Raw genomic sequence first — 57,671 nt, forward strand, 5'->3', positions numbered from 1 at the left:
GTCGCCATGCCGTCGGTGACCTTGGCGTTCTCCGTGTTTTGCGAAATCGACGCCGTCATCTGTTCGATCGAGGCGCTGGTTTCTTCCACCCCGGCAGCCTGTTCGCTCGACGCCTGCGACAGCGATTGCGCCGTCGCGCTGACTTCTTCCGAGGCTCCGGCCAGCGCCTGCGCGCCGCCGTTCACTTCGCCCACCACCTGGGTCAGGGTGGCGATCATATTGCGCATCGCCTGCAGCAACTGGCCGGTCTCGTCCCTGGCGCTGGAGTCGATCTTGACCGTCAGGTCGCCGGCCTCGAGCCGGTTCGCCACCGCCACCGCCTGCTTCAAGGGACGCGTGATGCTCAGTGTGATCCAGGCGCCGATGGCCAGCGCCAGCGCCACCGCGATGGCCGACAGGGTGATGATCAGGGAACGCGTGCTGTCATAGGTGTCGTAGGCGTGCTGGGCCGAGTCGGCCATCAGCCCGCCCTGGAATTTTTCGAGCTCTTCCAGTGCTTTCCAAAACGCCGTGTTGGTCGGCGCCAGTTCGGTTTTCAGGTACTCGAGCGCAGCCTTCTTGTCGTCGCGCGCGAGCGCGAACAATTTGTCATAGCGGGTGTCCAGCGCATCGCGCTTGTCGGCCGCCTCTTTCCACAATTGCCCTCCTTTTTCGGAGTTGAGCAGCTTGCGCAGCTTGGCCATGCCCTCCACGATTTCAGCGCGGTTGACGTTGAGCGCCTTGCGCGAGTTATCGGCCTCGTCTTCCGACACCGCCAACAGCACATTGCGCGCCTCGCGGCCATTGTCGAGCGTGTTCTTGATGATCTCGTTGGCCAGCACGATCTTCGGATAGCGGTCTTCGTAAATCATGCGGGTGCCGTCGTTGACCGAAGCGAGTCGTTGCACGCTGGTCACCGACATGAACAGCAGCAGCAAGACGACGACGCCGAACCCGATGGCCAGGCGGGTGGCGATGTTGAGATGTTTAAACACGATGTAATTCCCTGGTTGATTTACTTTATTTAAAAACCGCTTACGCAGCCAACTGCAATACGCCATCGTCTTCGATGCCATTGAACAAGGCGGCGATGTCAAGAATCAGCGCCACTTCCCCGCTGCCGAGGATGCTGGAACCGCTGATGCACTTGACGCCATTAAAAATTTTGCCCAAGGGCTTGATTACGGTCTGGAATTCGCCCAGCAAGTGATCAACCACCAGTCCCGCCTTCTTGCCCGCGTAACGCACCACCACGATGCTCTGCCGGCGCGCCGCCGCGCCCTCGATGGCGAACAAATCGCGCAGGCGGACAAACGGCAAGACCTGGCCGCGCAAGTCGATATAGTCGCGGCCGGCTTCGGCATTGAATTCGACGCACTCTTCCACCATGTCCATCGGGATCACGAACACCGACTTGCCCAGGCCGACCTGGAAACCATTGATGATCGCCAGCGTCAGCGGCAGGCGCACGCTGACGGTGGTGCCGACGCCCTCTTCGCTGTTGATGTCTACGCTGCCGCGCAAGGCCAGGATGTTGCGTTTGACCACGTCCATCCCAACCCCGCGGCCGGACAGATTGGTCACTTGCTCGGCGGTGGAAAAGCCCGGCTCGAAGATCAAGCCATAAATTTCCTTGTCGGACAGCACGCGGCCCGGTTCGACCAGGCCGCGCTCGAGCGCCTTGGCCAGGATGCGTTCGCGTTTCAGCCCGCCGCCGTCGTCGCTGACTTCGATCACGATGGAGCCCGAGTCGTGGAAGGCGTTCAGGGTGACGCAGCCCTGGGCCGGCTTGCCGCGCGCGGCGCGCAACTCGGCCGCTTCGATGCCGTGGTCGATGGCGTTGCGCACCAGGTGGGTGAGCGGATCGGCGATTTTCTCGACCACGGTTTTATCGAGCTCCGTGTCTTCGCCGCTCACGGCCAGCCGGATATCCTTGCCGATTTCACGCGAGACATCGTGCACCACGCGCTGGAAGCGGTTGAAGGTCGCGCCGATTTTTACCATGCGCAATTGCAAGGCGCTGTCGCGCACTTCCTCGACCAGACCGGACAAGGTCGAGGTGCATTCGAGCAATTCGACGATCTGGGTGCGCCGCGCGATCAGGTTGGCGCTGGCGCCGGCGATGATCAATTCGCCGACCAGGTTGATTAAATGGTCGAGCTTGTCGGCATCGACGCGGATCGAACGGTTTTCCTGGCTCTTCGATTCGCTGACCTGCTTCTGTTTCGCCAGCGCGGCCTCGACCACCACCGGCTGCACCGTGCGCTGGTCGACCAGGATATCGCCGATCAAGCCGCCATCCGGATGGCAGCGCTCTTGCACGTCCAGCGCCGCGGCCAGTTCCTGCGCCGTGATGCTGCCGCAGCGCACCAGCATCTCGCCCAGCCGGCTGCTCTCTTCAGGCAATTCCTCGATCAGGCTCAGGTATTCGGAAATGCGGCTGTCCGGCGCCAGGATGCGGATCCGGCAATCATCGCGCACGAACTCGAACACATTGTCGATGGTGGCCTTGTCGGCGTCGCTCTTGAACGCGATCTCGAAGCCGAGATAGCAGTTTTCCGGGTCCATGGACTCGAGCGCCGGCATGGCGTCCGGCAAGGTGACGATGCCGGTGATCGTGCCGAGCTGGCCCAGGTAACGGATGAACGAAAGCGGGTCCATGCCATTTTTCATGACGTCGGGGCCGAAACGAAGGGAAATATGCCAGTGGTCGTGGTCGCCGGGACCGCCATCGATGCGGTGCACCGGTTCGTCGCGCTCGGGCGCCACGGCCAGCGCCTGCGCGTGCCGGCCGGCGGGCTGATCCAGGCGGGCGTGCAATTGCGCGCTCAGCGGCAAGCCAGCGGCCAGCAATTCCTGGCCCGGTTCGGTGTGCCCGGCTTCGACCGTGTCGACCAGGGCGCCGAGATGGTCACAGCACGACAACAACAGCACGGTCAGCGTTTCATCGAGTTCGAGATGGCCGTCGCGCACCTGGTCGAGCACGCTTTCAGCGACGTGGGTGAAGTCGACGATGGGTTCCAGGCCAAACATGCCGGCCGAGCCCTTGATGGTGTGGGCGGCACGGAAAATTGCATTCACCAGCTCGCTCTTGTCATCGGCCTGGGCCACCGCCAGCAAGGCGTTTTCCATCTCTTCGAGCAGTTCGCGGCTCTCGACTATGAAAACCTGCAGTATTTCGTCAAGATTCATGGCGTTCTCTTATCATCGGTCAGGTCGGAGGAGATCAGGCGCGGCCGGTGGCGGCGCCAGCGCCGAACACCAGCGGATCACCGAAATAGGCGCCCAGGTTGAACAGTTCAAAGACCTCGAGCACGGCCGGGCTGTGGCCAAGCAGCATCAGGCCTTGCTGGCTCTGCTGGGCATGGCGTTTGGCCAGCATCAGCAATTGCACGCCCGATGTGTCGAGTTCGCTCACTGCAGACAAATCGAGCACCAGCGGCAAACCGCCATCGAGGGCGGCCAGCAGGGCCTGCTTGAGTTCGGCGGCACGGTAAATCGTCATGTCGCCCTCGATACGCAGCACGGACGTGTCCGGCGGACTTGTTTGTGCGGTGCTCATCTGGATCTCCATGGTCGCATCGAAGCGACCGATCTGTTACGGGGGGGGAAGTATGAGGATGAGGCGGGATTGCCGCACGCATGAGGCTTGCGGAAAGAAAACGGCCAATATCAGGGCAACACCAGCTTTTGTACCGCGCCAAGCAAGACCTCGGGCCTGAACGGTTTGACCACCCAGGCCTTGGCACCGGCCGCCTGGCCCTCGCGTTTTTTCTCTTCCTGCGATTCGGTGGTCAACATGATGACCGGCGTGAACTTATAGTTTGGCAATTGTTTCAATGCCTTGACGAAGCTGATGCCATCCATATTCGGCATATTGACGTCGCTGATCACCAGATGGATTTTTTGACCCTTCAGCTTGGACAGGGCATCCTGGCCATCGCGCCCCTCGATGACGTCGTAGCCGGCGCCCTTCAGTGCGATACCGACTACTTGACGGATAGAAATTGAATCATCAACAATCATAATTGTTTTGGCCATGCTGACTCCTTAGAAAAACGTGATTTCATCTTCTTGCCTGGGCGCGGCCCTGGCGCCGCTGTGCACGGCGCGCTCTTCCGCCATGGCATAAGTACTTTCGAGTTCGGCCAGCAAGGGCGCGGCATCAAGTACCGGCAAGTTATCGTCGCGCGCGCAGTCTTCCACGTGTTGCTGCAGGAAGTCGGGCAAGCGTTTGATGTTTTGCAGGACGTGGGTCATGATCTGACTGACCCGGTCCTGAAATTGCAGTTGTACCAAGGCTTCGGAGACTTCCGACTTGATACCCATACTTTCATCCTTGAGCAAGTTCGAGGAGTGCACCAAGGCATCGGTGACGCTGCGGAAATCGGCCAGCACGGTGTGGATCACCGCCTCCGACGTTTCCATCGACCGCGCTTCCTCGCGCATCGACGTTTTGGACGCCAGGCTGGTGGCGCTGATGGCGTCGTTGATCAGGCTCACTTGCTGGGCAATGTGCCGACCGGCTTCGGCCGAGCGGTTCGACAACATGCGGACCTCGCCCGCCACCACGGCGAAACCACGTCCGGCCTCGCCTGCCCGGGCCGCTTCGATGGCGGCGTTCAGGGCCAGCAAATTGGTTTGCGCCGCAATGCTGCCGACATCAGCCGTCATGCCATGCAGTTTTTGAATGTATTGCTCCAGACCCTGGATTTTTTCGAGCATCATGGCATTGCTCGAGGCTGTCGATTCCAGCAAAGCCAGTACGGAAGCGAGTTTTTTCTCGCTCCTGGCAAATACCGCGACCAGGCCGGTATCGCCATGGTCGACCGACGCAGTAGCATGGGTGGAAGCGCCGACGGCCTGGTCGAGTTTGTCGACGATGCCCGAAAAGCGTTCCGCCAGCGAGCACACCGCCGTTTCCATTTGGTCGCGCGAGGCTTCGATATGGCTGCCCCATACGGCGACGATCTTTTCCCCGAACTCCTGGCGGCTCGATAGATAAGAAGAGATTGCCTCCTGGGTGCGCGGCTGGCGGGCGATCGCATGCCAACTGGCCAGCAAACCGCAGCAAGCCAAGACGGCAGCGGCCAGCAGGGCAAGCCAATCCCTACTCGACAACGCCAGAAAAACCGCCCCGGCGAGACCGAGCGCGGCGGGATAATACAATTGCATGGAGCGCTGATCAAACTTCACCGATAGACCTCCAGAGTACGACGACATTCACGGGATACTATCCGGCCCCATGATGGAAGCAGCCAGGCCTTTTCATCAAAAAAGGGGCCGTCCATACTGTAATTCATATTTTCCGTATCACTAGCCAGAGTGCGACTTGCTGTACACATTGACAAATAATGCTACTTACATTGCTTAAACGCAATACGTTTAAGCAGAAAAAATACAAATTGGATACATTATATTTTTAATGTATAAATTTTGCCAATAAAACTTTCCAAAATACAACTATTTCCCGAACCAATAGCGCACAGCGCTGGCGCGATACGATCTGACCTGCAGTTGCGCACCCAATTCCATCACCACAGCCCCCTCCACATCCGTGCGCAAGCGTGTAATTCCCATGTCCCCATAGCGCTGATACACCTGCGCCTTCGGATGCCGGTAGCGGTTCCGATAGCCCACCTGGAAAATCGCCAGCGAGGGATGGACGGCGTTCAGAAACGCCTGTGTCGACGAGGTGCCGCTGCCATGGTGCGGCGCCAGCAGCACATCGGCGGCCAAGGACTCGCGCGCGCGCATGAATAGCTGCCCTTCCTGCGCCGCTTCGATATCGCCGGCCAGCAATATCGCATGCTTGCCAGCGGTGATTTTCACGGTGCAGCTGCGGGCATTGGGTTTCAATGCAATATCGTGGTGGGCGTGGGCCAGCGGATGCAGCATGTCAAAATGCACGCCGTCCCAGGTCCAGCTTTGTCCCGCCACGCAGCGCATATAAGGCCGGGACAATTGGCGCTGGAAGTCGACCGCCGGGTGCCCAACAGGCAAGGACGACGAGAGCCAGCCGACCGGCACGTTTTCCAGCAAGGACACGGCGCCGCCCGCGTGGTCAATGTCGCTGTGCGAGATGATCAGGCCATCGAGCTTGCCGATGCCCCTCGCGCGCAAATAGGGGACGATCACCCTGCTGGCGCCATCGGAATCGAGGCCGTAGGCCGGGCCGGTGTCATACAGCAGGCGGTGCCGGTGCGTTTCCACCAGCAGCGCCATGCCCTGCCCCACGTCAAACGCCGTGACCCAGAGCTGGCCCGGCGGCGGGCTCGATGGCAAGGCCGTCAAGAGCGGTATCGAACCCAGCATGCCGGCCCAGCGCTGCGGCCATCCCCGTGGCGCCAGCAGCCAAAGGGTGCCGAACAGGGCCCAGCAAAAGCTCCAGGCCGGCGGTACGGGCGCGGTCCAGACGGCGAAGCGGCGCGCACCGAGCCAGTCGAGCACTTGCGCCAGCAGCTGCACCAGAAAATGCGCCAGCAGCAACACCCATTCGGACAAAGGCGCGGGCAGCACGCTGCCCAGCAGGGACAAGGGCGTGACCAGCAGGCTGATAATCGGGATCGCCAGCGCATTGGCCACCGGCGACACCAGCGACACCTGGGCGAACAGCAGCATGGTCAACGGCACCAGCCCCACCGTCACCACATATTGCGTATGCGCGCCCAGCGCCATGGCCGCCCTGGCTTTCTGCCAGCGGCTGGCGTCAAACTCCGCATGGCTGGCCATGCGGCCGACGGTGGCGTACAGAATCGTGGCGACGGCGCCGAACGACAGCCAGAAGCCTGGCCACAGCACGGCCCACGGGTCGATCAGCACCACCACGCCCAGCGCCAGGCACAGCACGCAGGTAATGCTGGTAATGCGGCCCAGCCACAGTGCCAGCGCCACCACGACCAGCATATACAGGGTGCGCTGGGCCGGCACGCCGAAGCCGGCCAGGAGCACATACAGCAAGGCGGCCACGGCGCCGGCCAGCGCCGCCACTTTTTGCGCGGGCAGCAGCAAGGGCAGTTGCCGGTCGGTAAAAAAGGAGCGCCGCCACAAGGCGCCGGCTGCCAGCGCGAACATGCCTGCGATCATCGTGATATGCAGCCCCGATATCGAAATCAGGTGGCTCACTCCGGTGCGGTTGAACACCTGCCAGTCCGACTGGGGTATCGCGCGCTGGTCGCCCACCACCAGCGCGACGATCACGCCCGCATACTTTTTCCCCTGCAGGCTGCGCACAATGCGCGCGCGCAGCGCCGCGCGGCTGGCCTGCACCAGATTGGAAAAACCCGGCACAAAGCTGTCCAGGCGCACGTTCGGCGTAGCGGGGCGCGGCGCCGGCCGTACATAGCCGGTGGCACGCACGCCCTGCTCCAGCAGCCACACTTCGTAGTCAAAACCATGCGGGTTCGCGTTGCCGTGCGGGCGCTGCAGGCGCACCGTCAGCTGCCAGCGCTCGCCCGGCTGCACGTCGCCCACTGCATAGCTGATTTCATCGCGAAAACCGGCGTACCAGGTCAGCGCGATCAGCGGCGGCACCACGGCGCCGGCAGCGCTTTCCACGGCAAAATTGAAACGCACGCCCTGCTGGAACTGATACGGCAGGCTGGCGACGGTGCCCACCACGGTGATGTCGCGGCCCTCGTCGTCCGGCGCCAACTGCGGCGCCAGGGCCAGTTGCGCCAGCCAGGCGGCCCAGTAAAAGCCCAGCGCCATGCCGCATGCCATCGCAGCGCATGCCTTCAGCACCTGATGACGTTGCCGCAGCAACAACAGCGCAAGCACGCAGGCGGCCGCCAGCAATGCCAGCACCAGTCCTGGCCTGTGCGGCAGGCTCGCCTGCCTCTGCAGCCATGCGGCACCAAAGGCAAAGGCAAGGAGGACGAGGCGCATCATCGGTTTGCGGCAGCTGGATGGCAAGTCGCTTACTGTAGCCCCGCCAGCCGGACGCCGGTTTGCGCCAAATCAGCCCCATCCGGCACGGTATAATCCGTGCAGCATCCCCAACACCCAGGCCTTCCATGACTTCCTCCGTACCACCGCTCAGCACACCGACCGACCTCGCCGAGGACAATCACGACGCCACCCTGGTGGCCGAACTGGGCGAACTGGCGCAGCACGTGCGGCTGGTGAAGATGGAAGGCCGCGTGTTCCTGCGCTTTTCGGGCGAGGTGCGGGCCGGCGGCTTGCGCGTGCCGTATGCACTGGTGCCCGCGCAAGGCGTGCTGGCGCGGCCGGCCAAGTGGCGCAAGCTGGAGCGCGAGGCCAAACTGGCGCTGGTGCGCGAACGGGCGAGCTCAGCCGCGTTTGACGAACTGCGCCAGCATGTGAGCGATTTCGTCGCCGATATCGCCGGCCAGAGCGAGGACGTCGACGCCGATCCGATGCTGTTCCTGCATACCTTGGCCGACATGCAGACGTCGGAGCCGGCCGGCATGGTGTTCGACCGCATCCGCCAGCGCTTCAACCATGCGATCGAACGCCAGCAGGAAGAGCAGCATGCGGCGCGCACCCGCCAGAGCATCAACCTGGCCGAGTATCCGGCCTCGTTCGAGATGGCGCGCCGGCTGCCGCGCCGCTTTGTCGCGCTGCTCGGCCCCACCAATTCGGGCAAGACCCACCGCGCGATGGAAGCGCTGGTCAAAGCCAAAAGCGGCATTTATCTGGCGCCCCTGCGCCTGCTGGCGCTGGAAAATTACGAGCGCCTGCAGGAAGCGCGCCCGCACGGCAAACCCCTGGCCGTCAACCTGATCACGGGCGAAGAGCGGCGCACGGTCGCTGACGCCACGCATGTGGCCAGCACGGTGGAGATGCTGGACACGAAAACCGTGGTGGAAGTGGCCGTAATCGACGAGATCCAGATGCTGGCCGACCCGGACCGGGGCGCGGCCTGGACGGCGGCCGTGTGCGGCGCGCCGGCCCATACCGTGTATCTGGTGGGCGCGCCGGAAGCGCGGCGCGCCATCGAGGCGCTGGCCGACCGGCTCGAATGCCCGTTGGAAGTGCATGTATTGAAGCGCATGGCGCCGCTGTCGATGGAGCCGACCGCCGTGCGCAAGGTGCGCAACCTGCGCCGTGGCGACGCGGTAATCGCGTTTTCGCGCCGCGAAGTGCTGATGTGGCGCGACATGATCACCGAAACGGGGCTGTCGGTGGCCACCGTCTACGGCAACCTGTCGCCCGAAGTGCGGCGCGCGCAGGCCCAGCGTTTTCGCGATGGCACGGCCGATGTGGTGGTCGGCACCGATGCGCTGGCGATGGGCCTGAACATGCCGATCGCGCGCATCGTCATGACCACCAGCGTGAAATACAACGGCCGCGAAGAGGAAGAAATTTCAGCGGCGCTGGCGCGCCAGATCGCCGGGCGCGCCGGCCGCTACGGCGTGCATGAAGAGGGCCTGGTGGCCGGCTACGACAATGAAACGCATGAGGTGATGCGCGCCCTGCTCAAGGAAAAACTGCACCCTTTGAACACCAGCGGTTTTGCCGTCGCGCCGTCGCTCGAGCATTTGCACCGCATTGCCTCGGTGACGGGCGAACAGTCGCTGTCAAAACTGCTGCGCCGCTTCATTCATAATATCGACGTGCCGGACGGTTTTTTCTTCCCGCGTATTACCGAAGACCAGAAAGAGCGCGCGCTGTGGCTCGACACCCTGCCCTTGTCGGTCGCCGACAAGTTCACCCTCTCGCTGGTGCCGATTTCGAGCAAGGTGCCGTCACTGCAGACGGCGTGGGAGCACTGGGCGAAAAATCTGTCGCAGGGCAAGGTGTCGACCTTGCGCCAGCACGCCTATGGCGGCGGCACGCAGAATTTGCAGCAGGTGGAAGACACCTGCCGCTACTACTCGGCCTACGCATGGCTCAGCTACCGGCTGCCGGAATTGTTTCCCGATATCGAAGTGGCGCAGAACTTGTCGCGCGATGCGTCGGAGCGGGTCGATTCCATCCTGCGTGTGCACAATGCGGCCTCGCGCGGCCGGACCAAGAAATTCCGTAACTAACGCAGTTCCCAGAACCAGACTTCATCGCAGGTCCAGTAGCATTCCGAGCCGCACACCTTGACGCCGTTTGACGGCAGCAGGATGTCGATATGGCCGCCGGCCCCGCCCAGGTAGCCGGGAATGCGAAAAAAGGCCACGATGCCCTTGCGGTTGCCGATGCCGGCGATCGCCGCTTCCCGGCCGAATTTTTCGGGCCCGCCCAGCATCGACGGACTGGCCAGCATATGCGCGAGCTTGACCTGGCCGGGCTCAATCAGGGCGCCCTTGAACGGGCCCTTGTTGATCGCCATGCGGCCCTTGAGCTTGACGCCGCATTTGATCAGGGCCAGGCTGACGCGGATGGCGCAGGTGTTGATGAAGCTGTCCTTGCCGATCAGGTCTTCCCAGCCGATTTCGCCGAATAGCGTTGCCTGGTCGACAGCGGCCACGCTGTAGTAGTTTTCACGCAGCTTGATGAATGCAGGTTTCATCTCAACCTCCCGCTTGTGGTGGATGGGTACAGGGAAAACGACGGGCCAGGATGGCCACGGCCAGGTGCGCCGCGTCGCCCTGGCGTTCTTTTTCAGCCAGTGCTTTCAATCCGGCGATCACGAGGCCATCGAGCTCCACAGACTTGACACGGCCCGTGTCGCACCACAGCCGGCCTTGCGCAGCATCGGCCACGCCGGCCAGGTAGCCCTTGGCGTAGCGCGGGTCCTGCTCGGACCGGGCCAGCAGTTGCGCACCGGTGAGGCGCGGCGCCGTGGGCCAGGCGTGCGCACCCGATAGACAGAAGGCGGCAAGGAGGAAAAGTGAGCGCATGGCAGGCCTGGCAAAGGGACATCCGGACATTGTAGGGGGCGCTTATACCCCTGTACTGAGCGAGGTCAAGCATGGACGGCATCGACTTTGAGCCTGTAGAATCAGGGCCGCAGCAAAACACAAGGGGGTTTTCACGCGCCCCTGGGTCAGCCAACGTTACAAAGCCAGCCTGCAAGCGACATTCGAGTTTTGTGAACGCCAACTACCATGGCGACCCGCGCAATATGGTGCTGACACTGCGGGGCACGCTGTAAAGCTTGTCATCGTGTTAAAAAAATCGTGCTCTGCAATGAACCTTGATGCACTCAGCCAGTCTATCAGCGACCCGCCACCGATTTGCTTGCGTGCGCGGGCAAGCACAAGCCTGTCACCACGACAGGCTCGTCGTCAACTGATGCAAGGCTTACAGGGAGAGTTGCATGTGCACGCCATTCAACGCAGAAGAATTCACGTTTGTCCAGCCGGACGGCAGCAACCTGACGGTCCGCGGCTGGGGTAACCAGTACCACGCCACGTTCGAGGCGCTCAACGGCTATACGGTGGTGGAAAATCCCGCCACCGGCTTTTACATGTACGCGAAGTTGAGCGACGATGGCGAGCAGTTGCTGTCAAGTGGCGCGCGGCCGCGCGAGGTAGCAGTCGAGTCGCTGAAGCTGGAGCGCGGCCTGCGCATGGCGTCGCATGCGGCCCGCGCCCAAGTGCGCGAGGGCACTGCGCTGAAGCCTGGCACCTCGCGCTGGGAACAGCGCCGCAAGCAGTACAAGAACGATCTGCGCGCCCATCTGCAGGCACCCGAACTCACGCCGGCGCCACCCAAACGAGAAACCGTGGGCGACTTTGTCGGACTGTGCCTGCTGATCGATTTCCCCGACGTGCGGGGCACGATTTCCAAGGAAGAGGTAGAGAAATTCTGCAACCAGCCCGGCTATGAAGGGTTTGGCAATCACGGTTCGGTGCACGATTACTTTCTCGACGTTTCGGGCGGGCGCATGCGCTACACCAACCTCGTCACGCCCTGGTACACGGCGCGCCAGCCGCGCAGCTATTACACCAATGAGCGCGTAGCGCAGCCAATCCGGGCGCGCGAACTGATCAAGGAAGCGCTCGACCACTTCAAGCGCAACGGCTTTGATTTTTCCAGCCTGACGACGGACGACCAGGAATATGTTTACGCAAGCAATGTGTTCTATGCGGGCAAACGCGTCAACAACTGGGCCAAGGGCCTGTGGCCGCATGCGTATCACCTGCTGACGCCGTACAAGCTGGCTGACGGCATGCACAGCTTTGACTACCAGATCACCGACATGGACCGCGAACTGGCGCTGGGCACCTTCTGCCATGAAAATGGCCACATGATATGCGACTTTCCCGACCTGTACGACTACGGCGCCGAATCGTCCGGCATCGGCGACTTCTGCCTGATGTGCTCGGGCTCGAATGTCGACAAGAAAAACCCCACGCAGGTCAACGCCTACCTGAAATACCGCGCCGGCTGGGCAAGCTCCACCGCCAGCATCCGGCCCGGCAATGCGACGGCCGAGGCCAATGCCAACCAGTTCTACATCCACCGCAACAGCGCCAACAAGGCGGAATACTTCATCATCGAAAACCGCCAGGCCAGCAGCCGTGACCATGCACTGCCCTCGCAGGGGCTGGCGATCTGGCATATCGATGAAAAGGGCGACAACCGGTTCGAGCAAATGTCGGCGCAGCAGCACTATGAGTGCTCGCTGATGCAGGCCGACGGCAAGTGTGACCTGGAACGCGACTCGTCGAACCGCGGCGATATGGGCGACCTGTTTCCCGGTGAAGGCAACACGCGCTTCGGCCCCGGTACGGCGCCTGCCAGCCGCTGGTGGGACGGCTCGCCGTCCGGGCTCGATCTGGATCAGATCAGCGCGGCCGGTGCGTCCATATCGTTCAGCGCACGGTAGGCGCTATTTTGCGGCGGGCGCGTCGTAATGGAGCTTGAGCACCAGCCCATTGTGGTCGTCGGCCAGGTAGATATCGCCGTCCTGGCCCTGTTTCACATCGACCGGCGCCCCCCTGCCCTGCTTGCCCTTGCGTTCCCAGTTGCCGATCAATTCGACCGATTTGCCCAGCGGCGCGCCAGCCGCATCAGGCAGCAAGGCCACCAGCCGGTGGCCGTGGGAACGGTAGCCATGGTAGCCGATGATCAGGCTGTTTTTATAGGTGGCCGGAAAACGGCTGGCCGTATAAAAGGTCATGCCCAGCGGTGCGGCGTGGCCGGGCAGCAGGCGCTGTGGGGCGGTGTATTTTGCGGCGCAATCGGTCTTCGGATACTCGGGGCTGGCCACGTTGTTGTCGTAACAGTAGGGCCAGCCGTAGTGCTGGCCGGCCTTGATCAGGTTCAGTTCCTCGTGCGGCAGGTCCTCGTCGCTTTTCAGTTGCGGCATGGCGGCCTGGATCGCGTCGCGCGCGTTTTCCGCCTGCCACAAGGCGCCGCTGGCGGGATGAAAAGCCAGCGCCATCGAGTTGCGCAAGCCGTGCACATGGGTGCTCCAGCCGGTCACCGTGCCGGCCGGCCAGGCCATCTTGTATTCACGGATGGCGCCCAGCGCTTCCTTGCCTTCGCTTGACGCACACGGTTTGGACGCGTCCGGCGCCTTGCCATCCTTGTCTTCGCAGTGGTCGGTGCTGGACCCCACGTTGACATACAGGTCGCCGGCGGGACTGAAGCGCATGGTGGTCAACAGATGCAGGCCCAGGCCCGGCAGGCGCGGCGTTTTGGACGTGCCGCCGATCACGTCGGTGATGGCGGCCGGGTCGCGCAGGTCGAAGCGGAAGATGCGCCCCACCACGCCCACATACACCATGCCATCCGGGCCTTGCACGATGCCGTTCGGGCGATCGAGTTTGTCTTGCAGCAGCGTGCGTTCAAAGGTGCCGCCGGCCTGGCGCTTGAGCAGCCACAATTTTCCCTGGTTCGCCGTCCAGCCGGCCATGTCGGTGACCAGCACGTCGCCATTGGTCAGCGGCAGCACGCCGCGCGGGAATTTCAGGCCGTCGGCCAGCATGCCGACGCAAAAGCCGGCCGGCGTGGTGACGTTCAGGCGCGGCAAGCCATCGCACAGGTCGGCCGCCATCGCGGGTGCGGCAAGAAAGGTGGCCAGCGCGGCGGCGAGGAGCTTTTTATTCATCCTGGTTTTCCATCAAAGGTAGGCGCGGCATTACCGCGCGGGCGTTGGCGCTGGTCTGCGCCGCCACTTCAGCAAGTGCGACGCCGCGCAGCTCGGCCAGCACGGCACCGATGCGCGGCAGTTGTTCCGGGCTGTTGCGCCCGGGGTGTATCCAGCTCGGCGAAATATCGGGGGCATCGGTTTCCAGCACGATGGCGGCCAGCGGCAAGTCGGTGGCCATGCGGCGTATCTGCAAGGCGCGGGTAAAGGTCATGGCGCCGCCGAAACCGAGCTTGAAACCGAGGTCGATATAGCCTTGCGCCTGTTGAAAGCTGCCGTTGAACGCATGGGCGATGCCGCCGTTCGGGCGGATCTGGCGCGCATGTTTCAACACGATATCCTGCGAGCGGCGCACATGGGCCAGCACCGGCAAATCAAAATCGCGGGCGATTTTCAGCTGCTCGCGCAGGAAATGCTCCTGCTTGCTACGCATGGCAGGTTCGCTCAGCATCGGAATAAAGAAGTCCAGGCCGATCTCGCCGATGGCGACAAAACGCGGGTCCTTCATCGCCGCCGCCACGGCCTCGCGCAGCGCCAGCAGATCATCGTCGGTGGCGCGCGGTACGTAGATCGGGTGGATGCCCAGCCCATAGCAGCCGTTGGGGGCGGCGTGGGCCAGCTCGCGCACGATGGCAAAGTTCGCCCGTTCGACGGCGGGAATGACGATCATGCCCACGCCCTGGTCGCTGGCGCGCTGCGCCACCGGCAGCGCTTCAGCACCGAATTGGTGGGCGTCCAGGTGGCAATGCGTATCGATCCACAGCATGTCGAGACCTCCGTATTGCTCAGTATTGCTCAGTATTGGTAAGGCTGCAGCCCTTCGTCGGTCAGGCGCAGCACGCGGTCGCAGCGCCTGGCCAGTTCGATATCGTGGGTGACGATAACAAACGCCGTGCCCAGGGTGCGCGACAGTTCCAGCATCAGGTCGAAAATCTGTTCGGCCGTCGCGTGATCGAGGTTGCCGGTCGGTTCGTCCGCCAGCACGCAGGCCGGCTGCGTGACGAGGGCGCGCGCCAGGGCCACGCGCTGGCGTTCGCCCCCCGACAATTCGCCCGGCGTGTGGGTGACGCGCTTGGCCAGGTTGACGCGCGCGAGGATCTGCTGCGCCAGGCCGGTGGCCGCCGCGCGCTTCATGCGCCGTATCATCAGGGGCATGGCGACGTTGTCGAGCGCGGAAAATTCCGGCAGCAGGTGGTGGAACTGGTAGACAAAGCCGAGCGAGGCGTTGCGCAAGTCGCCGCGCGCCTTTTCGCTGAGCGTCGCGAAGTCCTTGCCCAGCAGGGTGACCTTGCCGCTGGTGGGGGTATCGAGGCCGCCCAGCAGATGCAGCAGGGTCGATTTGCCGGAACCGGAAGCGCCGACGATGGCCACGCGCTCGCCGCGATGGATGTCGATATCGATGCCGGCCAGTACCTGCACCTTGTAGCTGCCCTGGGTGAAAGTCTTGCCCAGACCGCGGCAGGAAAGAACGGCTGGCGCGGTGGCGGGGGCGCTGGCAGCGAATGGAACGGCGTTTTTATTCAGATCGGTCATGGTCATGGTCTTGGAATTATTCGTAGCGCAGGGCTTCGGCCGGCTTGACGCGGGCGGCCCACCAGCTTGGGTACAGGGTCGCCAGGAAGGCGAGGATCACGGCCAGCACGCCGATCCTGGTAACGTCGGGCCAGCGCAGGTCGGACGGCACGGTGCTGATGAAATAGATGTCCTTGGACAGGAACTGCACGCCCAGCAGGTGTTCGATGAAGGGAACGATGACATCGATATTCATCGCCACCAGCACCCCGCCGCCTATGCCCAGGATGGTACCCAAAATACCTACCAGCGCGCCCTGGATCATGAAGATCTTCATGATCGAAGCTGGCGAGGCGCCCAGGGTGCGCAAAATCGCAATATCGGCCTGCTTGTCGGTCACCGTCATCACCAGGGTGGAAACGAGATTGAAGGCGGCCACCGCGATGATCAGGGTCAGGATAATGAACATCATGCGCTTTTCGGTCTGCACGGCGGCAAACCAGTTGGCGTTGAGCTTGGACCAGTCGCGCAGGGTCAGGTCACCCGGCATGCTTTTCTTCAGTTCTTGCGCCACTTGCGGCGCGCGGTTCATGTCGACCAGGCGCAGGCGCAGGCCGGACGGGCCTGCGAGGCGCAGCAGGCGCTGGGCGTCCTCGATATTGATAAAGGCCAGGCCCGCATCGAATTCATTATGGCCTGCCTGGAAGATGCCGCTGACGGTAAAGCTGCGCATGCGCGGCAGCACGCCGGCCGGCGTGACCTGGCCCTGGGCCAGCATCAGCGTGACTTTTTCGCCGAGGTTCACGCGCAGCGCGCGCGCCAGTTCGATGCCCAGCACGATATTGTAGGTGCCCGGCTGCAGCGCCTTGAAGCTGCCCATGCGCGTCTGGCCGGCCACGTCGGACACATTCGGCTCCTCTTCAGGCAGCACGCCGCGCACGATGGCCGGGCGCAGCGCATCGTCGCGCAGCAGCATGCCCTGGGTTTCAACAAAAGGAGCGGCGCCCCTGACGGCCGGGTTCTTGAAGGCCTCGGCCTTTTCGGCGCGCCAGTCAAGCATGCTGCCGCTGTTGTCGAACACCTCGACGTGGGCCAGCACCGACAGCATGCGGTCGGTGACTTCTTTCTGGAAGCCGTTCATTACGGACAGCACGATAATCAGCGCCGCCACGCCGAGGCCAATGCCGGCCATGGAAATGAGCGAAATAAACGAGATAAAACTGTTGCGGCCACTGCGCTTGCCGGCCCGCGTGTAGCGCAGGCCGACCAGCCATTCGAAGGGCAGATTCTTTAACATACTTGTGATTCCAGCAGATTTGATCGGTACTTGCTTTTTACTCGTAGCGCAGGGCCTCGGCCGGTTTCACGCGCGCCGCGCGCCAGCTCGGGTAAATGGTCGCCACCAGCGCCAGGCCAAAGGCGATCAGGCCGATCTGCGCCACGTCCAGCCAGTGCAGGTCGGACGGCACGGCGCTGATCTGGTAGATCTCTTTTGAAATGAAGTGCAAACCAAAAATGCCTTCGATAAACGGCACGATCACGCCCACATTCAGCGCCAGCAGCACGCCGCCGGCCACGCCCAGGGCACTGCCCAGCAGGCCCACCAGCGCGCCCTGGATCATGAAGATCTTCATGATGGAAAACGGCGAGGCGCCCAGGGTGCGCAAAATGGCGATGTCGGCCTGCTTGTCGGTGACCGACATCACCAGGGTCGACACCAGGTTGAAGGCGGCCACCGCGATGATCATGCTGAGGATAATGAACATCATGTTCTTCTGGCTTTGCACCAGCGCATACCAGCTGGCGCTGGCGCGCGACCAGTCGCGCATCCACAGTTCGCCCGGCATTGAGGCCTTGAGCTCGCGCGCCACCTGCGGCGCCTGGTTCATGTCGTGCAGGCGCAAACGCAGGCCCGAGGGACCATCGAGCATCAGCAGTTGTTCGGCGTCCTGCATGTTGACAAACGCCAGGCTGGCGTCGAGCTCATTGTGGCCGGCCTCAAAGATGCCGGAGACCTTCAGCGCGCGCATGCGCGGCATCACCATGGTGTTCATGGCGTCGCCGGCGCGCGGTTCGCGTTCCAGCATCAGCGTCACGTTCTGGCCCACCGTCACGCCCAGCGCCTTGGCCAGATCAATGCCCAGCACGATATTGTAGGAGTCGGGCGTGAGGGACGCGAACTGGCCCTGTTTCATCTGGCCCGCCACGCTGGACACTTGCGCTTCCTGCTGCGGCAGCACACCGCGCACCACCGACGGGCGCATGGTGTCGTCGTTGAGCAGCATGCCCTGGGTTTCGACAAAGGGCGCCACGGCCTTGACCTGTGGATTGGCGTAGGCGGCTTTTTCCTGCTCGCGCCAGTTCGGCATGGAACCACGCGTATCGAACACCTCGACATGGGCCAGCACCGACATCAGGCGGTCGGTGACTTCCTTCTGGAAGCCGTTCATGACGGACAGCACGACGATCAGCGCCGCCACGCCCAGCGCGATGCCGGCCACGGAAATCATGGAAATAAAGGAAATAAAACTGTTACGACCGCTGCGTTTGCCGGCGCGCGTATAGCGCACGCCGACCTGCCACTCGTAAGGAAATTGTTTGATGATGCTCATTTGATACTTATGCGCTCCCGCGACAACGATGATAGGCGAGCGCGCAGTGTGCCACATAATCATCATTTCATGCGTGAAACACGCCACCGCAGCATCATATAGATGCAGGCAAACAGCGGAAAACGGCCGTGCGCTTCTCGCGCCAGGCCACAATGGCCTACAATCTCGGCATGAATCAACTTACCCTCGCTCTTCCCTTTGCCCTGCCGCATGCCGCGCTGGCCGGCGACCTGATCAAGGCGCTGCAAACCCCGGCCCTGGCGGCCCTGCTATCGCGCACCTCAAGCTCCAGCCTGCACGAGTTTGACGGCACCACCCGCCTGCTGCCGCACGAAGCCTGGCTGGCGCACGCACTCGCTCTGGCGCCAGCGGCCGGCAGCGACGACGCCGCAGCGCCCTTCGCGGCGGCGTCCATGCGCGGTTTCGGCCTGGTGCCGGAGCCTGGCGCACGCTACTTCCTGATCCACCCCGTGCATATTGAAATCACGCGCAAGCATCTGGCGATGGACGACATGCGCCAGCTGCAACTGAGCGAGGCCGACAGCCGCACCCTGTTCGAGCTGGTCCGTCCGTATTTCGATGGCCTGGGTCAGCCGCTGTATTTCGGCGACGCCCATACCTGGTTCATGCGCGCCGATGAATGGAGCGACCTGCGCTGCGCTTCGCCGGACGCGGCCGCCAGCCAGAACCTGGCCGACTGGATGCCCGACGGCGAGCACGCGCGCGCCTCGCGCCGGCTGCAAAACGAAGTGCAGATGCTGTGGCACGAACACCCTGTCAACCAGGCGCGCGAGGCGCGTGGGCTGAAAACCGTCAACGGCTACTGGCTGTGGGGTGCGGCCAAACACCAGCTTGCCACCTGCGCCCACGCCCTGCATGTGAGCGCAGCTCCCGGCTGGCTGTCGGCGCTGGCCGAACCATCGCGGCGCGATGCCGACCCGGCCGCGATCATCGCCGGGCAGGCCGATGCGCTGGTGGTGCATGCCGGCCTGCTCGAATCGGCCATGGCGCAGGACTGGGGCAACTGGCTGGCGCAGATGCAGGCGCTGGAACAGCACTGGTTTGCGCCGCTGCTGTCGGCGTTGAAAGACGGCCGGCTGGACCGGCTGCGCCTGGTGCTCAGTCACCGCGACGGCTGGCTGGACTGCAGCACCAGCCGCAATGCGCAGCGCAAATTCTGGCGCGCCCACACCTTGAACACCTTGAGCTCATCATGACCCGCACCCGCATCGCCACCCGCCCCTGTCCCTACCGCGAATCCGAACTGCTGCGCCAGGGCGGCATCCACCCCGTGCTGGCCCGGCTGTATGCGTCACGCGGCCTGTCGGACGCAAAACAACTGTCGATCGAAGCGAAAGACCTGATACCGCCTGCCGGCCTGCTGCATGTCGATGCCGCCGGCGTGTTCCTGGCCGATGCGATTGCCGCCCACAAACGCCTGGTGATCGTGGCCGACTACGATTGCGACGGCGCCACCGCCTGCGCCGTGGCCCTGCGCGGCCTGCGCGCGATGGGCGCCCAGGTCGACTTTATCGTGCCGAACCGTTTTGAATACGGCTATGGGCTGACACCCGAGATCGTGGCGCTGACGGCGCGTGAAAAGGCACCGGACATCATCATCACGGTCGACAACGGCATTGCCAGCATCGACGGCGTGGCCGAAGCGAACCGGCGCGGCATCGAGGTGGTCGTCACCGACCATCACCTGCCGGCCGACACCCTGCCCGACGCGGCCATCATCGTCAACCCGAACCAGCCCGCCTGCGGCTTTCCCTCGAAACACCTGGCGGGGGTGGGCGTGATGTTCTACGTGCTGCTGGCCCTGCGCGCGGAACTGCGCCGGCGCGGCGTGTTTGACGCGCAAACCCAGCCGAAACTGGACAACCTGCTCGACCTGGTGGCGCTGGGCACGGTGGCCGACGTGGTGCGGCTCGATACCAACAACCGCATCCTGGTGGCACAGGGCTTGAAACGCATGCGCAAAGGCAATATGCACGCGGGCGTCGCCGCCCTGTTCCGCGTGGCCGGCCGCGAAGCGCGCAGCGCCACGCCGTTCGACCTGGGCTTTGCGCTGGGTCCGCGCCTGAACGCGGCCGGGCGCCTGCAGGACATGTCGCTCGGCATCGAGTGCCTGATCACCGACGACGAAGGGCGCGCCTGGGCGCTGGCCCAGCAACTGAACGACATCAACCTGAAACGCCGCGAAATCGAAGCGGACATGCAGGACACGGCCCTGCTGCACCTGGACGACTTCGAACCGGCCAACAGCAGCACCATCAGCGTCTTCGACGAGTCGTGGCACCAGGGCGTGATCGGCATCGTCGCCTCGCGCCTGAAAGAAAAATTCTACCGCCCGACGATCACCTTTGCGCCGGGCGCCGACGGCTGGATCAAGGGCTCGGGCCGCTCGATTCCCGGCTTTCACCTGCGCGACGCGCTCGACCTGGTCTCGAAACGCGCGCCCAGCCTGATCGACAAGTTCGGCGGCCACGCGATGGCGGCGGGCCTGACCATCCGCGCCGACGCCTTTGACGCGTTCTCGACAGCCTTCGAGGCCGTCGGCCAGGCCTGGCTCAGCGAGCAGCAGCTGGAACGGGTGGTGGAAACGGACGGCCCGCTGGAAGACGCCTATTACACCACCGCCTTTATCGAGTTGATGGACGGCCAGGTCTGGGGCCAGGGCTTCGCGCCACCCGTGTTCTGCGATGAGTTTCGCGTCGTCAGCCAGCGCATCCTCAAGGAACGCCACCTGAAACTGCTGCTGGAAAAGAACGGCGTGCGCTTCGACGCCATCTGGTTCGGACATACCGATGCGCTGGGCGAGCGCACGCGGGTGGCGTTCCGGCTCGACGCAAATGAATATAACGGCACGACCAAGGTGCAACTGATGGTGGAGCATGCGGAACCGGCCTGATGGCACCATCGGTCTTTTGCTGCATCTCAATCTTGAGCCGGATAGCCAACATTTCCCTTAAGTAAAAGTGTATCAAGTGAGTCTGGCAGCCACCGGTTGTCGCTTGCTGGGCAATCGTATGCAATACGGGGGCTTCTGGCGCCGCGTGGGCGCCTTTTTGACCGATCAATTGATTCTGTCGCTGTGGATGCTCGTCCCGGTATTACTCGCAATGCCGCGCACGCTAGTGCTGCGCAGGACATTCTTCCAGAAATGGAGTAATATTAATCCATAAAAGGAGTCATCATGAATCTAGCCTATGCCTATCCCAAGAGCCGCTTCGAGCCGGCGGTGCTGGTCGACCTGAACGCCAAAGCCGAGCGCGAGCGCTTGTCGCAGGCGGCGCTGAAAGGATTTTTCAAGCTGGCGGCGGCCTGGAAGTTGCGCGACGACGACGCGCGCGAGCTGCTGGGCGGCTTGTCGAGCAGCGCGTATTACGAGTGGAAAAAGAACCCGGACCGGGTGCTGGAAGTGGACCGCATCACGCGCATTTCCTATCTGCTCGGCATTTACAAGGCGTTGCACATTTTGTACGGCGACCAGCTGGCCGACGCATGGGTCAGCCTGCCGAACAAGAACGCCGTCTTTGGCGGGCGCACGCCGTTATCGCAGATGCTGGCCGGCGGCTTGCTGGCCATGCAGACGGTCAGGAAGCTGCTGGACGCGCGGCGCGGCGGGCTGTAACAGTGGCGCCAGTCTATGCACAATAAGATGCCCGATGGCCTGCCGCCACTGTCGGCGCTGCGGCAGATCGATACCTGCCGCCTGATTCCGTCACGCTTTGCCGACATGGAAGACTCGGTGCTGGCGCCGCTGGCCGAAGACAACGATCACCTGGCCGAACTGTTCGAACTGGACAACGCCACCAATGCGCGCCTGATCGCCGAGTACGGCGGCACGCCAGGAATTGGCGTGGACGAGCTGGTTTTTGGCGTGCCCCACTTTCGCATCATCAATGCCGCCTACACCTACGCGCGCCCGGAAGGGGCGCGTTTCAACGATGGCGAGCGGGGCGCGTGGTATTGCGCCTTCGATATGGACACGGCGCTGGCCGAGATCATTTTCCACAAGACCGTGGAATACCAGGAGATCGATTATTTCACCGACAGCGTCAGCTACCAGGCGCTGCTGGCCGATTTTTCCGCCACCTTCCACGACCTGCGCGGCCAGCCCCGTTTCCAGGCATGCCTGGATCCGGCCAGCTATATCGCCTCGCAGGAACTGGCCGCCATCCTGCTCGAGGCAGGATCGATGGGCGTGATCTTTCCCAGCACGCGGCGCGCAGCAGGCACCAACCTGGCCTGTTTTCGCCCTGCCCTGGTCGGCAATGTGCGCAAAGGCGCGGCCTATCGCCTGACGTGGCAGGGCACGTCTGTGCCGCAGATCGAAACGCTGTAGCGGGCGGCGGTGGCCAGGCAATGTTCATAACGGCCATAACAAATGTAATTAATTCCATCAAATTTATTCGATAATTTTGCTGAAATTGCATTATTTACGGTTGTTTTGCGATTTTTTCAAAATAATTCGACTACAAATGCCAAATTCATTATAATTGACTACGGATCATGAGCGCATCGCGCTCTGCGCCAATTCATAAATGAGGGCAAACCCGTTCGAAAGGCGGGGACGCAAAGCCACCGGCCTACAGCGCACTGCGCCAGGGTAGCGGGGCTGCCCATGCCAGCGACAGCTCCGCCAGCGGAAGCTGCCACTACCAGCATGGTCAAGCCGTGGCCCTCGCCTAACCGGAGAGTATCGCCATGAAGATATCCCTTTACTGCTGCCGCACTGGCACGCGCACGCTGCTGGGCGCCAGCCTGATTGCCGCGCTTGCCGCCTGCGGTCCCGGCCAGGAGGCCGGCGCGCCGCCGGCTGCCATCGCCACCGCCGCCACCAGTTTCCAGCTCGAGGTGCCGCTCCTGCCGCCGGAGGTTGGCGCGATGCTGGCGCAGCCCCTGTTTCATGCCGCCCCTACGCTGCTCGACGTTCCCGATGACCGCGACAGCAGCTTGAACGCGGCGTCCGCTCATTGGCGCCCCCACCAGCAGCGGGTGGCAGGCACCATGACGGCCCTGTCGACGCGGCGCCTGACGGCGCAGAAGATCGCCGCCGCCGAACACGACGCCGCCAGCATAGGCGCGTCGGTGTCTGGCGGCAACGCCGACACGGCCACGCCGATGGCCGGCACCAGCGTGGTGGCCACCTACTCGCCGGCGCAGATCCGCGCCGCCTATGACCTGCCGGCGCTGCCGGCGGCAGGCACGGCGCTCACGCCTGCCCAGGCGGCCCAAATGGGCGCGGGACAGACCATCTATATCGTCGACGCCATGCACGACCCGAACGTGGTGGCCGAACTGGCCGCCTTCAACCAGAAGTTCGGCCTGCCGGCCTGCGTCACCAAAACGATCGCCAGCACCGCCAGCCTGCCGCTGCCGCTGCCTGCGAATGCCTGCGAGTTTTCCGTGGTCTACAGCACTGCCGCCAACGGCATGACCACCACGCCGCCCGCCTACAACTCGGGCTGGGCCACCGAAATCACGCTGGACGTGCAATGGGCGCACGCCACCGCGCCGCTGGCGCGCATCGTGCTGATCGAGGCGCCTGACGCCTCGCTCAACAGCCTGCTGGCTGCCGTCCAGCTTGCCAACCGCATGGGGCCTGGCATCGTGTCGATGAGCTTTGGCGCCGTCGAAGGCAACTGGACGGCATCGGTCGACAGCGCTTTTGCGGGCAAGAACATGAGCTACCTGGCCGCCACCGGCGACTCGGGCAGCAGCGTATCGTGGCCGTCCGTGTCGCCCAATGTGCTGGCCGTCGGCGGCACCACCCTCACCTACTCGGGTTCCGGCGCGCGCACCGAAGTGGCGTGGTCCGGCACGGGCGGCGGCATCAGTGCCTATACCGCGCTGCCAGCCTACCAGACAGGCACAGTGCCGGGCATGACCGGCCTGCTGCGCCGCAATGTAGCCGACGTCGCCTTCAACGCCGACCCGGCCTCGGGGCAGTACGTGGCGGTGATGGCGCCTGGCGCCAGCACTGCCAGCTGGCTTAGCGTGGGCGGCACCAGCCTGTCCACGCCACAATGGGCGGGATTGATCGCGATCGCCAACGCCAGCCGCGCGCTGCAGGCAAAAGCGGCACTGGGCTTGCCGCATACTACGCTGTACGGTCAGATCGCCAGCGTGCCCGGCACCTATGCCAGCAGCTTTACCGACATCACGCGCGGCAGCAACGGCGTATGCAGCAGCTGCACCGCCAGACTGGGCTACGACCCGCTGGCGGGACTGGGCACGCCGAACGCCAGGAGCCTGCTCGCCAACCTGACCGGCGTGCCGCTGGCGCCAGTGGCGCCGGTGGTGACCAGCGCCAGCATCAACGGCGTGGTCGGCACGCCGCTGTCGTTCACGGTGGCGGCCAGCTCGGACCACCCTCTGACCTTCTCCATGCTGGGCGCACCGGCCGGCATGAGCATTGCGAGCACCGGCATCGTCACCTGGGCCGCGCCGCTGGCCGGCACCTATTCGGTGACGATGGTAGCGAAGGACAGCGTGACCGCCCTGAGCGGCCAGGCCGTGATGAGCATTGTCATCGCACCGCCGCCACCGCCGGTCGTGGCCGGCGGCGCCATCACCGGCAAGGTTGGCACGGCGCTGTCATTTACGGTCGGCGTCACCGCCCCGAACCCGGTCAGCTATGCGCTGACGGGAGCGCCGGCTGGCATGGCCATCAGCAGCACCGGCGTGGTCAGCTGGGCTAAGCCGGTGGCGGGCACCTATGCCGTCACGGTCACGGCCAAGGACAGCAAGACGGCTCTGAGCGGCAAGGGCGTCTATAACGTGGCGATCTCTGCACCGTTGCCGCCGGTGGTGACCGTGGCGGCCATCAGCGGCAAGCCCGGCGTGGCCCTGTCGTTCACGACCACGGTGGTGGCGCCCAATCCCGTCAGCTACAGCCTGTCGGGCGCGCCAGCCGGCATGACCATCAGTGCCGCCGGCGTGGTCAGCTGGGCCAGCCCCGTGCTGGGCAACTACAACGTGACCATTATCGCCAGGGACAGCAAGACAGGCCTGTCTGGCCAGGCGGTAGCCAGCGTGAAGATCGCTGCGGCCGGCCCTGCCATCACCGCCAGCGCCATGACGGGGGTGGCGGGCAAGGCCATGAGCGGCAGCATCGTGTTCACGGCGCCGGGCGCGACCTCGCTGGGCATTTCGATCAGCGGCGCTCCACTGGGCATGCAGTTTTCAATGAGCGGGCTGACCATTACCGCTGCCTGGCCGCTGCCCGTGGCCGGCACCTACGCCCTGAAGATCGCGGCGCAGGATAACAACGGCCTGACGGCGCAACTGAGCATCCCCGTCACGGTGAGCGCCCGCTAATCGGCGCCCGCCAAGGCCCCGGCCGCAGGCGCGACGCATGACTGCGTCGCGCCTGTTTCAATCAACGCCGCCTGTACCTGTGCGCGGCGTATCGGTTAACATGGCGGGGCAAACCCGTGCCGTGCATCAAAAACGCTCTGGCGGGCCAGCATCTTTCCTGTCAACGAGATATACGCATGCAAACCAACCCTGAAAAAGACACCGACCTGCGCCTGAAAGTGAACAGCGAAACAGCCCGCCTGCCCTGGCGCGAGCTGGAAAAGCATTTTGCGCAAGGCAATGTGGTGTGGATCGCCAACGAACTCGACCTGGTCGAAGTGGCGGTGCGCATCTCGCACGACGACAAGATCACCATTACCCAGTGGATGGCCGACGGCCAGCTGGCCAAGGTGTCGGACCAGCAGGCGCTGGACTGGCAGGCGGCAGATGCGTCGCTGTGGGCCGTGGTCGTCAGCCCGTTTATTCTGGTGCAGCAGGACAAACCCACCAGGCACTGATACAGACGTTGCGCAATCTCGCGCTAAAAACGTCCACTGTCCAGGCTCCCGCGCCGGGTCAACCCGGCGCAAACCGGCCGAGACACCCGCTCTCGGCGAATCAAGCCAGCCAATTGCTCGATTTGCTCAGGCCCGAAGCGCACCCATCCATTATTGACCAGATTGTTTGTCCGCACCCATAGCGTGTTGTTTCGCAGACGCCATGACAGCGAATGTCGAGGCTGCTTCACGACCGCTTCACTGGTCCAGCCCACCGCCAGAGTCGGACTCTTCCCAAGCCACCAATCATGTTGAGTTTTGCCATGCAGAATCACCACTTCGGGCTTGAATTTATCCACCATCTCAACAAGCCGGTCACTCATTTCGGACCGCACCGCGCGTCGGTAAGCAAGATTGTTCTTAAACAAATCGTGATACAGCTTGGGCCAGCTCTCAAGCTGCGGCTTCGGCAAGGGCAGAATTTCACTCAGCAATAAGTCGCTTACATCAATATCCAGCCTGCCAAGCAAGGTATTGCAGCCATACACCGCCTGATATATTTTGTGGGCGTTGGTCCAAACAGGCACTTCCTGCATGGCCGGCAGCTTGTCAAGCAAATCGATATGAAAATCTTCCAGGTCTATAAAGCATTTTGGATGCGCCACGCGCCAAGCGATACGCTTTTCGAGATCGGCAAGCGTACAATGCTCTTCAAGCCCAACCACCCAACATCGTGCTGCCGGATGGCCGTAGCCGAACATTTTCTTCATCGCAGCGAGACGATCAGCCATCAATGCCCGCCGCCCAGGTAGGCCGCAATCACCTTCGGATCGGTTTTGAGGCTCTCGGCCGGCCCGTGCACCGAAATGCTGCCGTTTTCCAGCACATAGCCATAATCGGCCACGTTCAGGGCGGCGGCGGCGAATTGCTCCACCAGCAGCATGGTCACGCCCTCGCCTTTCAGGCGCGTGATGATGCGGAACACTTCCTCGACCAGGATAGGCGCCAGGCCCATCGACGGCTCGTCCAGCAGGATCACTTCCGGGTTCAGCATCACGGCGCGCGCCATGGCCAGCATCTGCTGTTCGCCGCCGGACAAGGTGCCGGCCAGCTGGTGCTGGCGCTCTTTCAGGCGCGGAAACAGCTCCAGCGCCTTTTCCAGGTCGCGCTTGATGTCCCCCTTGGGCCGTGCCCGCGTAAAACGGGGAAACGCGCCCAGCAGCAGGTTGTCGGTGACCGACATCGAGGCGAACACGCGCCGCCCTTCCGGCGAATGGGCCAGGCCGGCGCGGGCGATGCGGTGCGAATCGAGGCCTGTCACGTCCTTGCCTTTCAAGGTGACGGTGCCGGACTTCGGCTTGATCATGCCGGAAATGGCGCGCATGGTGGTGGTCTTGCCGGCGCCGTTCGAGCCGATCAGGGTCACCAGCTTGCCTTTCGGCACCTCCAGGGAAATGCCATGCAGCACTTCGACTTTGCCGTAGGCGGCGTGCAGATTATTAATGGTCAGCATGGTGTTCCTCTCAATGGGGCGCGTTGGCCAGGGTCTCTTCGCTGCCGCCCAGGTAGGCTTCGATCACTTTCGGGTCGCTCTGCACCGCGCTCGGGATGCCCTCGGCAATCTTCTGGCCGAAGTCCAGCACCGTCACCACGTCCGACAAGGCCATCACCACATCCATATGGTGCTCGATCAGGATAATGGTGATGCCGTGCTCGCGAATCTTGCGGATAATCGCCATCAGCTCCTTGATATCGGGCGCCGTCAGGCCGGCCGCTGGTTCGTCCAACAGCAGCAAGCGCGGGTTGAGTCCCAGCGCGCGGCCGATTTCCAGCAGCCGCTGCTTGCCGTACGGCAGATTGCGCGCCTCTTCATTGGCCAGGTCCGCCAGGCCGACGAATTCGAGGATGCTGGCGGCCCGCGCGCGCGCCGCCTTTTCCTCGCTTTGACAACGCGGCGTTTGCAGCATCACGTCCAGCACATTCGAATGGAACGTGTTGTGCAGGCCCACCAGCACGTTTTCGGTGGCCGTCATTTCGCCGAACAGCTGCACGTTCTGGAACGTGCGCGCCACGCCACCCAAGGCGATTTCGGACGGCGTGCGCCCGGAAATCACGGCGCCGGCGAACTCCACCTTGCCGGCCGTCGGCTTGTAGATGCCGGTCAGCACATTCATCATGGTGCTCTTGCCCGAACCGTTGGGACCGATCAGGCCGTGCACCGAGCCTTGCGTGACGTTCAAATCGACCTGGTTCAGCGCCTTCAGGCCGCCGAACTGCATCAGCGCCTGGTCGACGCGCAGCAAGGTCGCGCCCTTCTGGCCGCCCTGGGCGTGGTCAAACGGCGCCACGCCGCTGGCGGCGACGGCCGCCACATGGCGCCGGCCCTTGCCCACAAAGCTCATCAGGAAGCCGACGATGCCGTCCTGCAGGTAGTACACCACGAACAGGGTCATCAGGCCGAAGATGGTCAATCGCCAGTCGACCATATTGTCCAGCTTGTAGGAAAACGCGGCCAGGCCGATGGTGGCGACCACCGGCACGATCACGCCGCGCAGCGTACTGCGTTTTTTCGCCAGCATGATGGCGGAACCAACTACGCCCAGCACGGCGGCGGTGACCGCAATCTTGCGGAACAGTTCGATGTCCGACAGCAGGCTGGGCAGCATCACCACGATCAGCGCGCCGATCAGGGAGCCCGAACGCGTCTTGCGCCCGCCCATGATGACGGCCAGCAGGAACAATATCGTCAGCTCGAAGTTGTAGGTATTCGGTGAAATATATTCTTCCGAGTACGCATACAGGCTGCCGGCCAGGCCGGCAAAACCGGCGCTGATGACAAACGCATACACCTTGTAACGGTAGACCGAGACGCCCATGCAGTCGGAGGCGATCGGGCTGTCGCGCAGCGCCTCGAAGGCCCGCCCCAGGTTCGACTTCAGGATGCGGTGCACGACAATCAGCGAAATGACCATCAGCGCGGCCACCATATAGTAGTACTCGACCTCCGACAATTTATGGCCGAAGACGGACGGCTTGTGGATCTTGATGCCCATCGGGCCTTCCGTCAGGAAGCTCATTTCATTGATCAGGATTTGCACGATGGTGCCGAAGGCCAGGGTCACCATGGCCAGATACGGCCCGGTTACCCGCAAGGCCGGCAAGGCCAGGATGGCGCCGAACACGGCCGCACCAACAATACTGGCGGGCATGGCCAGCCAGAACGGCAGGCCCAGCTTGAATACCAGCACGCCGGTGGCATATGAGCCGATGCCGAACAGCCCGGCGTGGCCGAGCGACACCTGGCCCGTGTAGCCGACCACGATATCGAGGCCGAACAGCAGGATGGCATAAATCAGGATGGTTTCGGCCAGGTGGATATAGTAGGGATTCGGGATAACGACCGGAAACAGCGCGAGCACGGCCAGTCCCGCCGCGCACAGCGCCAGCTTGGTGATATTGTTCATGGTTCCCTCAGACTTTCTTGATCGCGGCTTTGCCGAACAGGCCGGACGGCTTGACGGCCAGCACCAGCAACAGCAACAGCAGGCCCGGCACTTCCTTGTAGCCGGTGGAGATGTAGTAACCGGTGGTGGTCTCCGCAATGCCCAGTATCAGGCCGCCGACGATGGCACCCACGCCCGAAGTGAGTCCGCCAATGATCGCCACTGCAAACGCTTTCAGGCCCAGCGAAGCGCCCATGGTGGCGCCCGTCAGTGTCAATGGCGCCACCAGCACGCCGGCAAACGCGGCCGTGGCCGACGACAGTGCATACGAAAACGTGATCACCATGCCCGTATTGATGCCCATCAAGCCCGCCGCGTCGCGGTCGTTGGCGGTGGCCACCACGGCCTTGCCGTAGATCGACTTGCGGTTGAACACTTCGACGGCCAGCATGATGGCCAGCGCGCCGACGATCACCGCCACCTGCATCTGCTGCACATTGGCGCCGAACACCTGGAACGGCGCGGCCGACAGGGGCGAGGGGAACATCAGGTCGTCCTTGCCCCAGATATTTTCCGCCACGTTCTTGAAAATGATGGCCAGCGCGATGGTCGACATGATCCAGCCAAATTCGGACTTGATCTTGATGGCCGGGCGCACGCCGATCCACTCGACGAACACGCCCTGCAGCGCGCCGAAGGCGATCACGATGGGGATCATCAGGAGATAGCTCATGTAGGGGCCGCCGTGGATGCTGCCCACCAGGGACAGGCCGACCAGTGCGCCCAGCATCAGGGACTCGCCCTGGCCGAAATTGAGCGTGCCGGAGGTGGCGAAGGTGAGTTGATAGCCGAAGGCGATGACGGCATAAATCATGCCCAATGCTACGCCGCTAAACACGAGCTGCAGGAAGATTTCCATGGTATTCCCCGGGTGACGGCAGCCTGGCGGCGGCCGACGGACGACAAAAGAATGGCCAGGCTTGAATCAATCAAGGCTGGCCACGGGACAAGTGACGGCGAGGCGGGCTTATTTGGCCTGCACGACCTTGCCATCCCTGACTTCGCCAAACACCGTCACGTCGGCGGTAATCGCCTCATGGTCGGTCTTGCTGAACGGCTTGTCGTAGGTGGTGACGGCGCCTTCCACTTTTTCCGTCAGGTTTTCCAGCGCGGCGCGCACTTTCGGGCCATCCGTGCCGCCGGCCTGCTTGATGGCGGCCGCCAGCAGGTAGATGGAGTCATAGCCTTGCGCGGCCGACACGGCCGACGGCATGCGGCCACCCGACGGTTTGTAGGTGGCGACATAGGCGTCGATAAAGGCCTTGCGCTTGGGCGTGCTGGCGTCCTGGATAAAGGTTTGCGGCATGCGCGTGCCGTTGCCGTTCTTGCCGGCGTTATCGATGAAGTTACCCATGGCCAGGGTCCAGCTGCCGATCATCGGCACTTTCCAGCCCAGCTTTTCCATGCCGTTGGCAATCTGCGCCAGTTCCGGGCCGATGCCGTAGGTCAGCACCACTTCCGCGCCGGCCTGCTTGGCCTTGAGCAGCTGGGCCGTCATGTCGACGTCCTTGATATTGTATTTCTCGACCGCCACCGCCTTCAGGCCTTTTTTGTCGAGCGCCTTTTCCAGGTCTTCGCGGCCCAGCTGGCCATAATTGGTGGAGTCGGCCAGGATCGCCACTTTCTTGAAATTGCGGCGCGTCGCTTCCTCGACGATCATGTGCGACTGGATCTGGTCGTTGGCGGCGTTGCGGAAGATATAGTTTTCAGGCTGGTCGGCAAACTGCTTGGTGACGATGGAGCCGGTGGCCACATTGTTCATCACGGGAATCTTGGCTTCCTGATAGAAGCGCTGCGAGGCCAGCGCCACGCCCGTATTGATATAGCCGACGGTGGCGGCGACTTTTTCCTTGTTGATCAGTTCCTGGGCGATCTGCACGCCGCGTTCGTTCTTGGCTTCGTCGTCGCGCTCGATCAGCAGCAGCGAGCGGCCCAGCACGCCGCCCTTGGCATTGATTTCCGCCACGGCCAGCTTGACGCCGTCGCGCATCGACACGCCCATCGGCGCCGAACCGCCCGTGAACGGACCGGACACGCCAATCTTGATGGGGTCGGCTGCCACCGCCATTTGCGAGAAACCCAACACCAAACTTGCCACAAGCAATTTCTGTTTGAACATTATTGTCATCTCCTCTGATACACCGTGTTTGCGCCACTTATTTTTATAGTCGTACGCTGGATAACCGCCCCATCGATAATTCATTGTAGGGTAGTAATGTGGCACCAGCAACAACTACATATGACGCGTCGCAGCATATCAAAAACAACAAGATGCCTACATGGTTGTCAGTGTTTTGTAAGGAAAATATGAAGCAAACAGGCAGCCGCATGTAGCCAGAAAAATGCTGCGAAGGCGGGCTATACAAATGACATACGACGGCCCACCTCGTTGAGAAGACGCAAAGCCTGGCCCTTGTTGATTGATAAAGTGGGGTCTGACCATGTATCCGCATGGGGATCGTCAGCATTACACCTTGCCAGGAGGCAATATGCCGTATACGCTCATCAGACCTTTTTCCACCTGCTTCGCCGCGCTAGTCATCGCCACGGTATTGAGCGGCTGTGCAACCTTCAAATCGGTTGACGAATTTGCGCAGACCAGCCAGCAAATGACGGCAACATTTGCTCCAATCGCGAATGCCACGGTCGACAGTTGCCTGGAAAACGCCCTGAGAAAAAAATTGATCTCGTCCGAGGGGTTTGACCCTGCTGCAGTCGAAACACAAGCCCGCATTGGCTGCGATGAGATTGCCGAATCCAATAAGAAAGTAGTGCGGCTGAACGGCATTCTGGTGCGCTATGCGGAAACACTGGGAAATTTAAGCGGAAGCAAGGTTGCCGATTATCACGATGAATTTAGCGGCCTCGGAGAGGCCTTGGGCAGCATCGAGCTTCCTGGCAGCAGCACACCGCTGCTGGACCCGTCGCAAGTGAACATTGCCATGAAACTCAGTGAGTACCTCGGCCGCTTACTGACACAAAACATGCAAAAATCGGCCATCAGTGATTTACTTGATCAGCAAGAGGCCGTCAATATGATCAGCAGTGCGCTCAATACTTACGTTCAGACCGCGTATCAGTACAGGATAGACATCGAAAGGCGCGACAGCGGTGAGTTACACAGTGCCTTGAACGCAACGGCGCGCTCCGAACCGCTGGCTACGAATTACGTCAAAGTCCGGCTTTATCGCGACGAAAAACAATTAAGTGAACGCGCGAAAATCCCGGATGCCTATGCTAAAGCAGTGACCGCTTTTCAAGACAGCGTGAAGAACTTGCGCAACGAAAAACAGCAGGACGACAGCGAGCGGCTACGGCAACAACTACTGGCATTTTCCGAACGTGTAGATGAGCTGAAACATCAGGTAGCATTCCTTGCACCTGCAAAATGGTAGGAGATGATCATGCCGACAATAAACAAACAAGCCACTTTCAAAGCGTTTGAGATAGCCAATAACTTATCCGAAATTTCCACGCTGTTAATGGCACGCCGCATAAAAGGACGCGGCACGCTGGACGCGCAGCAAAAAAAAGACATGGAAGAGCTTGAAGACCATTTGGATGAACTGGTGGCCCGCTTGCAAGCGCACGGTATCGACATGATCGCCGCAGGCGCACAAGATGCGGCCATAAAGGCCGACAGGGCAATCGATATCGCGAATGCCAAGCTGGAAAAAATCAACAACATCAAGCGCACGATCAACATTGCAGCTTCAGTAGTCCATGTTGCGGCAACCCTGCTTTCAAAAGACGTGATGGGCGTCATCGAGGCGACGAAAGAGCTTCACGAGTTGACGGAGGAAAAAGACGAGACGAAAAATGACGGCATCAAAGCTCAGGCTCCCGGTGCCCCATCGCATGCTCAGCAATCTTGAGATAGAGAGCCGCCTGCGTCTCATTACGTGCATAGCCCATCGCCCCTTCATTGAGGGCGATGGCTTTTTGCATCAGCGCTTCCGGATATTCCAGCGCGCAGGCAGCATCCAGCCACTGGCGCGCCCTGGCCGGATCGTTGCTGGCCAGCATATTGGCGGCGATAAACATGGCGGGCGCCACCTGGCGCTCCCCGGCCAGCTCCAGCCAGCGCAAGGCGGACGCACTGTCCTGCTCGCCGCCCATGCCGTTCTTGAGCATCAGCCCCAGGTAATAGGCGCCTGCGCCGCTGCCCTGCAAAGCCGCCTGCTCGAACAGCAAGCGCGCCTGTGGCGCACCCGCCGCGCCCGAGCGCATCAGGACCTTGGCCTTTTTCACTTGCCCGGCCGTATCCAGGGCGTAAGCCGCAGGCGCCGCCATCAGCATCACGGCGACCAGTACAGCCGTCAACTTCACTTCGACAGGTCGAACTGGTACAGCGCAAAGCCCTTGCCCGCGCCATCGTCGGCTTTCAACAACATCACATTGTCGATACCGGCCGCCTTCGCCAGCTCAAGCACATTCGGCGCCGTATGGAATACGACCGGGCCCTTGGTGGCGACCCTGGCAAAGCGCCAGCTGCGCGCCGCGCCGTTTTTTATACGCGTCAGGCTTTTTTCTCGCGTGATATAGGCGATCAGCAATTCGCGGTTGTTGTCAGGCGACGCCAGCACCGTCTTGCTGCCGTCCAGGCCCGGAAAATTGCCGCCGCCGCTGGCGCGGTAGTTATTGGTGGCGATCAAAAATTCCTGTTGCCCATCGACGGCCTTGCCCTTGTACGTCAGGCCTTTGATGCGCTGGCCAGGCGCCTGCGTCACGTCGATCTCGTAGCGCACATCCACGCTGGTGATGGTGTCGAAATTGTAGCTGGGGTGGGCCGCATTGATCAGTTCCTGCGGCGCGGCTTTGTCGGGATCGATGGTATTGAAACGCCGGGCCGAGTGTTCCAGCCAGGCCTTCAGTTCCGCCCCCGTCAGCTTCACCCCGTACAGCGCGTTCGGATACAGGTACAGGTCGGCCGCATTGTTGAGCGCCACATTGCCCGCCTTCACATCCGTGTAATCGGTGACGCCGGCCGAGCCGCTCTTGAACGGCGACGACATCGACAGCACAGGCAAGTGCGCGTACTGCGGCAAATTGGCTTTCACGTAAGCGGCCAGATAGTCCGCCTGCGCCTGGTTCACCACCTCGATGGCGCTGATGTCGCCGACATCGGCAAAATAGGTCGACATGCGAAAGTCGGTCGAGCCGACCGGCGTTTGCACATAGGCGATGGTGGCCGCATGCTCGGTGGCCACCAGCGTGGCGATCGCCGGATCGGGCTGCACATAACTCTTGTCGGCGTTCTGGATGCCGCGCGCTTCGACCGTCGTTTGCGCCTTGTCGATCACCCAATGCTTGCCATCATGGCGCAGGCGCAGGCCGATCACCCCCAGGTGCTTGCCCCACAGATTGGCCATCACGGTCGGCACGCCGTTGACCAGGCCCTTCACCTTGTCAACACCAGGCAAGTTAAATTGCGGCACGGTGCTCGTCGCGTTCGGGAACAGCTGGTGCGAATGGCCGATCAGCATGGCGTCCACGCCTGGCACTTGCGACAGGTAATAATTGCCGTTTTCCATGGTCGGCGAATACGGGCTGTTGTCGAGGCCACCGTGCGAAATGGCCACCACCAGCTCGGCGCCCCTGGCGCGCATCTGCGGGATGAATTTTTCCGCCGTCTCGCGCACGCCCTGGGTGTAGACGCGCCCTTCCAGCCAGCGCTTGTCCCAGGACATGATGGTGGGCGGCGCAAAGCTGATGATGCCGACCTTCACCGTGCTGGTCATTATCTTGCCGTCGGCGCCCACCGCCGTGATTGGCTTGTCGATGATGTGATACGGCGCGAACAGCGGCTTGCCGCTTTTCACGCTGTAGACATTGGCCAGCACTTGCGGAAACTGCGGCCCGGCGCAGCGCGGCCTGGCGGCATCGACGCTGTCGACGTCGAAACGGTTGCCCGTCACCTGGCTGAGGAAAGCCAGGCCGTAATTGAATTCGTGGTTGCCGATACCGCCGCCATCGACCTTCAGCAAGTTCATGGCCTTGTAGATGGCCAGGGTCTGGTCGCAGGCCAGCGGCTTGACCAGTGCCTGGTAGTCGGCCAGCGCCGTGCCCTGGATGGTGTCGCCGTTATCGAGCAGCAGATTGTTCGGAAATTCGCTGCGCGCCCGGGCGATCAGCGCCGCCGTGCGTTCGAGGCCAATCGACGGCTCGTTCTGCAGCTTGTAATAGTCATAGCTGAGCACGTTTGCGTGCAAGTCCGTCGTCTCCAGCAGCGCCAGGGTGGCCGTGCTGCCGGCCGGGGTGGCTGGCAAAGTGCTGCAGGCAGCCAGCAGGACAGGAGCGATAGGCAGTATGAGCAGGCGCAAGGCAGTCGACATGGGCAGGGGCAGAATAAGTCAAACTGGTCATCATACGCGCGGCGTCCCTGGCACGCAATCGATGCGCAGAAGCTGGCCTGGCAAGCGTGCCGAGGGGGGGGCGGGTGATGGATCTCTATCGAAAGTTCATCGAAACGGCATTTGTGAAGGCGATTGCCGGCAACCCCGCGCTAGCCTTTCTGGTGCTGGGCAGCCTGCTGTTCTTTGCCAGCACGCGCGAACTGATCATGTTCAATGTCGATATCGCGCCCTACCTGACCGACCTGGGCCGCACCATCGTGATTGCCGGCGTGTTTTCCGTGATCCTCAAGTCGGTGCAGTTTTCGGCGGTGTTTCGTGACATTATCATGGCCGCCATCTACAACCCGGCCCATATCGACGATGAACCCTTGCTGCTGAAAAACTGGCGCCTGATTACCGATGCGATTTTCTCAAGATGGCTGCCCGCCCACTACCCGAGACCTACCGGCTTGTTGAACAGCCGCCATATCGACAGCAAGGCGGACTATCACTTTACCGACTTCCAGATCCAGTACGATATCGACATCCAGGCCGACGGCCAAGGCAGTGTCAGCAATACCCTGAAAGCCGATATCTTGCTCGCGCCCAAGCGCAAACAGCCCATATTCGTCCAGACCATCGAAGGCGACGGACCTACCAGGCTGCTGTGGTTGCGCATCAATGACAAGACCTTCGAAACCTATGATTTCCAGGCGTTGTCGGAGCATCCCCGTACCAGGAAGCTGACGCTTGATCTTACCGAGCACATCAATCCGAACACCGGCAGCGCCCGTCTGGAGCGCGCCTTTAAAACCGAACAGAACGTGCACAGCGAACCGTTCATCAACGCCACGCTTACGCGTTTCATCAATGGCGCCGTCATCAAGACGCGCACCAGCAAGGGCTACCATATACGCTTCATCAACGACAGCATCGAGATGGCCAACGACGATCCGGTCGTCGATACGGATGGTTATCTGCGCTGGGTGCTGGCCGTACCGGGCAAATTGCTTTTGCCCGGACAGGGGTATACACTGGTGATCGTCAAAGAGTAATCACTGAGGAATTTGTCATGGCACTGGCGACCAAAGAAACCATCTGAACCTTGCACAGGCTGGCACTGCTGGTCTGCCGCACGATGTCAATGCCCCGGTGCTTCGCGCATCGGGCAAAGAACACTTTGTACGCCTTGCATGCAGCTTACCTTATATTGCTATCCACCCTCAGCACATCCCATATCTGCCGCCCCGCACACGATTAATTCCTGCGTACCACTCTGCGAGGGCCGCCTTGCGTCCGCTGTAGCGTATAATCGGAGGTTTGATTACACTACTAAAAGACCAAGATCATGGAAGCCGAACGCATCAATATCATCTCCGCCCTGCTCTCCGACCTGACGGTCCGCGAAGCCGAACTTCGGAGGTATCTTTGACTTCACTGTCAAGTCGGAGAAACTGGAACAAGTCAACGAAGAACTGGAAGACCCTACCGTCTGGAACGATCCCAAGCGCGCCCAGGATCTAGGCAAAGAGAAAAAGGCGCTCGAAGCCATCGTCTTTACCCTGACAAAGGCTGACGCCGACCTGCGCGATACCAGCGACCTGTTCGCCATGGCCCGCGAAGAAGGCGACGACGAGACGCTCGAAGCGATCGAAGTCGACGTGGAATCAATTCGCAAGGTCATCGAAAGCATGGAGTTCCGCCGGATGTTCAACAATCCGATGGACCCGAACAACTGCTTTATCGACATCCAGGCCGGCGCCGGCGGCACCGAAGCCCAGGACTGGGCCTCGATGCTGCTGCGCCAGTACCTGCGCTACTGCGAACGCAAGGGTTTTAAAGTTGAAATCCTCGAACAATCCGATGGTGAAGTCGCCGGCATCAAGACCGCTACGCTGAAAGTCGAGGGCGACCATGCCTACGGCTTCCTGCGCACGGAAACCGGCGTGCACCGCCTGGTGCGCAAGTCGCCATTCGACTCGGCCAATGGCCGCCATACCTCGTTTACGTCGCTGTTCGTGTATCCGGAAGTCGACGATTCGATCGAGATCGATGTCAATCCGGCCGATATCCGCGTCGACACCTACCGCGCCTCGGGCGCCGGTGGCCAGCACATCAATAAAACCGACTCGGCCGTGCGCATGACGCACGCCCCGACCGGCATCGTGGTGCAGTGCCAGAACGACCGTTCGCAGCACCGCAACCGCGCCGAGGCGATGGAAATGCTGAAAGCCAAGCTGTACGAACATGAACTGCGCAAGCGCATGAGCGAGCAGCAGAAGCTGGAAGACTCGAAGACCGACGTCGGCTGGGGCCACCAGATCCGCTCCTACGTGCTCGACCAGTCGCGCATCAAGGACTTGCGTACCGGCTTCGAGACGGGCAACACCAAGGGCGTGCTCGATGGCGACATCGACGACTTCATTTCCGCTTCCCTGAAGCAAGGCGTATAAGCGATGACCACTTCCCGGCGTGCCCTGATCTTTGACATGGATGGCACCATCGTCGACAACATGGCCTTCCATACCCAATCGTGGCTGGAGTTCTTCCGGCGGCGCGGCCATGTGATCGATCCCGATGCGTTTTTCCTCGACACGGCAGGACGCCAGGGCCATGAAATCATGCGCAGTTACCTGGGCGACGATGTCGACCATGTTACCTTGAACGCCGAGAAGGAAACCCTGTACCGCGAGCTGTATGCACCGCACCTGGCCACCGTGCCGGGCTTCGACCTGCTCATCGCCAAGGCCGCCGCCGCCGGCATCAAGCTGGTGGTCGGCACCGCTGCGCCGAATGAAAACATCGTCTTCACGCTCGACGGCCTCGACTTGCGCGCCAAATTCGACGCCATCGTCGGCGCCGGCGACGTCGCGCGCGGCAAGCCGAACCCGGACGTGTTCCTGGCCGGCGCCGAAAAGGTTGGCGTGCTGCCCGCCAACTGCATCGTCTTCGAAGACGCGCCGCTGGGCGTGGAAGCGGCGCGCCGCGCCGGCATGCGCGCGGTGGTGCTGACCACTACCCTGCCCGCCTCGGCGTTTGCCCAATTCGACAACGTGATCCGCATCGCCAGCGATTTTTCCGAGCTCGATCTCGATGCGCTGTTCGCCAGCGCGCCGGCCATGGCCACCCCCATTTAATCAACAAGAACAGACCTCAATCATGACCACGGATATCCAAGAACAAGCCGCCGCCCCCGATGAAAACAAGATCATCGCCGAGCGCCGCGTCAAGCTGGCCGCACTGCGCGAGCAAGGCATCGCCTTCCCGAACGATTTCCGCCCGCAACACAAGGCAGCCGATCTGCACGCACAATATGGCAGCAAGACGCGCGAAGAGCTCGAAGCCGAACCTGTCACCGTGGTGCTGGCCGGGCGCATGATGCTCAAGCGCGAAGCGGGCAAGAAAGCCGCTTTCGCCACCCTGCAGGACGCGTCGGGCCCGAAAGCCGACGGCCGCATCCAGATCTACGCCACGCTGGACCTGACGGGCGAAGCGGCCATGGCCGCCCTGCACCACTATGACCTGGGCGATATCCTGGGCGTGACGGGCACCCTGTTCAAGACCAAGACGGACGAACTGACCATCAAGGTGTCGGAACTGCGTTTGATCACCAAGTCGCTGCGCCCGCTGCCGGACAAATTCCACGGCCTGGCCGACCAGGAAACCAAGTACCGCCAGCGCTACGTCGACCTGATCATGAACGAAGAGACGCGCCGCACCTTCAAGGCCCGCACCGCCGCCATCTCGTCGATCCGCCGCTTCATGGAAAAGAACGAGTTCATGGAAGTGGAAACGCCGATGCTGCACACAATACCCGGCGGCGCGGCGGCCAAGCCTTTCGTCACGCACCACAATGCGCTGGACATGGAAATGTACCTGCGCATCGCGCCCGAACTGTACCTGAAACGCCTGGTGGTGGGCGGCTTTGACCGCGTGTTCGAAATCAACCGCAACTTCCGCAACGAAGGCGTGTCGATCCGTCACAATCCGGAATTCACGATGATGGAATTCTACGCCGCCTATACCGACTACAAATGGCTGATGGATTTTACCGAAGCGGTGATCCGCCAGGCCGCCATCGACGCCCATGGCACCGCCACCCTGACCTATGGCGGACGTGAACTGGACCTGGCAAAACCGTTCCACCGCCTGACCATCGTCGGCGCCATCAACAAGTACGCCCCGCACTACACGACGGAGCAGCTGAACGACGCCGCTTTCATCAAGGAAGAACTGCAGAAGTTCGGTGTGAAGCCATTCGCCACCGCCGGCCTGGGCGCGCTGCAACTGGCGCTGTTCGAAGAAACGGCGGAAGCCCAGCTGTGGGAACCGACCTACATCATCGACTATCCGGTCGAAGTGTCGCCACTGGCGCGCGCCTCCGACACGGTGGCCGGCATCACCGAACGCTTCGAGCTGTTCATGGTCGGGCGCGAAATCGCCAACGGCTTCTCGGAGCTGAACGACGCCGAAGACCAGTCGGCCCGCTTCCTGGCGCAAGTGGCGGCCAAGGACGCCGGCGATGAAGAGGCGATGTTCTACGACGCCGACTACATCCGCGCGCTCGAATACGGCATGCCACCGGCCGGCGGCTGCGGCATCGGCATCGACCGCCTGATGATGATCATCACCGATTCGCCCAATATCCGCGACGTGCTGCTGTTCCCGCACCTGCGCCGCGAGGAGTGATCAGGCGGACAGGCCGATGATGTGGCCCGGCCTGTCCCCACTCAGTCGGTCACCTCGAACAGCATCGGGTCGAGTTCATCGAGCGTGCAGCCGGCCATCGACGCCGGCTGTGCCGCCTGGCGCTCCAGGCGCGCGCGCAACTGCGCCAGATAGTCGGCGCGGCAGCGGCGCAGCACGAAATCGCGGAAGTTGGCCGGTTCCAGTTCGCGCCAGGCGCGCTCGCGACCCTCGTTCGAACGCACGATAGCCGTCTCCAGCAGTTCGGACGAGATGACCGCGCCGCCACGGCTGAGCCGTGTATAGCCGTAGCGCTCCATATAATCGCCAGCCAGTGTTTCAATCACCTCGATTTCATCGTCCGACAACTGCTGCTTGAACTTGTCGATATTGGCGGCGATCGGCGCATGGCTGTTGGACGACCACAGGGCCGACAGCTGCGACAGCTGGCGCGCCTCCCTGGACGCGACGACGTCCAGCATCTGCGGCAAAAAGGCTATGTCCAGGAAGTGGCACACCCGTTCCAGCGTCGCCTGCTGGTGCGACAGAAAATCTTCGTAGCGGATGGTCAGCACGCGCTGCGGATAGCGCGCCGCCACGTGATCGGCGGCCCGATGCGCGGCCACCCAGGTCCGGGCGTTGAGCAGCGTGTCGAAATCGTGGATGATGGCGCGGTTCATCGACGCGACCTGGGCGCGGGGATCGCGCACCATGTTAATGAACAGCATGTCCGGATGGAGCGTCATCAGTTCGTCGGCGTAATGCACGCTGTCGAGCGACTTGTCCATCACCACGCCGGCGCCGCGGCGCTGGCCCGCGCGCAGCAACAGCTCCCAGACGATGCTGTGGACGCTGCGCGGCTGATGGCGGATCGCCTCGAAGATCTCGACCGGATCGAAGACCACGTCGGGCCACTTGACCATGCTGGCCGCCTGCAGGCCGATCACGTCGACCACCATGCGGAAATAGGCGTGATCGTCGGCCAGGTCGCCGTACAGCGGCACCAGCGGCATCAGATCGACAATGTGCAGCGGATAGGGAGCGTAAAACTGCGGCGACATGTTCAGCCGCAGGCGCAACGCATGGCTGCCACAGCGGCGCAGCGGTATCATCATGACAGGACGTGGACGCGACATATTGCCTTCCGGTTCGATATTCATTCCAGGTGCGCCAGGCGGGCGCCCGGTCAAATCAGTCAAAACGCTGCGACAGATGCCCAAGCAAGCGCTCGCAGCATTGCTCCAGCGAAAGCGCCGCGGTGTCGAGCGCCAGGGTCGGCAGCAAAGGCGCCTCGTAAGGCGCCGAGACGCCCGTAAATTCCGGGATCAGGCCGGCCCGGGCCTTCTTGTAGAGGCCCTTGGGATCGCGCTCTTCGCACACGGTGCGCGGTGTGCTGACATGGACTTCGACAAAGTTGTCGTCGCCAATGATCTGGCGCGCCATGTCGCGGTCCGCGCGCAGCGGTGAAATAAAGGCGCAGACGACGATCAGGCCGGCATCGTTCATCAGCCGCGCCACCTCGGCGCTGCGGCGGATGTTCTCCTGGCGATCCTGCGCCGAAAAGCCGAGATCGCTGTTCAGGCGATGCCGCAAATTGTCGCCGTCCAGCACGCAGGCCGAACGGCCCGCCTGTACCAGACTGCGTTCGAGCGCGCACGCCAGGGTCGACTTGCCGGCGCCGCTCAGGCCCGTCAGCCATATGGTGGCGGGCCGCTGGCCGCTGTGCAGGCGCCGCTCCTCGGCCGTGACCTGGCCGGCATGCCAGAAAATATGCGCGATGCCCTTGTGCGCATCGGCTATCGTATTCATCTTCGTCATCGCTCATGCTCCCAGGTCAGTGGCTCAGAACTCTTCCCATTCCGGCTCGGCCGCCTTGGCCTGTGCGGGCTTGCGCATCGCCACCGCGCGCGGCGCCGCTACGCGCGCCGGCATGGCGCGCTGTGCCGGCATGGCGTGCTGTGCCGATGCACGCGCGGCGGTCAGTTTGAGCGCCGCGCGCGGGGCGCCGCCAGCGGCGCCGATCTGAAACACGCTGACCACTTCGTTGAGGCTGTTGACCTGCTGCTGCATGGCCTGGGAGGCGGCTGCCGCTTCCTCCACCAGTGCGGCATTTTGCTGGGTCACATCGTCCATCTGCGTGATGGCGATATTGATCTGCTCGATGCCCGACGACTGTTCCTGGCTGGCCGACAGGATATCGGACATGATGTCGGTCACCCGCTTGACGCTGGTCACCACCTCATGCATGGTGGAGCCGGCCTGCTCGACCAGCCGGTTGCCGACCTGGACCTTGTCGACCGAATCGCTGATCAGGGTCTTGATTTCCTTGGCCGCCGCCGCCGAGCGCTGGGCCAGGTTGCGTACCTCGCTGGCGACCACGGCGAAGCCGCGGCCCTGCTCGCCGGCGCGCGCTGCCTCGACGGCGGCGTTCAGCGCCAGGATATTGGTCTGGAAGGCGATGCCGTCGATGACGGCGATGATATCGACGATCTTGCGCGCCGAACCATCGATGGCGGCCATGGTGTCGACCACCTGCGCCACTACCGCGCCGCCTTTGACGGCGACATCGGATGCCGATTCGGCCAGCGTGTTGGCCTGCCGTGCATGCTCGGTATTGAGGCGTACGGTGCCGGTCAGCTCCTCCATCGACGAGGCAGTTTCCTCCAGCGTGCTGGCCTGCTGCTCGGTACGCGAGGACAGGTCGAGATTGCCGGAGGCGATCTGGCCGGCGGCGGTGGAGATCGACTCGGTGCTGGTATGGACCTGCCTGACGATCAGCGCCAGACTGTCGCGCATCGAGCGCATGGCGAACATCAGGCTGGACTGGTCGCCGGCACGCGACTCGATGTGCACCATCAGGTTGCCGGCGGCGATCTGGCTGGCGATCTCGACGGCCTGGTCAGGCTCGCAACCGAGCTGGCGCGTCACGCCGCGGGTAATCAGCAGCGCGGCAACGACACTGGCGAACAGCGCCAGCGCGCCGGTGATCAGCATCAGCGCGCGCGCGCCCTCATAGGCCGTCGCCGCCGCCGTCGTCGCTTCGATATTCTGTTTTTCCTCGATGGCAATCAACTGGCGGATCTGTTCCCACCAGGCTTTTTGCACCGGGCGGAATTCATAGCGCAGGATTTTATAAGCTTCATCCTGTTGCTGGCCGCGCGCCAGCGTGGTGGCGCGCTCGATGAACGGTGCCGCCAGCACAGCCTGCTTGCTGATCTGCTCCAGCAGCGCCTTTTCGTCTGGCGAGGTGCCCGCCAGGGAGGCGAACATCGACGCCAGTTGTTCCTGCGCCTTGGCGTATTTGCGCTGCTGCTCGGCGATGCGGTTGACCTCGATCTCGATTTCTTTCGGCTCCTTGAGCAAAATCAGGTTGCGCATCGCCAGCGCACGCTCGGTCACGGTGAGATCCATCGCCTGCGCCAGCCGCGTTTCGACATCGTTGACCTTGGTGATCTCCTCCATGCGGCCCTGTATATCGCGCATGCTGCTCAGGCCCAGCGCAATGACCACCGCCAGCAGCATGGCCACCAGCCCGAAGCCGAGGCCCAGGCGTTTTGCAATCGTCAGATTCTGCAGTTTCATACTTTATTGCTCCAAGACAGGTGACAAACTTTTCCGCATAAGGATATGCGGTTTAAGCGTTGACGTGAAGCAATCTTAAAGGGTATTTCGATCAAACAAACTCGTCAAAAGTAACATTTGCACAGAATTTGTACGATTTCAACAAAAAAAACCACAGCGGCAGGCCACCGCCGTGGCACATTGCAAAACGGCTATTGCATCACCGTATAACAAGGCACATAGGCCGTGCCCGCCAATTTCATGCGATGCTGCGCCACGAACGAGGCCAGCAGCGCATCCATCGGCCCCATGATGTCCTTGTCGCCATGGATCTCGAAGTTGCCGTATTGTTCGATCGAGCGGATGCCGTCGTCCTTGACGTTGCCGGCCACCACGCCCGAAAACGCGCGGCGCAGCTGGGCGGCCAGCAAGTGCGTGGCCTGGTTCTTGTGCAAACTCAGGTTGCGCATGTTTTCATGCGTGGGGTGGAACGGCTTCTGGAACTCGTGATCGATTTTCAGCAGCCAATTGAAATAATAGGCGTCACTGTGTGCCTTGCGGAATTCGCGCACCTGCTTGATGCCTTCAAGCATTTCGCGCGCCACCAGTTCCGGATCGTCGATAATGATCTTGTAGCGCTGCTGCGCTTCCGGCCCCAGGGTGTCGTGGATGAACTGGTTGATCTGCACGAAATATTCGCGCGAGGTTTCCGGCCCCGTGAAAATCAGGGGGAAGGGAATCTCGGCGTTTTCCGGGTGCAGCAATATCCCCAGGATATACAGGATCTCTTCGGCCGTGCCGGCGCCGCCCGGAAACACGACAATGCCGTGACCGGCGCGCACGAACGCTTCCAGGCGCTTTTCGATATCGGGCATGATCACCAGGTCATTGACGATGGGGTTGGGCGACTCGGCGGCGATAATGCCCGGCTCGGTGATGCCCAGGTAGCGGCCATTGTGCAAGCGCTGCTTGGCGTGGCCGATGGTGGCCCCTTTCATGGGGCCTTTCATGGCGCCCGGGCCGCAGCCGGTGCAGATATCGAGGCCGCGCAAGCCCAGCTGGTAGCCCACTTCCTTCGAATAATTATATTCGGCGCGATTGATCGAATGGCCGCCCCAGCACACCACCAGGTTGGGATTGAGCTGGGTTTGCAGCACATTGGCGTTGCGCAGGATATGAAACACGGCGTCGGTCACGCCTTCCGTGCTGTGCAGGTCGAATTTCGGGTTGCCCGTCACTTCGTCGCTGACAAAGATAATATCGCGCAGCACGGCAAACAGATGCTCGTGGATGCCCTTGATCATCTTGCCGTCGACAAAGGCGATCATCGGCGCGCCCTTGATGTCGAGCTTGATGCCGCGCTCGCGCTGGATAATGGAAATCTCGAACGACTCGTAGCGCTCCAGCAAGGCGCGACCATCGTCGATGGTGCTGCCGCAGTTCAATACCGCCAGCGCGCAGCGGCGGAAGGTGTTGTACAGGCCGCCCTGGCTGGTGTCGAGCAATTTGTTGACTTCAGTCTTGGAGAGCACGTCCAGGCGGCCCTCCGGTGAAACCAGAGCATCGATAACGTCGTGTTCCATAGTGCGAAAATTCCTTTAAAAATCGATCCTCGAAGGTCTTGCGGCTCCAATATACGACAAGTCAGCTCGCTTGTGCTGCGCCATGGAAAAAACGTCGCCCTGCCTGCTGGCGCACAAACCGGTTTGACCAAGATGAAACAGTCATTCTTGCTAATGCAAATCGAAATCTTCGCTCCGCGCAATTTGTAGATTAGAATGCCTGCCTATTGGAATTGCCGTGCGTCCGCCACTTCACAAGAGTACGGGCCGCGCGCCATATTCCATATGGTTGTTTTATCGATTGACTATAATAATTTTCAGGAGGAACCGCATGAGCGGTGCGACTACGCCCAACAAGGAAGCCGTAATTCCCGAGTTCACGCAGATCATGGGCCATCCCAGCCCACTGTGGATGTTGTTCATGACTGAATTCTGGGAACGCTTCGCGTTCTACGGAGTTCGCTGGGCGCTGGTCCTGTATATCGTCGCCCAGTTCCATGGTGGCGACGCGTCGGGCCAGGCTGCGGCCAACCTTACCTATGGTTCCTTCCTCGCGCTGGTGTATGCCGGCGCCCTGTTCGGCGGCTATATCGCCGACCGCGTGATCGGTTACCAGCGCTCCATCCTGCTGGGCGCCATCTTCATGGCCGCCGGCCTGTTCTGTATCGCCGTGCCGAACCAGGATATTTTCAACCTGGGCCTGGCCACCATGATCGTCGGTAACGGCATGTTCAAGCCGAACATCTCGACCATGGTCGGCAAGCTGTACACGACCGCCGATCCGCGCCGCGACAGCGGTTTCACGATCTTTTACATGGGCATCAACATGGGCGCCATGGTCGCTCCCGTGTTTACGCAATGGCTGGCCGAATCGGTCTTTGGCACCGGCGGCATGCCATCGTACAAGGTGGTATTCATGGCGGCCGGCGTCGGCATGCTGATCAGCCTGGTGTGGTTCTATATCGGCCGCAACGCCCTCAAGGGCATCGGCGCGCCGGAAACGCAAGCGGCCAACCCGATGCGCGTCGTCTGGGTGGCGCTCGGTTGCCTGTGCGTGATTCCCGTGATGTATTTCCTGCTGACGGTGGGCGCCGCCAACCTGCAGATCGTGCTGAGCATCCTGTTTGTCGGCCTGGCCGTCATGCTGATGATCGAAGGTATCCGCAACGGCAAGGTCGCGCGCGACAAGACTATCGCCATGCTGCTGATCTTTGCCTTCAATATCCTGTTCTGGATGTTTTTCGAGCAGGCTGGCAGCTCGTTTACCTTCCTGGCTGACAACATCGTCAACCGCGACCTGGGCTTCTGGACCTTCCCGACCGCCTACTTCCAGAGCGTCAATTCGGTGGCCATCATCGTGTTCGCACCGATTATCGCCGCCGTCTGGGTGTTCCTGGCGCGCCGTAACGTCAATCCCTCGATCCCGCGCAAATTCGGCCTGGGCCTGCTGGGCAATGCGGCCGCCTTCGGCCTGCTGATCTTCGCACTGTCGAGCCTGGTTGGCGCCGACAACAAGATCCCGTTCTGGACCCTGTTCATGGTCTACGTGATCCAGTCGATCGGCGAACTGTGCCTGTCGCCGATCGGCCTGTCGATGGTCACCAAGCTGGCGCCGGTACGCCTGGTCGGCATGGGCATGGGCGGCTGGTTTCTGTCGACCGGTATCGGCAACAACCTGTCGGGCATCTTTGCCAGCTACGTCAGCGGCGAGAGCGGCATGTCGGCCCAGTCGGCACTGGCCGGCTACACCTTCGGTTTCTGGTCGCTGCTGGGCGCCGGCGCGGTGCTGTTCCTGATCGCACCGCTGATCAACAAGCTGATGCACGGCGTGAAATAATCACGTAACGCTCCACCAGGACGGCGGCCTGCGGGCCGCCGTTTTTATTGCCGGTTACAATACCGCCTCCCGGTCCCGGTCCCGATCCCGCTCCCGGTCCCGCCTGTCCAACCATCACTATTGAAACCTATGTCCAGCATCTCCACCACCTCGCCCCTTTCCGACGACGAATACGCCGAACTCGATGTCCTGCTGGCCAGGCCGGCACTTGAAGGGCGCGCGATGGACGTGTCGATGCTGGAAGGATTGATTACCGCCGTGGCGCTGAGCCCGAACCAGCTCGCCAGTTCCGCATGGCTGCCCTGGATCTGGGACAAGGAGAGCGGCAAGACCGTCTCCGCGCTGAGCGAGACCGACACCGCGCGCGCCGAAGCGCTGGCCCGGCGCCACTTCGACTATATGGTCGAATGGCTGGCGAAAGACCCGAACAGCTTCGAGCCGATCTACGAATGCGGCCCGGAATGGAGCGTGCCGGGCTGGTGCGCCGGTTTCGTCCTTGGCACTGCGCTGGACAAGCCACAGTGGGCGGCGCTGGGCGTGAGCCACCCGCAATACCTGGCGCCGTTCAAACATCTTGCGACTGCCGCCGAACTCGATGACGAAGCAGCCGAGGAAGCGATGGCGGCGGTGATCCCGTCCGTGATCGCCATCAACGCAGCCTGGGCGCGCCAGCGCCACCTGAAAAGCCAGGCCCACAGCCAGCCTGGCGGCACGGTCTTGCGCGAGGTGCCGAAGACGGGCCGCAACGACCCTTGCCACTGCGGCAGCGGCAAGAAATACAAGAAGTGCTGCGCCGACGCCGATAGCGCGGCCAGCTGAAGCGCGACCGCCTTGCGCCAGCTGCTGACGACGGTTTTTCGCTTCCTGCTGCGCCATGCGCTGCAGTTCCTGCTGTTTATCGTCATCCTGCTGGCCGGGCGCTATCTGCTGGCCGAATGGCGCGAGTTTCAGGCCACCAGCGTATCGATCAGTATCTTGCGCCAGGCCGCCAGCACCGGCGAGCGCCATGGCGCCAGCCTGGCGCAAGCGGCCAGCGCCCGGCTGGCCGGCCTGCAGCACGCCTCGCAGGCCGCCGTCGACACGCGCCTGTCCAGCGTGCGCGAACAACTGCACCAGCTTCACGCCGAACCCTCCCCATCGCTGTTCACCCTGCCCTTGCCTGGCGCCAGCATGCTTGCCGAGCGCGCGCAGCAGGAAGCCATGCGCCGGGTCGAGCTCGAGGTGCTGTCGCAGGAAGCGCGCTATCTGACGGCCCTGCAGGCGGCGCTGCGCGGCGGCGACGCGCGCCAGGCTTTGCTGCGGCTGCATCAGGAACATGTGCAGGCCTATGCGGCGCTGCAGGCCAATTTGCAGCAGCAGCGCCAGCTCACACTGGCGCACCCGCTGGCGGCGCACCTGCCGGGCAGCGTGGCGCATGGCCAGCGATTGGCGCTGGAAACGCAGGAAGAACGCCTGCGCAAAACCAATCTGGAGGCCTATCAGCAGTATCTGCTGCAGCGCGCGCGCACCAATCATGCCGGCAAGCCCGCGCCGTTCGCCATCGATACACCGGCGCTGTCTGCCGCGCTGGCGCCGCTGCGGCAAACCATCACGGCCGGCGAAGCGCAACTGGCGCAACACTGGCTCGCCCGCTGGCGCGCACCCGTGCTTGAAGTGATTCCCATGGCTGCGCTGCTGGTGCTGTCGGCGATCCTGACGCCACTGGCCATCAAGGCCTTTTTCTACTTTGTGCTCGCGCCGCTGGCGTCGCGTTTGAAACCGCTGGCAATCGCGCATGAACTGGGGCTCGACGGCACCCGCGCCTGCCCGCCGCTGGCGCCACAATCGCGCATCTCCGGCGTCTCGCAAGCCTTGCTGCTGGCGCCGGGCGACACCATGCTGATCCATCCGGCCTACCTGCAATCGTCACCAAGCGGCACGCGCAAGCGCACGCAGTGGCTGCTGGACTGGTCGTATCCTTTCACCAGCCTGGCCGCCGGCATGGTGGCCCTGACGCGCATCACCAGCAGCGAGCCGGCGTCGGTGACGCTGTCGGCCAGCGACGACCCGCTGATGGAGGTGGCGGTGCTGCGCCTGCCCATCGGTGCGGCGCTGGTATTCCAGCCACGGGGACTGGTCGGGCTGATTTTTCATGCCCCGCAAAAACCGGCCATCAGCAGCCACTGGCGCCTGGCCAGCCTGCACGCCTGGCTCACGCTGCAGCTGCGCTTTATCGTCTTTCGCGGCCCCGTCACCCTGATCGTGCGCGGCACGCGCGGCGTGCGCATGGAGCCGGCCGGCGCTGGCCGCAGCATCAGCCAGGCCGCCACCCTGGGCTTTTCCACCGGCGTGCAGTATTCGACCGTGCGCAGCGAAACCTTTATCCCCTACCTGCGCGGCCAGCAAGCCTTGCTCAACGACCGCTTCGACGGCGACGGCGTCTACCTGTACGAAGAAACCCCGCGCCATGGCAAGCAGCCAGGCAAGGTAGGCAGCTGGTTCGAAGGGTTCACGGATGCGGTGTTGAAGGTGCTCGGGATCTGACTGCTCAGGCGCCGTCCTGCAGGAATTCCTTGCGCAGCAGTGCATGGCTATGCAGGTCGACAAAAACGCCGTTCAGGCATTCCGCCTCGCGCAGCACGCCTTCGAGCGTGAAACCGAGCCGCTGGCCAAGTGCCATGCTGGACCTGTTCGCGGCCGCGCATTGCATCTCGATGCGGTTAAGCCCCAGCACACCAAACGCATGGCCCAGCACCGCCCGCACCGACGCCGTCCCGATGCCCTTGCCCTGGAACCGGCTGCCCAGGTAATAGCCGATTGCCGCCGTCCGATCCTCGTGGTCGATCTCCTTGAGCCGTATGCTGCCACACAAGTCGGCACCGGAAAAGATATGCCATTCCAGCAGCGTCGCATCGACATCGCGTTCGGACACCCGCTCCAGATAGGCCCGAGCCTCGTCCTCGCCGGCCAGTTGCGCCACTTTCGGCAACCAGGTTTGCAGATGATTGATATTTTCCCGCACCAGCAAAGCGAGTTGCGGAGCATGTTGCGCCAAGGTTGGAATAATCGAGATGCCGGCAAGCGCTGATGCAATCTGATGCATGGATGTCTTTTCAAGAAGAGCGAGTTGTAAAGAAAACGCCTGGTGGTACAGTAATGTAGTTAAGTTAACATCCTTCAAATTTTTGAGGTACTGGATCTGGCTGACATAGAAAACTCGCATGCCTTGGCGTCCCTGCTAAATAAGCACACCAGCAAAACGTACTAAAACACCTGTCGTCCGTACAGGCGTACCGGGCCAAGCGGGCCTGAAAAATGTCGAGGGCAAGGCGCAGCGACGAAGACAGTACGCTAGTACGGCGAGGAGCTGCAACGCCGCCATCGGCATTTTCTCAGGCTCGCGTCTCCGGCCCGCCATTTTAACGCCTTGCGCCTTTAAATACGTCGGGCGGTTTAACTTGACGGCAATACTGGTGGTGGCCCAGGCGGCTTGCATGACAGCAACAAAAAATCAATCCTGCACGCCATCCTTTTTCTTCTCGCGCGCCACCACATACAGCAGCACGATCATCACCGCATACGGCAGCAGCGACAGCGCGTCCGCATGCAGGCCCGCGTAGAACGGATTGCCGTGTTCGGCCCAGTCGGCCATCATCTGGTCGAAGTGGGTCAGCACGCCGGCCGTGATGGCGATGATGATGCCGGCCAGAGCGCCGCCGGCGATATAGCCGGAAGCGAGCAGCACGCCCGAGCTGCGGTCGCCCGCCAGCTGGCGCTCTTCCTCGTTCAACCGGGCGTTGTGTGCGAGCCGGTTGTTGCGGCGGTCGGCCAGCCAGCGGATCGCGCCGCCGACAAAGATCGGCAGGGTCGACGACAGCGGCAGATAGACGCCGACCGAAAACGCCAGCGAGGCGATGCCCGCCATTTCCAGCACCACGGCGATCATCACGCCGAACAGCACCAGCGTCCACGGCAGCTGCTGGTCCAGAATGCCCTTGATAATGTAGGACATCAGCACGGCCTTCGGCGCATCGTATTTTTTCACTTCCGAACCATCGGGGCGCTTGTTGTAGGCGCCGTTGATGCCCGGGTCGACCAGATAAGCCAGCTGGCCGTCGTCCTTGACGAAATACTTGCCGGCCGGGCCACCGACGGTATCGGTCTTCTGCCAGACCTTATAAGTGTTATGGTCGGTTTCCGCTTGCGGGCCATGCAGCTCGCCGGTGACCGTCAGCTTCGACGCATCGACCGTGAGACCAGGCGCCACCTGCGCGGCCGGCACATACACGGTGCTCGCTTCATTGAGCTTCAACAGGATCGGCCCCAGGATCAGCGCCGACGACAGCGCGCCGGCCAGGATCGCATACTGCTGCAATCGCGGCGTGGCGCCGATCAGGTAACCGGTTTTGAGGTCCTGCGAGGTGGTGCCGGCATTGCTGGCGGCGATGCAGACGATGGCGCCGACCGACAAGGCGGTGACGTAGTAGCGCCCGCCCGTCCAGCCCATCAGCAGGAAGATCAGGCAGGTAAACAGCAAGGTGGCCACCGCCATGCCCGAAATCGGATTCGACGAGGAGCCAATTTCGCCGGTCAGGCGCGACGACACGGTGGCGAACAGGAAGCCGAACACCAGGATCAGCAGCGCACCCAATACGTTCATGTGCAGCGGCGTGGCAAAGGTGATCACGGCGATGATGGCCAGGCAGCCGATGATGACCCATTTGAGCGGAATATCCTGCTCGGTGCGCAGGGTCGAATTGGCCTTGCTGCCCTTGCCCATGCCGGCCAGGCCAGCCGACAGGCTGCGCCAGATCATCGGCATGGCGCGCACCAGTGAAATCAGTCCGCCGGCCGCCACCGCGCCGGCGCCGATATACAGTACATAGGCGCTGCGGATATCGTCGGCGCCCATGGCGCTGATCAATTTGGTGCCAGGCGAAAGCACGGTGGTGAGGTTGTCGCCAAAGAATTTGATCATCGGGATCAGGAGCAGGTAAGACAGCACGCCGCCGGCCGCCATGGTGGCGGCGATGCGCGGGCCGATGATGTAGCCGACGCCGAGCAGCTCGGGCGAAATCTCGGCGCCGATGGAACCGGCCTTCAGGGGCGCGCCGAACTCCACGCCCGGCGTATCCTTCCAACCCTTGAGCGAGATATTGAACACTTTATAGAGCAAGCCGACGGCAAAGCCGCCGAAGATGATCTTGGCGCGGCGCCTGGCGTCCTTGGCGGCGACCGAATCGGACGCGATGCTCTCGCCGGCGGCGATGCGCGATTCATCGGTGGCGGCAGCTTTCAGCACTTCCGCGCAAGCCGTGCCTTCAGGGAATTTGAGTTCCTTGTGCTGGTCGACGATCATGGTGCGGCGCATCGGGATCATCATCAAAATGCCCAGCAAGCCACCCAGTACGCCAACCAGCATGACGCGCGAAATCTCCAGGTCAAAACCGAGGATCAGGATCGCCGGCATCGTCACGCCCAGGCCAAAGGCCAGCGATTCGCCGGCCGAACCGGCCGTTTGCGTGATGCTGTTTTCGAGGATCGACGAATCCTTGCCGCCCACCTTCTTGGCCAGGCCGAACAGGGTAATCGCGATCACGGCGACGGGAATCGACGCGCTGACGGTCAGGCCGACCTTGAGTACCAGGTACAGCGACGAGGCGCCAAAGACCATGCCCAGGATGACGCCCATCAGCAAGGCGCGGAAGGTCATCTCGGGGAGCTGCGCGTCGGCCGGGATATACGGTCTGACCGCGCCCGGGTTTGCATCTTTCGCCATAAAGTTCCTCGTTATCTATAAATCAAAACAGCCCGGATTGGCGCCCGGGCTATTTATTGAAGCCGTGACTATCGCACAGCCGCGTTTCCCTGAAAAGGTTTTTTGCGCGGCCGTCCTGCTGCAAAGCGGCGCCTGTCATGGTCTATAATCGCTGCCACCGTGCCCCGCACGCTTATGCGAGACTGACTTGACTGCTAACCGATCCGGCTTTCCCTGGCCATCCCGCCGCGCCGTGGTGCGCGGCCTGCTCCTTGCCGGCTGCGCCGCCCTGGCCTGCGCCATCGGACTGGCCGGCTATCTGTTCCTGTATGTGAAACCGCGCCTGCCGGCGCTCGACGTCATTACCGACTACCAGCCGAAGATCCCGCTGCGGGTCTACACGGCAGACAAGGTCCTGATCGGCGAATTCGGCGAGGAACATCGCGACTTCCTGCCGATCGCGCAGGTGCCGGAAATGATGAAGAAGGCCCTGATGGCCATCGAGGACAGCCGCTTCTATGAACACAATGGCATCGACTTCGTGCGCGTCGGCGGCGCCGTGATGTCCAACCTGCGCCATGGCTTCGGCCATGGCGGCGGCTCCACTCTCACCATGCAGGTGGCGCGCAACTTCTTCCTCACGCGCGACAAGGTCGCCTCGCGCAAGCTCAATGAAATCATGCTGGCCCTGAAGATCGAGGCGACCCTGTCGAAAGACCAGATTCTCGAGCTGTACATGAACCAGGTCTATCTGGGCCAGCGCTCGTTCGGCTTTGCCAGCGCGGCGCAAACCTATTTCGGCAAACCCCTGGCTGAACTGTCAATCGCCGAAATGGCCATGCTGGCCGGCCTGCCGCAGAACCCGTCGCGCCACAACCCGATCAGCAACCCGAAACGCGCCCACGCGCGCCAGCAGCTGGTCCTGAAACGCATGCGCGACCTTGACTACATCAGCGATGGCCAGTACCAGCAGGCGCTCAAGCAGCCGCTGCACTACAACACGCGCGGCAGCCAGGGCTTCGACACGCACGCCGAATACGTGGCCGAACTGGCGCGCCAGGCGGTGTTCGCCCAGTACAAGGAAGACAGCTATACCAAGGGCATCAGCGTCTATACCACCATCCTGAAGGCGGACCAGGATGCGGCCTATGCCGCCACCCGCCGCAACGTGATCGCCTATGACCAGCGCCACGGCTACCGCGGCCCGGAAACCTTTATCGAGCTGCCGCCTGAACCCGAACTGCGCGACGACGCCATCGACGCGGCGCTGCAAAAGCGCCCCGACAGCGACGGCCTGGTCGCCGCCGTCGTCACCGATGTCGCCAACGGCCAGGTGACGGTCGATACCGGCGACGGCGACGCCAAGGTCATCACCGGCGCCGGCCTGCGCTTTGCCGCCCCTGCCCTGTCCGCCAAGGCAGCGGCCGGCATCAAGCTGCGCCCGGGCGCCGTGATCAGGGTCAGCAAGGACGCGAAGGACAACTGGATGATTACGCAAGTGCCACTGGTGGCGGCCGCCTTTGTCTCGCTCGACGCCGACACCGGCGCCTACCATGCGATGGTGGGCGGCTTCGACTACAACCTGCAAAAATTCAATCATGTCACGCAAGCCTGGCGCCAGCCCGGTTCGGCCATGAAGCCTTTTGTGTATTCGGCGGCGCTGGAAAAAGGCTTTTCGCCGGCCACCCTGATCAATGACGTGCCGCTGGAGCTGCAGGCGGGCGGCAAGATCTGGGCGCCGCAGAATGACGACTTCAAGTTCGATGGCCCGATCACCATGCGCTACGCGCTGGCGCAGTCAAAGAACGTGGCCTCGGTGCGCATCCTGCGCGCGCTGGGCGTGCCCTACGCCCACGAGTTCATCGAAAAATTCGGCTTCGACCCGGCACGCCAGCCGAACAACCTGACCATGGCGCTCGGCACCGGCTCGGTCACGCCGGTGCAGATGGCGGGTGCCTATGCGCTGTTCGCCAATGGCGGCCACCAGGTCGAACCCTACCTGATCGACCGCATCGTCGACGCCAGGGGCGTGGTGCTGATGCAGACCAAGCCGCCGGCACCCGGCGACGACAAGACCCTGGCGCTCGACCCGCGCAACGCCTTCGTGATGGACAGCATGCTGCGCGAAGTGACGCGTTCGGGCACGGGCGCGGGCGCCACCCGCAAGCTGGGCCGCAACGATATCGCCGGCAAGACCGGCACCACCAGCGACGCCGTCGACGGCTGGTTCGCCGGCTACAGCGGCGGCATCGTGGCGGTGGCGTGGATGGGCTACGATGAACCGAAGTCGCTGGGCGGCCGTGAATTTGGCGCTACCCTGGCCATGCCGATCTGGATCGACTACATGCAGGCGGCGCTGGCCAACCGAGCGCAAATCACGCGCGCCGTGCCGGCCGGCCTGAGCCAGGTCGACGGCGAATGGATGTATGACGAATTCATCGACATGAATGGCGTGAAAACGCTGGACATGGAGAGCGAGACGCCGACCGATCCGGCGGCGGTGCCGGAAGCGCTGCCGGTGGAAACGACGCAATAGACAAAAATGGCCGGGAGTGATCCCGGCCATTTCAATCGCATGCGCGGTTTATGCCGTCACGCTCAGATATCCCCTCACCGTGCGCACCGTGCTGTCGGCAAAATCATCGACGCTGATCTTGGCGGCGCGGTACTTCCAGCGCTTCACATACCAGTCCTGGAACAGTGCCAGGCAGTGCGAGGCCAGCAGGGTCGCATCACCCTGCGGCTGCGGGCGGATCTCAAGGATGGTCTGGGCCAGCAAGGTCTGCACGTACAACTCCGACTGCTTGGCCATGCTGCGCTGCTCGACCTGCAGCACGCGCGAATCCATGTACACAAAATAAAACCAGGGCTGCAGGATTTCGGACAGGTAGATCGAGGAACGGATCATCGCCTCGAGCCGGTCGAGCGGCGACTTGACGTCGACGAACATCTGCGGCAAGGCCTGCGTGGCGTGGCGCACCACGTCCTCGATCATTTCTGCCAGCTGGTCCTTGCCGGTGATATAGCCATACAGGCCACCCATCGAGAGCCCCGTCTCGCGGCACAGATCGCGCAAGCTCATGGCGCGAAAACCCACGTCATTGGCCAGCCTGAAGGTGGCGCCAAAGATGCGTTCGAGGTTTTCCAGCGCGGGCTTGCGGCGCTTGACGCCGATGCGGCCCGCATGGCGGTCGAGGATATATTCCCAGATATTGACGCCATCTAACGGCGTCATCTGCTGGAACTGTTCAAAGTTGAAATGGGTCGACAAGTGCATTCCCAAAAGACAGTGTAAAAACGGCGCCACCCGTTACTGCAAGCAGGGCGGATGCGCAAAGCGGCCCTGATTATAGCGCAGCAAAATCACGCCTGGCCTTTTCAATTTGACCATGCCCGCCTGGCGCAACGCCTGGCGCAACATCGCGGCAACACCCCTGTCTCTTATATTGCACTGCAATATGGATTTGACAAGCTTTTCAGGCTCGGCAGTGCTACATTTAATAGACCGAGCGCTCGCTATATTATCTGCCACACAGATGGCGGCAGATGGCAGCGCCGGTACCGCTGCAGCATCGACATTTACCATTAACAATAACGGAGACAAAATGAAGACCCGCTTCTGGCAATTGCTGTCCACCCTCGTCCTGGCCTGCTGCATCGGCCTGCCCGCCAGCGCCGGCGCCGCCGGCTACACCCAGACCAAATACCCCATCGTGCTGGTGCACGGCCTGTTCGGCTTCGAAAAACTCGGCCCCGTCGAAATGTTTTATGGCATCCCCGCCGCCCTGCGCAGCGGCGGCGCCAACGTCTACACCGTCACCGTGTCGGCCGCCAACAGCACCGAAGTACGCGGCGAACAATTGCTGTCGCAGGTGCGGCAAATCCTCGCCGCCACCGGCGCGGCCAAGGTCAATCTGATCGGCCACAGCCACGGCGGCCCGACGACGCGCTATGTCGCCTCCGTGCGGCCCGACCTGGTGGCGTCGGTGACCAACGTGGCGGGCGTCAACAAGGGCACGAAGGTGGCCGACCTCCTGGTCGGCGCCATCCCCATTACCAGCGCCGCCCTCGGCACCGGCCTGGGCTCGCTGATCGACTTTATTTCGGGCAACAAAGGCTTGCCGCAAAACGGCGGCGCTGCGCTGGCCTCGCTGTCGACCGCCGGCGCGCTGGCCTTCAATGCCCGCTATCCGGAGGGGCTGCCAACGACCGCCTGCGGCGAAGGCGCCTACCAGGAACGCGGCGTTTACTATTTTTCGTGGAGCGGCGCCCAGCCCTATACCAATCCACTGGACGCGGGCGACGCGGCGCTGGCCGCCACCAGCCTGGCCTTTGGCGGCGACAAGAATGACGGCCTGGTCGGCAGTTGCTCCAGCCACCTGGGCAAGGTGATCCGCGACGATTACGCCATGAACCACCTCGATGAAATCAATCAGTTCATCGGCATCGTCAACCTGTTCGAGACCTCGCCCGTCACGGTGTTCCGCCAGCAGGCCAACCGCCTGCAAGGCCTGGGCTTGTAAGGAGGCCGCCATGCGCACGAACA

The 57,671-nt window shown here is 62.4% G+C and carries 47 protein-coding genes and 1 riboswitch (1 of these 48 cut by a window edge); of the genes, 20 read left to right on the plus strand and 27 right to left on the minus strand.

Features of this window, described 5'->3' with window-relative positions:
* From CD932_RS29425 to CD932_RS18365, 6 genes are all read right to left on the minus strand, one after another.
* Window positions 1-974: methyl-accepting chemotaxis protein (locus CD932_RS29425; protein ID WP_254926659.1), on the minus strand; the 974-nt coding region annotated here is incomplete at its 3' end.
* A 40-nt stretch (window positions 975-1,014) separates the two neighbouring features.
* Complete coding sequence (locus CD932_RS18345; RefSeq protein ID WP_094444204.1) at window positions 1,015-3,171, minus strand: chemotaxis protein CheA; 2,157 nt, start codon at window positions 3,169-3,171, stop codon at window positions 1,015-1,017.
* Between the two features lie 34 nt (window positions 3,172-3,205).
* Window positions 3,206-3,541 carry a lipid asymmetry maintenance protein MlaB gene (locus CD932_RS18350; protein ID WP_094444477.1) on the minus strand — a complete coding sequence of 112 codons (336 nt, stop codon included), beginning with the start codon at window positions 3,539-3,541 and terminating at the stop codon, window positions 3,206-3,208.
* A gap of 110 nt (window positions 3,542-3,651) precedes the next feature.
* Window positions 3,652-4,020, minus strand: coding sequence for a response regulator (locus tag CD932_RS18355; RefSeq protein ID WP_094444205.1), 369 nt, complete (start codon window positions 4,018-4,020; stop codon window positions 3,652-3,654).
* 9 nt (window positions 4,021-4,029) lie between these two features.
* A complete protein-coding gene (locus CD932_RS29670) occupies window positions 4,030-5,154 on the minus strand; it encodes a methyl-accepting chemotaxis protein (RefSeq protein ID WP_094444206.1) in 1,125 nt (374 codons plus the stop codon).
* Window positions 5,155-5,442: 288 nt separating this feature from the next.
* Window positions 5,443-7,866 carry a DNA internalization-related competence protein ComEC/Rec2 gene (locus CD932_RS18365; protein WP_094444478.1) on the minus strand — a complete coding sequence of 808 codons (2,424 nt, stop codon included), beginning with the start codon at window positions 7,864-7,866 and terminating at the stop codon, window positions 5,443-5,445.
* A gap of 128 nt (window positions 7,867-7,994) precedes the next feature.
* Here CD932_RS18365 and CD932_RS18370 point away from each other — a divergent pair, with 128 nt between their 5' ends.
* Entirely contained in the window at window positions 7,995-9,974 is a 1,980-nt protein-coding gene (locus CD932_RS18370; protein WP_094444207.1) for a helicase-related protein, read from the plus strand.
* Here CD932_RS18370 and CD932_RS18375 read toward each other — a convergent pair.
* The gene (locus CD932_RS18375; protein ID WP_094444208.1) at window positions 9,971-10,444 is read right to left on the minus strand and encodes a T6SS effector amidase Tae4 family protein; all 474 of its coding nucleotides are present in this window, start codon (window positions 10,442-10,444) and stop codon (window positions 9,971-9,973) included. The two genes, CD932_RS18370 and CD932_RS18375, sit on opposite strands and share 4 nt — an antisense overlap.
* 1 nt (window position 10,445) lies before the next feature.
* Entirely contained in the window at window positions 10,446-10,775 is a 330-nt protein-coding gene (locus CD932_RS18380) for a Rap1a/Tai family immunity protein (RefSeq protein WP_094444209.1), read from the minus strand.
* 419 nt (window positions 10,776-11,194) lie between these two features.
* Here CD932_RS18380 and CD932_RS18385 point away from each other — a divergent pair, with 419 nt between their 5' ends.
* On the plus strand, window positions 11,195-12,709 hold the full coding sequence (locus tag CD932_RS18385; RefSeq protein ID WP_094444210.1) for a M6 family metalloprotease domain-containing protein: 1,515 nt from the start codon (window positions 11,195-11,197) through the stop codon (window positions 12,707-12,709).
* A 3-nt stretch (window positions 12,710-12,712) separates the two neighbouring features.
* Here the strand turns inward: CD932_RS18385 and CD932_RS18390 are convergent, their stop codons facing one another.
* Genes CD932_RS18390 through CD932_RS18410 form a run of 5 tightly spaced genes read right to left on the minus strand, consistent with a single transcriptional unit; the run spans window position 12,713 to window position 18,099 of the window.
* The gene (locus CD932_RS18390; protein ID WP_094444211.1) at window positions 12,713-13,936 is read right to left on the minus strand and encodes a sorbosone dehydrogenase family protein; all 1,224 of its coding nucleotides are present in this window, start codon (window positions 13,934-13,936) and stop codon (window positions 12,713-12,715) included.
* On the minus strand, window positions 13,929-14,738 hold the full coding sequence (locus CD932_RS18395; protein WP_094444479.1) for a TatD family hydrolase: 810 nt from the start codon (window positions 14,736-14,738) through the stop codon (window positions 13,929-13,931). The genes CD932_RS18390 and CD932_RS18395 overlap by 8 nt, the downstream gene beginning before the upstream one ends.
* A gap of 32 nt (window positions 14,739-14,770) precedes the next feature.
* Window positions 14,771-15,508, minus strand: a complete 738-nt coding sequence (gene lolD, locus CD932_RS18400) for a lipoprotein-releasing ABC transporter ATP-binding protein LolD (RefSeq protein ID WP_176461044.1) — start codon at window positions 15,506-15,508, stop codon at window positions 14,771-14,773.
* A gap of 16 nt (window positions 15,509-15,524) precedes the next feature.
* Window positions 15,525-16,784, minus strand: a complete 1,260-nt coding sequence (locus CD932_RS18405) for a lipoprotein-releasing ABC transporter permease subunit (protein ID WP_094444212.1) — start codon at window positions 16,782-16,784, stop codon at window positions 15,525-15,527.
* A 37-nt stretch (window positions 16,785-16,821) separates the two neighbouring features.
* Window positions 16,822-18,099, minus strand: coding sequence for a lipoprotein-releasing ABC transporter permease subunit (locus tag CD932_RS18410; protein WP_094444481.1), 1,278 nt, complete (start codon window positions 18,097-18,099; stop codon window positions 16,822-16,824).
* A 170-nt stretch (window positions 18,100-18,269) separates the two neighbouring features.
* Here CD932_RS18410 and CD932_RS18415 point away from each other — a divergent pair, with 170 nt between their 5' ends.
* The 6 genes from CD932_RS18415 to CD932_RS18440 all read left to right on the plus strand — a co-directional run bounded on the left by CD932_RS18415 (window position 18,270) and on the right by CD932_RS18440 (window position 25,925).
* A complete protein-coding gene (locus CD932_RS18415; protein ID WP_176461045.1) occupies window positions 18,270-19,316 on the plus strand; it encodes a hypothetical protein in 1,047 nt (348 codons plus the stop codon).
* A complete protein-coding gene (gene recJ / locus CD932_RS18420; protein WP_094444214.1) occupies window positions 19,313-21,013 on the plus strand; it encodes a single-stranded-DNA-specific exonuclease RecJ in 1,701 nt (566 codons plus the stop codon). The genes CD932_RS18415 and recJ overlap by 4 nt, the downstream gene beginning before the upstream one ends.
* A gap of 285 nt (window positions 21,014-21,298) precedes the next feature.
* A complete protein-coding gene (locus CD932_RS18425) occupies window positions 21,299-21,736 on the plus strand; it encodes an MbcA/ParS/Xre antitoxin family protein (protein WP_094444215.1) in 438 nt (145 codons plus the stop codon).
* 27 nt (window positions 21,737-21,763) lie between these two features.
* Entirely contained in the window at window positions 21,764-22,450 is a 687-nt protein-coding gene (locus tag CD932_RS18430; protein ID WP_094444482.1) for an RES family NAD+ phosphorylase, read from the plus strand.
* A gap of 194 nt (window positions 22,451-22,644) precedes the next feature.
* A riboswitch (cyclic di-GMP riboswitch) is annotated at window positions 22,645-22,731 on the plus strand.
* Between the two features lie 81 nt (window positions 22,732-22,812).
* Window positions 22,813-25,428 carry a S53 family peptidase gene (locus CD932_RS18435; RefSeq protein WP_094444216.1) on the plus strand — a complete coding sequence of 872 codons (2,616 nt, stop codon included), beginning with the start codon at window positions 22,813-22,815 and terminating at the stop codon, window positions 25,426-25,428.
* A 176-nt stretch (window positions 25,429-25,604) separates the two neighbouring features.
* Window positions 25,605-25,925 (plus strand): DUF2288 domain-containing protein, encoded by a 321-nt coding sequence (locus tag CD932_RS18440; RefSeq protein ID WP_094444217.1) that lies wholly within the window; start codon window positions 25,605-25,607, stop codon window positions 25,923-25,925.
* Window positions 25,926-25,948: 23 nt separating this feature from the next.
* On the opposite strand, the gene CD932_RS18445 is transcribed toward CD932_RS18440, so the two are convergent.
* The 5 genes from CD932_RS18445 to CD932_RS18465 form a co-directional block, all read right to left on the minus strand.
* A complete protein-coding gene (locus CD932_RS18445) occupies window positions 25,949-26,695 on the minus strand; it encodes a hypothetical protein (RefSeq protein WP_094444218.1) in 747 nt (248 codons plus the stop codon).
* Complete coding sequence (locus CD932_RS18450) at window positions 26,695-27,417, minus strand: ABC transporter ATP-binding protein (protein ID WP_094444219.1); 723 nt, start codon at window positions 27,415-27,417, stop codon at window positions 26,695-26,697. The genes CD932_RS18445 and CD932_RS18450 overlap by 1 nt, the downstream gene beginning before the upstream one ends.
* A gap of 10 nt (window positions 27,418-27,427) precedes the next feature.
* Window positions 27,428-29,368, minus strand: a complete 1,941-nt coding sequence (locus tag CD932_RS18455) for an ATP-binding cassette domain-containing protein (protein WP_094444220.1) — start codon at window positions 29,366-29,368, stop codon at window positions 27,428-27,430.
* A gap of 7 nt (window positions 29,369-29,375) precedes the next feature.
* Window positions 29,376-30,266 carry a branched-chain amino acid ABC transporter permease gene (locus CD932_RS18460; protein WP_094444221.1) on the minus strand — a complete coding sequence of 297 codons (891 nt, stop codon included), beginning with the start codon at window positions 30,264-30,266 and terminating at the stop codon, window positions 29,376-29,378.
* A gap of 108 nt (window positions 30,267-30,374) precedes the next feature.
* On the minus strand, window positions 30,375-31,526 hold the full coding sequence (locus CD932_RS18465; RefSeq protein ID WP_254926660.1) for an ABC transporter substrate-binding protein: 1,152 nt from the start codon (window positions 31,524-31,526) through the stop codon (window positions 30,375-30,377).
* Between the two features lie 370 nt (window positions 31,527-31,896).
* Here CD932_RS18465 and CD932_RS18470 point away from each other — a divergent pair, with 370 nt between their 5' ends.
* On the plus strand, window positions 31,897-32,802 hold the full coding sequence (locus CD932_RS18470; RefSeq protein WP_094444222.1) for a hypothetical protein: 906 nt from the start codon (window positions 31,897-31,899) through the stop codon (window positions 32,800-32,802).
* Between the two features lie 9 nt (window positions 32,803-32,811).
* Window positions 32,812-33,282 (plus strand): hypothetical protein, encoded by a 471-nt coding sequence (locus CD932_RS18475; RefSeq protein WP_141213298.1) that lies wholly within the window; start codon window positions 32,812-32,814, stop codon window positions 33,280-33,282.
* Here the strand turns inward: CD932_RS18475 and CD932_RS18480 are convergent.
* Entirely contained in the window at window positions 33,236-33,730 is a 495-nt protein-coding gene (locus CD932_RS18480; RefSeq protein WP_094444224.1) for a tetratricopeptide repeat protein, read from the minus strand. The genes CD932_RS18475 and CD932_RS18480 overlap by 47 nt on opposite strands.
* A 2-nt stretch (window positions 33,731-33,732) precedes the next feature.
* Window positions 33,733-35,742 carry a bifunctional 2',3'-cyclic-nucleotide 2'-phosphodiesterase/3'-nucleotidase gene (locus CD932_RS18485; protein WP_094444225.1) on the minus strand — a complete coding sequence of 670 codons (2,010 nt, stop codon included), beginning with the start codon at window positions 35,740-35,742 and terminating at the stop codon, window positions 33,733-33,735.
* A gap of 107 nt (window positions 35,743-35,849) precedes the next feature.
* Here CD932_RS18485 and CD932_RS18490 point away from each other — a divergent pair, with 107 nt between their 5' ends.
* The 4 genes from CD932_RS18490 (at window position 35,850) to lysS (ending at window position 40,431) form a co-directional block, all read left to right on the plus strand.
* A complete protein-coding gene (locus CD932_RS18490) occupies window positions 35,850-36,797 on the plus strand; it encodes a hypothetical protein (RefSeq protein ID WP_094444226.1) in 948 nt (315 codons plus the stop codon).
* A 293-nt stretch (window positions 36,798-37,090) separates the two neighbouring features.
* Window positions 37,091-38,195, plus strand: a protein-coding gene (gene prfB, locus CD932_RS18495) for a peptide chain release factor 2 (RefSeq protein WP_141213299.1) whose coding sequence is annotated in 2 segments (ribosomal slippage) — window positions 37,091-37,171 and window positions 37,173-38,195 — 1,104 coding nt in all. Because the reading frame shifts where the segments join, the coding sequence is not laid out codon by codon here.
* Between the two features lie 3 nt (window positions 38,196-38,198).
* Window positions 38,199-38,879: an HAD family phosphatase gene (locus tag CD932_RS18500; RefSeq protein ID WP_094444228.1), complete on the plus strand. Its 681-nt coding sequence runs from the start codon at window positions 38,199-38,201 to the stop codon at window positions 38,877-38,879.
* 22 nt (window positions 38,880-38,901) lie between these two features.
* Window positions 38,902-40,431: a lysine--tRNA ligase gene (lysS, locus tag CD932_RS18505; RefSeq protein WP_094444229.1), complete on the plus strand. Its 1,530-nt coding sequence runs from the start codon at window positions 38,902-38,904 to the stop codon at window positions 40,429-40,431.
* Between the two features lie 41 nt (window positions 40,432-40,472).
* Here the strand turns inward: lysS and CD932_RS18510 are convergent, their stop codons facing one another.
* From CD932_RS18510 to ppnN, 4 genes are all read right to left on the minus strand, one after another.
* Complete coding sequence (locus CD932_RS18510; RefSeq protein ID WP_094444230.1) at window positions 40,473-41,588, minus strand: sulfotransferase; 1,116 nt, start codon at window positions 41,586-41,588, stop codon at window positions 40,473-40,475.
* Between the two features lie 31 nt (window positions 41,589-41,619).
* Window positions 41,620-42,246: an adenylyl-sulfate kinase gene (gene cysC, locus CD932_RS18515; RefSeq protein WP_094444231.1), complete on the minus strand. Its 627-nt coding sequence runs from the start codon at window positions 42,244-42,246 to the stop codon at window positions 41,620-41,622.
* Window positions 42,247-42,270: 24 nt separating this feature from the next.
* Entirely contained in the window at window positions 42,271-44,010 is a 1,740-nt protein-coding gene (locus CD932_RS18520) for a methyl-accepting chemotaxis protein (RefSeq protein WP_094444232.1), read from the minus strand.
* Between the two features lie 191 nt (window positions 44,011-44,201).
* Window positions 44,202-45,572, minus strand: a complete 1,371-nt coding sequence (gene ppnN, locus CD932_RS18525) for a nucleotide 5'-monophosphate nucleosidase PpnN (RefSeq protein WP_094444233.1) — start codon at window positions 45,570-45,572, stop codon at window positions 44,202-44,204.
* A 310-nt stretch (window positions 45,573-45,882) separates the two neighbouring features.
* On the opposite strand from ppnN, the gene CD932_RS18530 reads away from it, so the two are divergent.
* The 3 genes from CD932_RS18530 to CD932_RS18540 all read left to right on the plus strand — a co-directional run bounded on the left by CD932_RS18530 (window position 45,883) and on the right by CD932_RS18540 (window position 49,911).
* On the plus strand, window positions 45,883-47,388 hold the full coding sequence (locus tag CD932_RS18530; protein ID WP_094444234.1) for a peptide MFS transporter: 1,506 nt from the start codon (window positions 45,883-45,885) through the stop codon (window positions 47,386-47,388).
* A 129-nt stretch (window positions 47,389-47,517) separates the two neighbouring features.
* Window positions 47,518-48,207, plus strand: coding sequence for a UPF0149 family protein (locus CD932_RS18535; RefSeq protein ID WP_094444235.1), 690 nt, complete (start codon window positions 47,518-47,520; stop codon window positions 48,205-48,207).
* 12 nt (window positions 48,208-48,219) lie between these two features.
* On the plus strand, window positions 48,220-49,911 hold the full coding sequence (locus tag CD932_RS18540; RefSeq protein WP_094444236.1) for a hypothetical protein: 1,692 nt from the start codon (window positions 48,220-48,222) through the stop codon (window positions 49,909-49,911).
* 4 nt (window positions 49,912-49,915) lie between these two features.
* On the opposite strand, the gene CD932_RS18545 is transcribed toward CD932_RS18540, so the two are convergent.
* Together CD932_RS18545 and CD932_RS18550 are read right to left on the minus strand one after the other, a co-directional pair.
* The gene (locus CD932_RS18545; RefSeq protein ID WP_094444237.1) at window positions 49,916-50,590 is read right to left on the minus strand and encodes a GNAT family N-acetyltransferase; all 675 of its coding nucleotides are present in this window, start codon (window positions 50,588-50,590) and stop codon (window positions 49,916-49,918) included.
* Window positions 50,591-50,878: 288 nt separating this feature from the next.
* Window positions 50,879-53,146 carry an OPT family oligopeptide transporter gene (locus tag CD932_RS18550; RefSeq protein WP_094444238.1) on the minus strand — a complete coding sequence of 756 codons (2,268 nt, stop codon included), beginning with the start codon at window positions 53,144-53,146 and terminating at the stop codon, window positions 50,879-50,881.
* Between the two features lie 187 nt (window positions 53,147-53,333).
* Here CD932_RS18550 and CD932_RS18555 point away from each other — a divergent pair, with 187 nt between their 5' ends.
* Window positions 53,334-55,661 carry a penicillin-binding protein 1A gene (locus CD932_RS18555; protein ID WP_176461047.1) on the plus strand — a complete coding sequence of 776 codons (2,328 nt, stop codon included), beginning with the start codon at window positions 53,334-53,336 and terminating at the stop codon, window positions 55,659-55,661.
* A 48-nt stretch (window positions 55,662-55,709) separates the two neighbouring features.
* On the opposite strand, the gene CD932_RS18560 is transcribed toward CD932_RS18555, so the two are convergent.
* Window positions 55,710-56,402: a TetR/AcrR family transcriptional regulator gene (locus CD932_RS18560; RefSeq protein WP_094444239.1), complete on the minus strand. Its 693-nt coding sequence runs from the start codon at window positions 56,400-56,402 to the stop codon at window positions 55,710-55,712.
* Between the two features lie 328 nt (window positions 56,403-56,730).
* Between CD932_RS18560 and CD932_RS18565 the strand changes: the two genes are divergently transcribed.
* A complete protein-coding gene (locus CD932_RS18565; protein ID WP_094444240.1) occupies window positions 56,731-57,648 on the plus strand; it encodes a triacylglycerol lipase in 918 nt (305 codons plus the stop codon).
* A 10-nt stretch (window positions 57,649-57,658) separates the two neighbouring features.
* A protein-coding gene (locus tag CD932_RS18570) for a lipase secretion chaperone (RefSeq protein WP_094444241.1) crosses the window boundary here: on the plus strand, window positions 57,659-57,671 show its 5' end (the start). It continues 902 nt past the right edge of the window; 13 of the gene's 915 nt are visible here — the first part of the coding sequence; the start codon lies at window positions 57,659-57,661; the stop codon falls past the right edge of the window.

This window comes from Janthinobacterium sp. PC23-8, assembly GCF_002250505.1.
Lineage (GTDB): Bacteria > Pseudomonadota > Gammaproteobacteria > Burkholderiales > Burkholderiaceae_D > Janthinobacterium.

What these genes read in the sequence shown, in the direction of transcription:
- CD932_RS18345 (WP_094444204.1), bottom strand. Translation starts at nt 3,171, where the DNA reads ATGAATCTTGACGAAATACTGCAGGTTTTCATAGTCGAGAGCCGCGAA.
- CD932_RS18350 (WP_094444477.1), bottom strand. Translation starts at nt 3,541, where the DNA reads ATGAGCACCGCACAAACAAGTCCGCCGGACACGTCCGTGCTGCGTATC.
- CD932_RS18355 (WP_094444205.1), bottom strand. Translation starts at nt 4,020, where the DNA reads ATGGCCAAAACAATTATGATTGTTGATGATTCAATTTCTATCCGTCAA.
- CD932_RS29670 (WP_094444206.1), bottom strand. Translation starts at nt 5,154, where the DNA reads ATGCAATTGTATTATCCCGCCGCGCTCGGTCTCGCCGGGGCGGTTTTT.
- CD932_RS18365 (WP_094444478.1), bottom strand. Translation starts at nt 7,866, where the DNA reads ATGCGCCTCGTCCTCCTTGCCTTTGCCTTTGGTGCCGCATGGCTGCAG.
- CD932_RS18370 (WP_094444207.1), top strand. Translation starts at nt 7,995, where the DNA reads ATGACTTCCTCCGTACCACCGCTCAGCACACCGACCGACCTCGCCGAG.
- CD932_RS18375 (WP_094444208.1), bottom strand. Translation starts at nt 10,444, where the DNA reads ATGAAACCTGCATTCATCAAGCTGCGTGAAAACTACTACAGCGTGGCC.
- CD932_RS18380 (WP_094444209.1), bottom strand. Translation starts at nt 10,775, where the DNA reads ATGCGCTCACTTTTCCTCCTTGCCGCCTTCTGTCTATCGGGTGCGCAC.
- CD932_RS18385 (WP_094444210.1), top strand. Translation starts at nt 11,195, where the DNA reads ATGTGCACGCCATTCAACGCAGAAGAATTCACGTTTGTCCAGCCGGAC.
- CD932_RS18390 (WP_094444211.1), bottom strand. Translation starts at nt 13,936, where the DNA reads ATGAATAAAAAGCTCCTCGCCGCCGCGCTGGCCACCTTTCTTGCCGCA.
- lolD (WP_176461044.1), bottom strand. Translation starts at nt 15,508, where the DNA reads ATGACCGATCTGAATAAAAACGCCGTTCCATTCGCTGCCAGCGCCCCC.
- CD932_RS18405 (WP_094444212.1), bottom strand. Translation starts at nt 16,784, where the DNA reads ATGTTAAAGAATCTGCCCTTCGAATGGCTGGTCGGCCTGCGCTACACG.
- CD932_RS18410 (WP_094444481.1), bottom strand. Translation starts at nt 18,099, where the DNA reads ATGAGCATCATCAAACAATTTCCTTACGAGTGGCAGGTCGGCGTGCGC.
- CD932_RS18415 (WP_176461045.1), top strand. Translation starts at nt 18,270, where the DNA reads ATGAATCAACTTACCCTCGCTCTTCCCTTTGCCCTGCCGCATGCCGCG.
- recJ (WP_094444214.1), top strand. Translation starts at nt 19,313, where the DNA reads ATGACCCGCACCCGCATCGCCACCCGCCCCTGTCCCTACCGCGAATCC.
- CD932_RS18425 (WP_094444215.1), top strand. Translation starts at nt 21,299, where the DNA reads ATGAATCTAGCCTATGCCTATCCCAAGAGCCGCTTCGAGCCGGCGGTG.
- CD932_RS18430 (WP_094444482.1), top strand. Translation starts at nt 21,764, where the DNA reads ATGCCCGATGGCCTGCCGCCACTGTCGGCGCTGCGGCAGATCGATACC.
- CD932_RS18435 (WP_094444216.1), top strand. Translation starts at nt 22,813, where the DNA reads ATGAAGATATCCCTTTACTGCTGCCGCACTGGCACGCGCACGCTGCTG.
- CD932_RS18440 (WP_094444217.1), top strand. Translation starts at nt 25,605, where the DNA reads ATGCAAACCAACCCTGAAAAAGACACCGACCTGCGCCTGAAAGTGAAC.
- CD932_RS18445 (WP_094444218.1), bottom strand. Translation starts at nt 26,695, where the DNA reads ATGGCTGATCGTCTCGCTGCGATGAAGAAAATGTTCGGCTACGGCCAT.
- CD932_RS18450 (WP_094444219.1), bottom strand. Translation starts at nt 27,417, where the DNA reads ATGCTGACCATTAATAATCTGCACGCCGCCTACGGCAAAGTCGAAGTG.
- CD932_RS18455 (WP_094444220.1), bottom strand. Translation starts at nt 29,368, where the DNA reads ATGAACAATATCACCAAGCTGGCGCTGTGCGCGGCGGGACTGGCCGTG.
- CD932_RS18460 (WP_094444221.1), bottom strand. Translation starts at nt 30,266, where the DNA reads ATGGAAATCTTCCTGCAGCTCGTGTTTAGCGGCGTAGCATTGGGCATG.
- CD932_RS18465 (WP_254926660.1), bottom strand. Translation starts at nt 31,526, where the DNA reads ATGTTCAAACAGAAATTGCTTGTGGCAAGTTTGGTGTTGGGTTTCTCG.
- CD932_RS18470 (WP_094444222.1), top strand. Translation starts at nt 31,897, where the DNA reads ATGCCGTATACGCTCATCAGACCTTTTTCCACCTGCTTCGCCGCGCTA.
- CD932_RS18475 (WP_141213298.1), top strand. Translation starts at nt 32,812, where the DNA reads ATGCCGACAATAAACAAACAAGCCACTTTCAAAGCGTTTGAGATAGCC.
- CD932_RS18485 (WP_094444225.1), bottom strand. Translation starts at nt 35,742, where the DNA reads ATGTCGACTGCCTTGCGCCTGCTCATACTGCCTATCGCTCCTGTCCTG.
- CD932_RS18490 (WP_094444226.1), top strand. Translation starts at nt 35,850, where the DNA reads ATGGATCTCTATCGAAAGTTCATCGAAACGGCATTTGTGAAGGCGATT.
- CD932_RS18500 (WP_094444228.1), top strand. Translation starts at nt 38,199, where the DNA reads ATGACCACTTCCCGGCGTGCCCTGATCTTTGACATGGATGGCACCATC.
- lysS (WP_094444229.1), top strand. Translation starts at nt 38,902, where the DNA reads ATGACCACGGATATCCAAGAACAAGCCGCCGCCCCCGATGAAAACAAG.
- CD932_RS18510 (WP_094444230.1), bottom strand. Translation starts at nt 41,588, where the DNA reads ATGAATATCGAACCGGAAGGCAATATGTCGCGTCCACGTCCTGTCATG.
- cysC (WP_094444231.1), bottom strand. Translation starts at nt 42,246, where the DNA reads ATGACGAAGATGAATACGATAGCCGATGCGCACAAGGGCATCGCGCAT.
- CD932_RS18520 (WP_094444232.1), bottom strand. Translation starts at nt 44,010, where the DNA reads ATGAAACTGCAGAATCTGACGATTGCAAAACGCCTGGGCCTCGGCTTC.
- ppnN (WP_094444233.1), bottom strand. Translation starts at nt 45,572, where the DNA reads ATGGAACACGACGTTATCGATGCTCTGGTTTCACCGGAGGGCCGCCTG.
- CD932_RS18530 (WP_094444234.1), top strand. Translation starts at nt 45,883, where the DNA reads ATGAGCGGTGCGACTACGCCCAACAAGGAAGCCGTAATTCCCGAGTTC.
- CD932_RS18535 (WP_094444235.1), top strand. Translation starts at nt 47,518, where the DNA reads ATGTCCAGCATCTCCACCACCTCGCCCCTTTCCGACGACGAATACGCC.
- CD932_RS18545 (WP_094444237.1), bottom strand. Translation starts at nt 50,590, where the DNA reads ATGCGAGTTTTCTATGTCAGCCAGATCCAGTACCTCAAAAATTTGAAG.
- CD932_RS18550 (WP_094444238.1), bottom strand. Translation starts at nt 53,146, where the DNA reads ATGGCGAAAGATGCAAACCCGGGCGCGGTCAGACCGTATATCCCGGCC.
- CD932_RS18560 (WP_094444239.1), bottom strand. Translation starts at nt 56,402, where the DNA reads ATGCACTTGTCGACCCATTTCAACTTTGAACAGTTCCAGCAGATGACG.
- CD932_RS18565 (WP_094444240.1), top strand. Translation starts at nt 56,731, where the DNA reads ATGAAGACCCGCTTCTGGCAATTGCTGTCCACCCTCGTCCTGGCCTGC.